Source organism: Streptomyces sp. NPDC088732 (assembly GCF_044751205.1).
Taxonomy (GTDB): Bacteria; Actinomycetota; Actinomycetes; order Streptomycetales; family Streptomycetaceae; genus Actinacidiphila.
Map to the genome: position 1 here is coordinate 1 of NZ_JBIVLI010000020.1, position 55,947 is coordinate 55,947.

General features: G+C 72.4%; 51 protein-coding genes and 3 tRNA genes (1 of these 54 only partly in view). 36 read left to right on the forward strand and 18 right to left on the reverse strand.

The window, feature by feature from the left end:
* Positions 1-424: 424 nt before the first annotated feature.
* Genes dnaK through ACIP9H_RS30040 form a run of 4 tightly spaced genes read left to right on the forward strand, consistent with a single transcriptional unit; the run spans position 425 to position 4,636 of the window.
* Entirely contained in the window at positions 425-2,269 is a 1,845-nt protein-coding gene (dnaK, locus tag ACIP9H_RS30025) for a molecular chaperone DnaK (RefSeq protein WP_401591817.1), read from the forward strand.
* Positions 2,266-2,937 carry a nucleotide exchange factor GrpE gene (gene grpE / locus ACIP9H_RS30030; protein WP_360900292.1) on the forward strand — a complete coding sequence of 224 codons (672 nt, stop codon included), beginning with the start codon at positions 2,266-2,268 and terminating at the stop codon, positions 2,935-2,937. The genes dnaK and grpE (ACIP9H_RS30030) overlap by 4 nt, the downstream gene beginning before the upstream one ends.
* Before the next feature lie 42 nt (positions 2,938-2,979).
* Entirely contained in the window at positions 2,980-4,164 is a 1,185-nt protein-coding gene (gene dnaJ, locus ACIP9H_RS30035) for a molecular chaperone DnaJ (protein WP_401591819.1), read from the forward strand.
* A 4-nt stretch (positions 4,165-4,168) separates the two neighbouring features.
* A complete protein-coding gene (locus ACIP9H_RS30040; RefSeq protein ID WP_360900298.1) occupies positions 4,169-4,636 on the forward strand; it encodes a heat shock protein transcriptional repressor HspR in 468 nt (155 codons plus the stop codon).
* A gap of 15 nt (positions 4,637-4,651) precedes the next feature.
* Here ACIP9H_RS30040 and ACIP9H_RS30045 read toward each other — a convergent pair whose 3' ends face one another.
* Genes ACIP9H_RS30045 through ACIP9H_RS30055 form a run of 3 tightly spaced genes read right to left on the reverse strand, consistent with a single transcriptional unit; the run spans position 4,652 to position 8,423 of the window.
* The gene (locus ACIP9H_RS30045) at positions 4,652-5,194 is read right to left on the reverse strand and encodes a hypothetical protein (RefSeq protein ID WP_401591822.1); all 543 of its coding nucleotides are present in this window, start codon (positions 5,192-5,194) and stop codon (positions 4,652-4,654) included.
* Positions 5,191-6,348 carry an ImmA/IrrE family metallo-endopeptidase gene (locus ACIP9H_RS30050; protein ID WP_401591824.1) on the reverse strand — a complete coding sequence of 386 codons (1,158 nt, stop codon included), beginning with the start codon at positions 6,346-6,348 and terminating at the stop codon, positions 5,191-5,193. The genes ACIP9H_RS30045 and ACIP9H_RS30050 overlap by 4 nt, the downstream gene beginning before the upstream one ends.
* Before the next feature lie 56 nt (positions 6,349-6,404).
* Positions 6,405-8,423, reverse strand: coding sequence for a PA14 domain-containing protein (locus tag ACIP9H_RS30055; RefSeq protein WP_401591826.1), 2,019 nt, complete (start codon positions 8,421-8,423; stop codon positions 6,405-6,407).
* A gap of 154 nt (positions 8,424-8,577) precedes the next feature.
* On the opposite strand from ACIP9H_RS30055, the gene ACIP9H_RS30060 reads away from it, so the two are divergent.
* Both ACIP9H_RS30060 and ACIP9H_RS30065 read left to right on the forward strand, forming a co-directional pair.
* Positions 8,578-9,123 carry a hypothetical protein gene (locus tag ACIP9H_RS30060; protein WP_401961848.1) on the forward strand — a complete coding sequence of 182 codons (546 nt, stop codon included), beginning with the start codon at positions 8,578-8,580 and terminating at the stop codon, positions 9,121-9,123.
* Positions 9,124-9,216: 93 nt separating this feature from the next.
* The gene (locus ACIP9H_RS30065; RefSeq protein WP_401591830.1) at positions 9,217-9,681 is read left to right on the forward strand and encodes a hypothetical protein; all 465 of its coding nucleotides are present in this window, start codon (positions 9,217-9,219) and stop codon (positions 9,679-9,681) included.
* Here the strand turns inward: ACIP9H_RS30065 and ACIP9H_RS30070 are convergent.
* From ACIP9H_RS30070 to ACIP9H_RS30090, 5 genes are all read right to left on the reverse strand, one after another.
* The gene (locus ACIP9H_RS30070) at positions 9,639-9,941 is read right to left on the reverse strand and encodes an NIPSNAP family protein (protein WP_401591832.1); all 303 of its coding nucleotides are present in this window, start codon (positions 9,939-9,941) and stop codon (positions 9,639-9,641) included. The two genes, ACIP9H_RS30065 and ACIP9H_RS30070, sit on opposite strands and share 43 nt — an antisense overlap.
* A gap of 20 nt (positions 9,942-9,961) precedes the next feature.
* Complete coding sequence (gene grpE, locus ACIP9H_RS30075) at positions 9,962-10,558, reverse strand: nucleotide exchange factor GrpE (protein WP_401591834.1); 597 nt, start codon at positions 10,556-10,558, stop codon at positions 9,962-9,964.
* A complete protein-coding gene (locus ACIP9H_RS30080; protein ID WP_401591836.1) occupies positions 10,555-11,715 on the reverse strand; it encodes a tetratricopeptide repeat protein in 1,161 nt (386 codons plus the stop codon). Before ACIP9H_RS30080 ends, grpE (ACIP9H_RS30075) begins: the two co-directional genes overlap by 4 nt.
* Positions 11,716-11,737: 22 nt before the next feature.
* Positions 11,738-13,321 (reverse strand): Hsp70 family protein, encoded by a 1,584-nt coding sequence (locus ACIP9H_RS30085; RefSeq protein ID WP_401591838.1) that lies wholly within the window; start codon positions 13,319-13,321, stop codon positions 11,738-11,740.
* A gap of 116 nt (positions 13,322-13,437) precedes the next feature.
* Positions 13,438-13,842 carry a pyridoxamine 5'-phosphate oxidase family protein gene (locus ACIP9H_RS30090; protein WP_401591840.1) on the reverse strand — a complete coding sequence of 135 codons (405 nt, stop codon included), beginning with the start codon at positions 13,840-13,842 and terminating at the stop codon, positions 13,438-13,440.
* Positions 13,843-14,206: 364 nt separating this feature from the next.
* Between ACIP9H_RS30090 and clpB the strand changes: the two genes are divergently transcribed.
* The 3 genes from clpB to ACIP9H_RS30105 all read left to right on the forward strand — a co-directional run bounded on the left by clpB (position 14,207) and on the right by ACIP9H_RS30105 (position 18,455).
* On the forward strand, positions 14,207-16,804 hold the full coding sequence (clpB, locus tag ACIP9H_RS30095; RefSeq protein WP_401591842.1) for an ATP-dependent chaperone ClpB: 2,598 nt from the start codon (positions 14,207-14,209) through the stop codon (positions 16,802-16,804).
* Positions 16,805-16,899: 95 nt separating this feature from the next.
* Positions 16,900-17,436 (forward strand): YbjN domain-containing protein, encoded by a 537-nt coding sequence (locus tag ACIP9H_RS30100; protein ID WP_401591844.1) that lies wholly within the window; start codon positions 16,900-16,902, stop codon positions 17,434-17,436.
* A 128-nt stretch (positions 17,437-17,564) separates the two neighbouring features.
* Positions 17,565-18,455 (forward strand): ATP-grasp domain-containing protein, encoded by an 891-nt coding sequence (locus tag ACIP9H_RS30105; RefSeq protein WP_401591846.1) that lies wholly within the window; start codon positions 17,565-17,567, stop codon positions 18,453-18,455.
* Here ACIP9H_RS30105 and ACIP9H_RS30110 read toward each other — a convergent pair.
* Positions 18,445-19,638 (reverse strand): pyridoxal phosphate-dependent aminotransferase, encoded by a 1,194-nt coding sequence (locus ACIP9H_RS30110; protein ID WP_401591848.1) that lies wholly within the window; start codon positions 19,636-19,638, stop codon positions 18,445-18,447. The genes ACIP9H_RS30105 and ACIP9H_RS30110 overlap by 11 nt on opposite strands.
* Before the next feature lie 255 nt (positions 19,639-19,893).
* On the opposite strand from ACIP9H_RS30110, the gene ACIP9H_RS30115 reads away from it, so the two are divergent.
* The 14 genes from ACIP9H_RS30115 to ACIP9H_RS30180 all read left to right on the forward strand — a co-directional run bounded on the left by ACIP9H_RS30115 (position 19,894) and on the right by ACIP9H_RS30180 (position 35,291).
* On the forward strand, positions 19,894-21,114 hold the full coding sequence (locus ACIP9H_RS30115) for a GNAT family N-acetyltransferase (RefSeq protein WP_401591850.1): 1,221 nt from the start codon (positions 19,894-19,896) through the stop codon (positions 21,112-21,114).
* Positions 21,115-22,128: 1,014 nt separating this feature from the next.
* The gene (locus tag ACIP9H_RS30120; protein ID WP_401591852.1) at positions 22,129-22,665 is read left to right on the forward strand and encodes a DUF2617 family protein; all 537 of its coding nucleotides are present in this window, start codon (positions 22,129-22,131) and stop codon (positions 22,663-22,665) included.
* Positions 22,666-22,773: 108 nt separating this feature from the next.
* On the forward strand, positions 22,774-24,306 hold the full coding sequence (locus ACIP9H_RS30125) for a polyamine aminopropyltransferase (RefSeq protein ID WP_401591854.1): 1,533 nt from the start codon (positions 22,774-22,776) through the stop codon (positions 24,304-24,306).
* Positions 24,307-24,774: 468 nt separating this feature from the next.
* Positions 24,775-25,689: an SRPBCC domain-containing protein gene (locus ACIP9H_RS30130; RefSeq protein ID WP_401591856.1), complete on the forward strand. Its 915-nt coding sequence runs from the start codon at positions 24,775-24,777 to the stop codon at positions 25,687-25,689.
* 10 nt (positions 25,690-25,699) lie between these two features.
* Positions 25,700-26,530 (forward strand): aldose 1-epimerase, encoded by an 831-nt coding sequence (locus ACIP9H_RS30135; RefSeq protein ID WP_401591858.1) that lies wholly within the window; start codon positions 25,700-25,702, stop codon positions 26,528-26,530.
* Positions 26,531-26,540: 10 nt separating this feature from the next.
* Complete coding sequence (pyrE, locus tag ACIP9H_RS30140; RefSeq protein ID WP_360900354.1) at positions 26,541-27,080, forward strand: orotate phosphoribosyltransferase; 540 nt, start codon at positions 26,541-26,543, stop codon at positions 27,078-27,080.
* A gap of 191 nt (positions 27,081-27,271) precedes the next feature.
* The gene (gene fbaA, locus ACIP9H_RS30145; protein WP_401591860.1) at positions 27,272-28,294 is read left to right on the forward strand and encodes a class II fructose-bisphosphate aldolase; all 1,023 of its coding nucleotides are present in this window, start codon (positions 27,272-27,274) and stop codon (positions 28,292-28,294) included.
* Between the two features lie 80 nt (positions 28,295-28,374).
* On the forward strand, positions 28,375-28,788 hold the full coding sequence (locus tag ACIP9H_RS30150; RefSeq protein ID WP_401591862.1) for a DUF3151 domain-containing protein: 414 nt from the start codon (positions 28,375-28,377) through the stop codon (positions 28,786-28,788).
* Positions 28,789-28,983: 195 nt separating this feature from the next.
* Entirely contained in the window at positions 28,984-29,817 is an 834-nt protein-coding gene (locus ACIP9H_RS30155; protein ID WP_401591864.1) for a tryptophan 2,3-dioxygenase family protein, read from the forward strand.
* A complete protein-coding gene (gene kynU, locus ACIP9H_RS30160) occupies positions 29,810-31,051 on the forward strand; it encodes a kynureninase (protein ID WP_401591866.1) in 1,242 nt (413 codons plus the stop codon). Before ACIP9H_RS30155 ends, kynU begins: the two co-directional genes overlap by 8 nt.
* A gap of 2 nt (positions 31,052-31,053) precedes the next feature.
* Positions 31,054-32,007 (forward strand): alpha/beta hydrolase family protein, encoded by a 954-nt coding sequence (locus ACIP9H_RS30165; protein ID WP_401591868.1) that lies wholly within the window; start codon positions 31,054-31,056, stop codon positions 32,005-32,007.
* 84 nt (positions 32,008-32,091) lie between these two features.
* Positions 32,092-33,384, forward strand: a complete 1,293-nt coding sequence (locus tag ACIP9H_RS30170) for a sensor histidine kinase (RefSeq protein ID WP_401961860.1) — start codon at positions 32,092-32,094, stop codon at positions 33,382-33,384.
* Positions 33,381-34,049, forward strand: coding sequence for a response regulator (locus tag ACIP9H_RS30175; protein WP_401591872.1), 669 nt, complete (start codon positions 33,381-33,383; stop codon positions 34,047-34,049). The genes ACIP9H_RS30170 and ACIP9H_RS30175 overlap by 4 nt, the downstream gene beginning before the upstream one ends.
* Before the next feature lie 24 nt (positions 34,050-34,073).
* The gene (locus ACIP9H_RS30180) at positions 34,074-35,291 is read left to right on the forward strand and encodes a cytochrome P450 (protein ID WP_401591874.1); all 1,218 of its coding nucleotides are present in this window, start codon (positions 34,074-34,076) and stop codon (positions 35,289-35,291) included.
* 63 nt (positions 35,292-35,354) lie between these two features.
* Here the strand turns inward: ACIP9H_RS30180 and ACIP9H_RS30185 are convergent, their stop codons facing one another.
* Complete coding sequence (locus ACIP9H_RS30185) at positions 35,355-36,947, reverse strand: ABC transporter permease (protein WP_401591876.1); 1,593 nt, start codon at positions 36,945-36,947, stop codon at positions 35,355-35,357.
* Positions 36,944-37,864, reverse strand: coding sequence for an ATP-binding cassette domain-containing protein (locus ACIP9H_RS30190; protein ID WP_401591878.1), 921 nt, complete (start codon positions 37,862-37,864; stop codon positions 36,944-36,946). Before ACIP9H_RS30190 ends, ACIP9H_RS30185 begins: the two co-directional genes overlap by 4 nt.
* Before the next feature lie 100 nt (positions 37,865-37,964).
* Here ACIP9H_RS30190 and ACIP9H_RS30195 point away from each other — a divergent pair, with 100 nt between their 5' ends.
* Positions 37,965-38,426 (forward strand): GbsR/MarR family transcriptional regulator, encoded by a 462-nt coding sequence (locus ACIP9H_RS30195; protein WP_401592097.1) that lies wholly within the window; start codon positions 37,965-37,967, stop codon positions 38,424-38,426.
* Positions 38,427-38,703: 277 nt separating this feature from the next.
* On the opposite strand, the gene ACIP9H_RS30200 is transcribed toward ACIP9H_RS30195, so the two are convergent.
* Positions 38,704-39,483, reverse strand: a complete 780-nt coding sequence (locus tag ACIP9H_RS30200) for a diacylglycerol kinase (RefSeq protein ID WP_401592099.1) — start codon at positions 39,481-39,483, stop codon at positions 38,704-38,706.
* Between the two features lie 187 nt (positions 39,484-39,670).
* Between ACIP9H_RS30200 and ACIP9H_RS30205 the strand changes: the two genes are divergently transcribed.
* The 4 genes from ACIP9H_RS30205 to ACIP9H_RS30220 all read left to right on the forward strand — a co-directional run bounded on the left by ACIP9H_RS30205 (position 39,671) and on the right by ACIP9H_RS30220 (position 43,942).
* On the forward strand, positions 39,671-40,954 hold the full coding sequence (locus ACIP9H_RS30205; RefSeq protein ID WP_401591880.1) for an adenylosuccinate synthase: 1,284 nt from the start codon (positions 39,671-39,673) through the stop codon (positions 40,952-40,954).
* Positions 40,955-41,087: 133 nt separating this feature from the next.
* On the forward strand, positions 41,088-42,446 hold the full coding sequence (locus ACIP9H_RS30210; protein WP_401591882.1) for an aspartate aminotransferase family protein: 1,359 nt from the start codon (positions 41,088-41,090) through the stop codon (positions 42,444-42,446).
* Positions 42,447-42,556: 110 nt separating this feature from the next.
* Entirely contained in the window at positions 42,557-43,243 is a 687-nt protein-coding gene (locus tag ACIP9H_RS30215; RefSeq protein ID WP_401591884.1) for a GntR family transcriptional regulator, read from the forward strand.
* A gap of 45 nt (positions 43,244-43,288) precedes the next feature.
* Positions 43,289-43,942 carry a hypothetical protein gene (locus ACIP9H_RS30220; RefSeq protein ID WP_360900390.1) on the forward strand — a complete coding sequence of 218 codons (654 nt, stop codon included), beginning with the start codon at positions 43,289-43,291 and terminating at the stop codon, positions 43,940-43,942.
* 18 nt (positions 43,943-43,960) lie between these two features.
* Here the strand turns inward: ACIP9H_RS30220 and ACIP9H_RS30225 are convergent, their stop codons facing one another.
* On the reverse strand, positions 43,961-44,713 hold the full coding sequence (locus tag ACIP9H_RS30225) for an SLATT domain-containing protein (RefSeq protein ID WP_401961866.1): 753 nt from the start codon (positions 44,711-44,713) through the stop codon (positions 43,961-43,963).
* A 203-nt stretch (positions 44,714-44,916) separates the two neighbouring features.
* Here ACIP9H_RS30225 and purD point away from each other — a divergent pair, with 203 nt between their 5' ends.
* The 4 genes from purD to ACIP9H_RS30245 all read left to right on the forward strand — a co-directional run bounded on the left by purD (position 44,917) and on the right by ACIP9H_RS30245 (position 50,634).
* Entirely contained in the window at positions 44,917-46,167 is a 1,251-nt protein-coding gene (gene purD / locus ACIP9H_RS30230; protein ID WP_401591888.1) for a phosphoribosylamine--glycine ligase, read from the forward strand.
* A 189-nt stretch (positions 46,168-46,356) separates the two neighbouring features.
* Entirely contained in the window at positions 46,357-48,036 is a 1,680-nt protein-coding gene (locus ACIP9H_RS30235; protein WP_401591890.1) for a hypothetical protein, read from the forward strand.
* A 144-nt stretch (positions 48,037-48,180) separates the two neighbouring features.
* Positions 48,181-49,665 carry a N,N-dimethylformamidase beta subunit family domain-containing protein gene (locus ACIP9H_RS30240; protein ID WP_401961869.1) on the forward strand — a complete coding sequence of 495 codons (1,485 nt, stop codon included), beginning with the start codon at positions 48,181-48,183 and terminating at the stop codon, positions 49,663-49,665.
* Between the two features lie 72 nt (positions 49,666-49,737).
* Positions 49,738-50,634 carry a phosphoribosylaminoimidazolesuccinocarboxamide synthase gene (locus ACIP9H_RS30245; protein ID WP_401591894.1) on the forward strand — a complete coding sequence of 299 codons (897 nt, stop codon included), beginning with the start codon at positions 49,738-49,740 and terminating at the stop codon, positions 50,632-50,634.
* Positions 50,635-50,830: 196 nt separating this feature from the next.
* Here ACIP9H_RS30245 and ACIP9H_RS30250 read toward each other — a convergent pair whose 3' ends face one another.
* The 5 genes from ACIP9H_RS30250 to ACIP9H_RS30270 form a co-directional block, all read right to left on the reverse strand.
* On the reverse strand, positions 50,831-51,073 hold the full coding sequence (locus ACIP9H_RS30250) for a DUF6059 family protein (protein ID WP_401591896.1): 243 nt from the start codon (positions 51,071-51,073) through the stop codon (positions 50,831-50,833).
* Positions 51,074-51,257: 184 nt separating this feature from the next.
* Positions 51,258-51,330 (reverse strand) — tRNA-Gly (locus ACIP9H_RS30255).
* Positions 51,331-51,673: 343 nt separating this feature from the next.
* Positions 51,674-51,746 (reverse strand) — tRNA-Gly (locus ACIP9H_RS30260).
* Positions 51,747-51,793: 47 nt separating this feature from the next.
* Positions 51,794-51,865, reverse strand: a tRNA-Gly gene (locus tag ACIP9H_RS30265).
* 109 nt (positions 51,866-51,974) lie between these two features.
* Positions 51,975-52,292: an Lsr2 family protein gene (locus ACIP9H_RS30270; RefSeq protein WP_360900411.1), complete on the reverse strand. Its 318-nt coding sequence runs from the start codon at positions 52,290-52,292 to the stop codon at positions 51,975-51,977.
* A gap of 260 nt (positions 52,293-52,552) precedes the next feature.
* Here ACIP9H_RS30270 and purS point away from each other — a divergent pair, with 260 nt between their 5' ends.
* The 4 genes from purS to ACIP9H_RS30290 form a co-directional block, all read left to right on the forward strand.
* Positions 52,553-52,798, forward strand: a complete 246-nt coding sequence (purS, locus tag ACIP9H_RS30275) for a phosphoribosylformylglycinamidine synthase subunit PurS (protein WP_360900414.1) — start codon at positions 52,553-52,555, stop codon at positions 52,796-52,798.
* Positions 52,795-53,475: a phosphoribosylformylglycinamidine synthase subunit PurQ gene (gene purQ, locus ACIP9H_RS30280; RefSeq protein WP_360900417.1), complete on the forward strand. Its 681-nt coding sequence runs from the start codon at positions 52,795-52,797 to the stop codon at positions 53,473-53,475. Before purS ends, purQ begins: the two co-directional genes overlap by 4 nt.
* Complete coding sequence (purL, locus tag ACIP9H_RS30285) at positions 53,472-55,730, forward strand: phosphoribosylformylglycinamidine synthase subunit PurL (protein ID WP_401591899.1); 2,259 nt, start codon at positions 53,472-53,474, stop codon at positions 55,728-55,730. The genes purQ and purL overlap by 4 nt, the downstream gene beginning before the upstream one ends.
* 98 nt (positions 55,731-55,828) lie before the next feature.
* A protein-coding gene (locus ACIP9H_RS30290) for a hypothetical protein (protein ID WP_401961873.1) crosses the window boundary here: on the forward strand, positions 55,829-55,947 show its 5' end (the start). The gene runs 742 nt beyond the window's last position; 119 of the gene's 861 nt are visible here — the first part of the coding sequence; its start codon is at positions 55,829-55,831; its stop codon lies off the right edge, out of view.

The following is a 55,947-nucleotide window of genomic DNA, read 5'->3' on the forward strand; positions in this document are numbered from 1 at the left end:
CGAACCGGTAGATCTGGGCGATGGCTCGGCTGAACAGCGCCACGCCGACCACGGCGAGTACCAGCGACACGATGATCGCGGCGAGTTGCATTTCAGGGCTCCTCGGACCTGCGAGAGCGGCGGCTCGGGCCGACTGCCCGGCTGTCTACTAAGCAGTAACTTATGCAGTTCTCCTGAGGGTACCCAGTATCGGCGCACGCGTGCAGCCGCGCCGCCGGTGATCTGTGTCGCTGAGGGCAGCCTTGCCCGGGCCGGGGCGCCGCCGGAGGGTCGCCGGAGGGGCCGATCGGCCGTGCCGCGACGGCCCTGCGCGCAGGGGCGGCTCTAAAGTTGAGCGGCACCGACTCAGGTCTGTTGACACGGAGGACGCCGTCCGGCACTCTTGAGTCAGTTCCACTCAAGTAGGCAGTTGGAGGGTTTCACCATGGCACGTGCGGTCGGCATCGACCTGGGCACGACTAACTCCGTCGTCAGCGTTCTCGAAGGCGGCGAGCCCACCGTCATCACCAACGCCGAGGGTGCCAGGACCACGCCGTCCGTCGTCGCCTTCGCGAAGAACGGCGAGGTGCTCGTCGGCGAGGTCGCCAAGCGCCAGGCTGTCACCAACGTCGACAGGACGGTCCGCTCGGTCAAGCGCCACATGGGCACCGACTGGCGGATCAACCTGGACGGCAAGGACTTCAACCCGCAGCAGATGAGCGCCTTCATCCTGCAGAAGCTGAAGCGTGACGCCGAGGCCTACCTGGGCGAGAAGGTGACCGACGCGGTCATCACCGTCCCGGCGTACTTCAACGACTCCGAGCGCCAGGCCACCAAGGAGGCCGGCGAGATCGCGGGCCTCAACGTCCTGCGCATCGTCAACGAGCCCACGGCCGCCGCCCTGGCGTACGGCCTGGACAAGGACGACCAGACCATCCTCGTCTTCGACCTCGGTGGCGGCACCTTCGACGTCTCGCTGCTGGAGATCGGTGACGGCGTCGTCGAGGTGAAGGCCACCAACGGCGACAACCACCTCGGTGGTGACGACTGGGACCAGCGCATCGTCGACTACCTGGTGAAGCAGTTCGCCTCGGGTCACGGCGTGGACCTGTCCAAGGACAAGATGGCGCTGCAGCGTCTGCGCGAGGCCGCCGAGAAGGCGAAGATCGAGCTGTCCTCGTCCACCGAGACCTCGATCAACCTGCCCTACATCACGGCGTCCGCCGAGGGCCCGCTGCACCTGGACGAGCGCCTCACCCGCGCCCAGTTCCAGCAGCTGTCCGCGGACCTGCTGGAGCGCTGCAAGATCCCGTTCCACAACGTCATCAAGGACGCGGGCATCCAGCTCTCCGAGATCGACCACGTCGTCCTCGTCGGTGGCTCCACCCGCATGCCCGCCGTCGCCGAGCTCGTCAAGGAGCTGACCGGCGGTCAGGACGCCAACAAGGGCGTGAACCCGGACGAGGTCGTGGCCATCGGCGCCGCGCTCCAGGCCGGTGTGCTCAAGGGCGAGGTCAAGGACGTCCTGCTGCTCGACGTCACCCCGCTGTCCCTCGGTATCGAGACCAAGGGCGGCATCATGACCAAGCTGATCGAGCGCAACACCACGATCCCGACGAAGCGTTCGGAGATCTTCACCACGGCCGAGGACAACCAGCCGTCGGTGCAGATCCAGGTCTACCAGGGCGAGCGCGAGATCGCGGCGTACAACAAGAAGCTCGGCATGTTCGAGCTCACGGGCCTGCCGCCGGCCCCGCGCGGCATCCCGCAGATCGAGGTCGCCTTCGACATCGACGCCAACGGCATCATGCACGTCTCCGCCAAGGACCTCGGTACCGGCAAGGAGCAGCGCATGACCGTCACCGGTGGCTCCGCGCTGCCGAAGGACGACATCGACCGCATGATGCGCGAGGCCGAGCAGTACGCGGACGAGGACCACAAGCGCCGCGAGTCCGCCGAGACCCGCAACCAGGCCGAGGGGCTCGTCTACCAGACCGAGAAGTTCCTCAAGGACAACGAGGACAAGGTCCCCGGTGACGTCAAGACCGAGGTCGAGGCGGCTGTCGAGGACCTCAAGGAGAAGCTGAAGGGCGAGGACTCCGCCGCCATCCGCGAGGCCACCGAGAAGGTCGCCGCCACCTCCCAGAAGCTGGGCCAGGCGCTCTACGCCAACGCCCAGGCCGAGGGTGGCGCGGCCGGTGCCGCCGGTGCCGCGGGCGGTGCCCCGGCCGACGACGACGTCGTCGACGCCGAGATCGTCGACGAGGACAAGAAGGACGGTGCCGCGTGACGGAGGAGACCCCGGGCTTCGAGCAGGAGCCTGACGTCCCCTCTGCCGAGGCCGGTTCCGCGTCGTCCGCGGACTCCGCGGGCGACACGGCGCCGGGTGCCGGGTCCGCCGAGCAGGCGGCCCCGGCGTCCCCGGCCGGGGACGCGAACGCCATGGTCGCTCTGCAGGCGCAGCTGGACCAGGTGCGTACGGCGCTCGGTGAGCGCACGGCGGACCTCCAGCGGCTCCAGGCGGAGTACCAGAACTACCGCCGCCGGGTGGAGCGGGACCGGATCGCGGTCCGCGAGATCGCGGTCGCCAATCTGCTCACCGAACTGCTTCCGGTGCTCGACGACATCGGCCGTGCCCGGGACCACAAGGAACTGGTCGGCGGCTTCAAGTCGGTCGGCGAGTCCGTGGAGACGGTGGCCGCCAAGCTGGGCCTCCAGCAGTTCGGCAAGGAGGGCGAGCCCTTCGACCCGCTGGTGCACGAGGCCCTGATGCACAGCTACTCGCCGGACGTCACACAGACGACCTGCGTGCAGATCCTGCAGCCCGGGTATCGCATCGGGGAGCGCACCATCCGCCCCGCGCGGGTGGCGGTCGCCGAGCCCCAGCCGGGCACGCAGGGAACGCAGGGCAACGCTGACGCGGCCGACGAGGAGAACGGTGGCCCGGAACAGGGCTGACGTGAGTCACGCGCAGAAGGCACGGAAGGAGGGACGCCGGGGATGAGCATCAGCAGGGATTTGTTCGAGAAGGATCTCTACAAGGTCCTCGGCGTCCCGAAGGACGCCACCGAGGCGGAGATCAAGAAGGCGTACCGGAAGCTCGCCCGCGAGTTCCACCCGGACGCCAACAAGGGCGACGCCAAGGCCGAGGAGCGCTTCAAGGAGATCTCCGAGGCCAATGACGTCCTGTCGGACGCCAAGCGCCGCAAGGAGTACGACGAGGGCCGCGCCCTCTTCGGCAACGGCGGCTTCCGCGGCGGCCCGGCCGGCGCGGGCGGCTTCGGCTTCGACCTCGGCGACCTCTTCGGCGGCGGCGCCGCCGGCGGTGCCGGCACCCCCCAGGGCGGCGGCTTCGGCGGCGGCCTCGGGGACGTGTTCGGCGGCCTGTTCAACCGGGGCGGCGCCACGACCCGTACGCAGCCCCGGCGCGGCCAGGACGTCGAGACCGAGGTGACGCTGAAGTTCACCGAGGCGGTGGACGGTGCCACGGTCCCGCTGAAGATGACCAGCCAGGCGCCCTGCAAGGCGTGTTCGGGCACCGGCGACAAGAACGGCACGCCCCGGGTGTGCCCGACCTGCGTCGGCACCGGGCAGGTCTCGCGCGGCGGCGGTGGCGGTTTCTCGCTCACCGACCCCTGCGTGGACTGCAAGGGCCGCGGCCTGATCGCGCAGGACCCCTGCGAGGTCTGCAACGGCAGCGGCCGGGCCCGCTCGGCGCGCACCATGCAGGTGCGCATCCCGGCCGGCGTCACCGACGGGCAGCGCATCCGGCTGCGCGGCAAGGGCGCCCCCGGCGAGCGCGGCGGCCCGGGCGGCGACCTGTACGTGACCGTGCACGTCGACGCCCACCCGGTCTTCGGCCGCAAGGGCGACAATCTCACCGTCGTGGTGCCGGTCTCCTTCACGGAGGCGGCCCTCGGCGGCGAGATCAAGGTGCCGACGCTCGGCGGTCCCCCGGTCACCCTGAAGTTGCCCCCGGGTACGCCCAACGGGCGTACGCTGCGGGCGCGTGGCAAGGGTGCCGTCCGCAAGGACGGTACGCACGGCGACTTGCTGGTCACCGTCGAGGTCGCCGTTCCGGCGGCCACCGAGGGCAAGGCGCTGGACGCCCTGGAGGCGTACCGGGAGGCGACCGCGGACACCGATCCGCGGGCAGAGCTGTTCAAGGCCGCGAAGGGAGACTGAACCGATGAGCATGGGCGGCGGCATGCGGGGCGGACGGGGTCGCAACCCGTACGAGCTGACGGACGAATCCCCCGTCTACGTCATCTCGGTGGCGGCCCAGCTCTCCGGTCTGCACCCCCAGACCCTCCGGCAGTACGACCGGCTCGGCCTGGTCTCGCCCGACCGCACGGCCGGGCGGGGCCGGCGCTACTCGGCCCGTGACATCGAGCTGCTGCGCGAGGTCCAGCGTCTGTCGCAGGACGAGGGCATCAACCTCGCGGGCATCAAGCGCATCATCGAACTGGAGAACCAGGTCGCGGCCCTCCAGTCGCGGGTGGCCGAACTGGCCGCCGCCGTCGAGGGCGCCGCGGCCGCCATGCAGCAGCGCGAGGCGGCCGTCCACGCCTCCTACCGGCGCGACCTGGTGCCGTACCAGGACGTGCAGCAGACGTCGGCGCTGGTGGTGTGGCGGCCCGCCAAGCGGCCCGAGTAGACCCGGCGGAACGTTTCACGGCAGCAGGTCGGCGGGCCCCTGCGACACATGGTGCAGATGGCGGCCCGAGGCGATCATGGCGTGCAGCAGCCGGTGACCCTCCGCCGCGGGCACGAGCCCGTCGGCGCACGCGTCCCGCATCAGGTCGAAGGTCTCCTTCGTGGTGATCCCGCGCCGGCGGGTGAAGTTGCGGGCGGAGCGGTCGTCGGTGATCCAGACGGCGCCGCGGAACTCCCGCCGCCGCGTGATCAGTACGCAGGTCTCGGCCTCCCCGAGATGCCGGGTCGGCGCGTTCGACGGGCCGCCGAAGACCGCGCGGCGCAGCCGGTCGACCTCCCGGAGCTCAGCGCTCTCGGTGATCTCCACGGGCTCGCCCAGCCAGCCGGCCTCGGCCAGCCCGGCCAGACGCGGCAGGAACCGCGCGGAGCGGGCGGCCTCGTGGGCGACGGCCTGGGTCCAGCGGCCGCGGCCGTCCAGCACCTTCTCCAGCAGCAGCATCCGGTCCACGGCGGCGAAGTTGCACAGGACGGTGTTGTCCGGGAACCACCAGGTGGTCATGGCTGGAAGACCAGGTCCCCTTCTTCGGCGTCCTGTTGATCGGTGCCGTTGCCGGCCGCGGACTCGGGGGCGAGCAGGTCGTGCAGCCGCTCCACGTCCGTGTCCAGCAGTGCGGCGAGCGGGCGCAGCGTCGTCTCCCCCGCCAGATAGGCCTTGTACAACTCCGAGGCCAGGCGCGGCGGGAAGCGTTCGGCGAAGGCGCGCGACGCCTGCCGCTGGTACTCGTCGCCGGCGCCCGCCAGCAGATGGCAGGACTCCGTCGTCAGGGCGCGCAGGTGCTTGCGCCGTCCGGCGTCGATCAGGCCGAGTTGGTGCAGGCGTGCGGCGAGCGCGCTCGGCGACACCCGGAAGCGGACGACCAGCCGCTCGAAGGCGGCGTCCGTCAGCTCCCCCTCCGCGGCGGCGGCCCGCGTCAACTCCCGGGCGGGCATCAGCAGATGCGAGGCGAAGACATTGGCCCGCACCTCGGCGAGGTCCTTCTGCCGGCCGGGGGCGACATGGGACTCCACCACGACACTGCGGGCGTCCTTGGCGAGGATGTGGCAGAGCTCGTGGGCCAGGGTGAAGCGCTGCCGTGTCCACAGATCGGTGGGCGCGAGGAGCACGAGGCGGAACGTGTCGGTCTGCCAGGCGAGTCCGTCCACAGCCTGGGGAAGCCCGGTGATGGCGACGTCCACGCCGAAGTGCTCCTCGACCGCGGCGATCAGCTCGTCCGTCTCCAGCCCCGCCGCCGGCAGCCGCTCCCGTGCCTCCTCCGCCAGCCGCTCGCCCTGCGCCGCCCAGCGCTCCAGCGCGGGGTCCGGCTCCGGCACGGCGGGCAGCTCTCCTGCCCGGTCCAGCAGTTCCAGTACCTCGTAGGCGGCCGCGAACCGCTCGGTGACCTCCCGCGTCCCCGCCGGGTCGGGCGCGGTGTCGCTGCGCGTGCGGGCCGCGAGGGCGGGCCGCAGCGGCTCGTTGCCGGTGAGCAGCCAGTCCACGGTCGTGCCGCCGGCCTCGGCGATGAGCGCCAGGTCCAGCGAGGTGAAGCGGCGCACGCCGCTGAGCGACTTCGACAGCTTGTCGGGCGTGAGCCCGACCGTCCGGGCGAAGGCGGCCTTGGTCATCGCGGCCGCGTCCATCACGGTGCGTACACGTTCGATGACATACGGGTCCATGAAAACAGCGTAGGCGGGCCTTGCGATTATCGCAAGGCCCGCCTACGGTCGCGCTGCTAGGGCGCCAGAACCGCGTAGGCACCGCCCGGTGCGGACTCCGTGCCGTCCGCGTCCACGGCGGTCACCCAGTAGTAGTGGGTGGTGCCGCGGGGCGCGGTGGTGTCCTTCCAGGTCGTGCCGGTCACCGGGTCCGGCGTCAGGCTCTCGTACCGGCCGTCGACAGGATCCCAGCGGTAGACGAGGTAACCGGTGGCGCCGGTCGCCTCGTTCCAGCCCAGCCGCACACCGTCGGTCACGTCCTCGGCGGTCAGCTGCACGGGCGAGCCCTCGGGCGTCCCGACGGAGGGGGTGAGGTCGAGTTCGGTGAACTCCACCACGGAGGCCTCGTTCTCCCACAGGAAGAGGGAGTTGCCCCAGGTGTCCTCGGCGTCGACGAAGTAGCAGCCCCGCTCGCCGTCGGGCAGCCGCTCGGCGAGGTATCCGGTGGCGTGCGGGCCCAGCCACTCGACCGCGTGGCCGAAGCAGACCCGCTCCCCTTCGTCCTCGTAGAGCTCGCCGCGGTAGACCGTGTAACGGGCCAGGTCCGGCTCGGTGTTGGGGTTCCAGTGCAGACGCACCCCGTACTCGGTCGGCTCGGCGGTCAGACCGGAGACCAGGGCCGGGGGGACCTCGTCGCCGGGCGTGGTGAAGGCCGCCTCGTTCGAGGGTGCCGAAGCGAGCCCGTCGACGGTCTGGGTGACGGCGTAGTGGTAGGTCACGCCGCGCAGGGCCATGCTGGTGTCGGTGCAGCTGAACCGGGCGGGGTCCGCGCCGAGGTTGCCCTCGTAGTCGATCGCGCAGTTGAGGCGGGTCGCGGTGGCCGGGTTCACCGGCGAGGTGGCCGAGCGGTACACCGTGAACGTCCCGACGACCTGCGCCCTGGGGAGGCTCCACGTCAGCTTGACGCCGAGCAGGTTCTCGAGGGGGGTCGCCGCCACGTCACGGGGTGCGTCCGGCCGGATCACCAGCGGGGCCGCGCTCGCGGTCGCCGACCTGGCGGAGCCGTTGCCCGCGGCGTCCTGCGCGGCGACGGCGTAGAGGTACGCCGTCCTGGCGGCGGCCGTGGTGTCCGTGTACGACGCGCCCGACGGGGTGCCGAGGGCGGTCCACGGGCCGGTCGCCGACGTCGCCCGGTACACCTGGTACTTCGTCGCGTCCGCGACCGCGTTCCAGGTGAGCGCGTAGCCCTTGCCGTCGGCGGTGGCCACGGCCTTCAGGCCGGTCGGCGCGGCCGGGGCCTGCTCGTCGATCGAGGTGACGGTGACCGCGGACGACAGCGCCGAGGCGTTGCCGGCCTTGTCGACGGACATGACCGCGTACGAGTAGCGGGCGCCGTTGGACGCCGGCAGGTCCCGGTAGGACGTCGCGGTCACCGGGGCCGTGCCGCTGAGCCGGGTCCAAGTGCCCGAGCCCGTGCGCCGGTAGACGCGGTACCCCGCGAGGTCCATCTCCGCGTTCTTGGTCCACGCGAGGGTGAACGCGTGCCCGGTGGCCGGGGCCTTCAGCCCGGTCGGCGTCAGGGGCTTCACCTTGTCGACCGACGCCGTCGTGCGCGGCGCGTACGTGAACTTGACGTTCGCGGTGCTCTTGAAGGCGCCGAAGTCGACGCGGAGGGTGTGGCGGCCCTTGGGGACGGTGAGGTTGAGGGTCTTGGTCTGGGTGGTGGAGACGTCCTTCCAGAGGTTGATCTTGAGGCTGGAGTCGACGTAGACGCGGATGCCGTCACGGGCGGCGGCGGTGAAGGTGAAGGGGCCGCCGGAGCCGAAGTCGCGGCTGAGCGTCCAGCGCACGCCGAAGTTGTCGTTGGGGAGTGCGATGCCGGCGGGGTGGCCGGTGCCCCAGTTCTCGTTGATCGAGGTGTCGCAGGCAGTCTTCTTCGGGGTGCCCTTGAACGTGGTGTTGGCGTAGTAGGCCGCCGTCCACACCCCGGCGGAGCAGGTGGTGGCGGCGTGGGCGGTGCCGGCGGGCAGGGAGAGTCCCGCGGCCGCCGTGGCGAGGACGAGCGCGGTGGCGCCCGTTCGTATAGGCGTGGTCAAAGATTCCTCCTGAGGAGGAAAATACTGACACTCCCGAACGCCTGTGCACAGCCGTCGCGCGTACCCCGTGATCATGCCGTGTCCTGCCGCCCCGGTTTCCCCCGAACGCGGGGAACGATCACGGGCCCGCCGTGAGACTGGCCGCATGGATGCGATGAACGCAATGAACACGGTCTTCAACGCCGTCGCGCTCTCCTTCTCCCTGCTGGCCCTGCTCGTCTCCGCCGTCAGCGCCCGGCGGCAGGCGGAGGACGTGCGCAGGACCAATCTCCTGCTGTTCGTCGTCGAACTCAGCGCCGCCGCCCGTGCGCCCGAGTTCCGCGAGTCGCTGGAGTACGTGCGCGACCGCATGGGCGGCCACGACCCGGCCGCGGGCGTCACCGGGCTGCCGCGCCCGGCGCGCGACCACGCGCACCGGGCCGGGGGCTTCTACCAGGAGCTGGGGGTCCTCGTCGTCACCGGCGTCATCGACGAGGACAAGGCCGTGGCCATGCACTACACCGGCATCAAGGAGACATGGCGGGCCCTGGAGCCCTTCGTACGCGCCGAGCGGCAGCGCCTCGCCGCACGGGAGGGCGGCGGCTTCTGGGGCTCCTTCGAGCACCTCGCGGTCTACACGGCGCGGACGCCCTACTCGGACCTCGGCGCGCGGTTCCCGCGCCGCCGCTTCCCCGAACCCCGTCCGGCCCCCGAGGCGTGACGCACCCCCGCACGGGGCGGCCCCGTCGGCCGAAGGGGTGGCGGGGGCGGCCGGGCGGGGCGTGTGGGGGGCGGGGCGGGGAAGACGCGGGACATGTCACGTGAAGCGCTGTGGACCGGTGTGGTGCCGGGTCTGTCCGTCGGGATGCTGGCCGCGGCGGTGCCGCACGCGCTGGCCTGGCGCTCCGAGGGACTGGACGTGGCGATGGCGACGGTGGCCATGTGGGCCGCGCTGCGGCTCGCCTCGGACCGCGAGGGGCCGTGGTGGGTGTCCGGCGTCCTGGCGCTGGTCCTGGTGAGCCTCGGGGTGGCGGCGTACGGGCTGGAGGGGGTGCCGCGCTACGCGGACCTGGTGCCGGTCCCCGTGGTCGTGGCGCTGCTCGCGGTCGGCGGCGTCGGCTCGGTGTGGGCCCGGCGCCGCGAGGTGACCGTGGCGGGCGCGGCGCTCGGCGCCGGGGCGCTGCTGGCCGCCGCCTGGCTCCCGCTGTGGGCGGCGGTGGCGGCGTGGGCCGCGGCTCAGGCCGGTTCGACGTCGCGGACCTCGCTGCGCACGAGGTAGTCCTCCGGCTGGAGCGGCATCCGCTCGCGCTCGGGGCTGTTCCAGTAGCGGGCGTTGGCCGCGGCGAAGCCGTCCTCGCCCGCGTAGCCGATCAGCCGGACGAACTGGCCGCGCTCCCGGTCCACCCAGGCCTGGCCGATCTCGAAGCCGTGCGCGCGGCGCAGCGGCACGATCTCGGCGTGCAACAGGCCGAGCCAGGCGTCGAGCATCCCCTCCTTGATGGTGTACGTACGCAACTGCAACCGCGGTGCCGTGGCCATGCCGGACACTCCCGGGGGTTTCATGGGGCCGTGTGGACGCGGACCTGCTGGGGACGGACGACGCGGTCGCCGACGCGGTAGCCGTGCCGGACCACTTCCGCGACGTCGCCCGCGAGTTCGGGGCGGGGCGCGGGCACGGTGCCGACGGCCTCCTGGTGGGCGGGATCGAAACGGCCGGCGGCGACCGGGATGCGGGTCATGCCGTACTTCTCCAGGACGGTGAGGAGTTCGGCGCCCACGGAGTCGGCGAAACCGCCGTCGATGCCGGGGTGGCGGTCGATGCGGTCCAGGAGGAGTACGAGGTCGTACAGCAGGGGCTGCATGAGGCGGCCCTCGGCGGCCTTGCGGGTGTGGTCCAGTTCGGCGCGCAGTTCGTCCAGACCGCGCCGGCCCTCACGGTCGTTGAGCAGCCGGCGGCGGAACTGGTCGCCGAGCGAGGCCATTTCCTCCCGCAGTCCGTCCACGGCGTCGGCGACGATCGCGAACGGGTCTGGGGAGGGCGCCGCAGGCGCGGGCACCGGCGCCGGCTCCGCCGCGGCGGCCTCCGGCGGCAGCGGGAGCGCGGGTGGCAGGGGCGGCGCGGACGGGACCGGCGGCACGGGCGGTGGAGTGCTCATACGGTGCTCCAGGGCTGCGGCTGTCGCTGCGGGTCGCGGGCGTGCCGGGGAAGGGACTTGCGGGTGTGGAACCACCGGGGCCGGTAGCCGTACCAGGCCAGGAACACGACGACGGCGGCCGTCACCAGCACGCTGTAGAGGTTGACCTTGCCCTGGCCGGCGGCGAACGCCAGCACCAGGCCGACGAAGACGATCAGGACCATGCTGCCGCGCCAGTTCCACGTCTTGCGCAGGGCGTCCCGCGCGAGGCCGGCGTAGAACTCCAGCCGCCCCGTCAGTTCCGGGTCGCCGGGGCCGACGGCGAGCCCTTGGTCGACGCAGTGCAGCACCCGCAGGGCGGACTCCGCGGAGGCGACGACCAGCCGCCGGGTGAGCGGGTGCGTGACCATCGTGCCTTCGGCGCGCAGCGACCAGATGCGGGCGATCTGGTTGCGCAGCCCGGCGTGGCGGCTGCTGTGGCTCAGGGCCTGCTCGTACCAGTTCAGGGCCTCGTCGAAGCGCGAGGCGGCGTACAGCCCGTCGCCGATGGCGATCTCGGTGTCCAGATCGCCGGGCGCGAGGGCGGCGGCCTTCATGTACCAGCTCAGCGCGGTGCCGTGATCGCCGAGAGCGGTGTGGACGGCGCCGACCAGGTAGTGCGTGCCGGCGCTGTCCGGCTCCAGGTCCAGGGCCCGCGCGTGCTCCTGGAGGGCGTCCCGGTACTCGCCGAGGTCGCTGTGGACGGCGCCGAGCAGCCGCCAGGCGAAGGCGTTGCGCTCGTCGTGGTGCACGGCCTGGCGCAGTTCGTAGGCGGCGGCCTGCAGATCGCCCTCGGAGAGGAGCCGCTGGGCGGTGCCGACCCAGTCGCGGACGGTGCCGCCGAGAGTGGGCTGCACCGGTTCCGCGCGGGGCGGCTGCCGCGGCACGCTCCGCTTGGCGCGGGCGAGCCGCTGGTCGTACTGGGTGCGGGCGGAGGGGTCGGTGAGCGCCTTGCGGGCGTCCAGGACGCGCCGCACCTTGTCCTCTGCCTCGCGCCGCTTCTCCGCGGAGGGGGCCTTGCCGGCCCTTCCCGCCCAACTGCGGTGCTCGCGGTCGAGATGCTTGCTGATCTCCTCCGGTGTGGCGCTGGTACTGATCCCGAACTCGGTGTAGTAGTCGGGGACTTCGGTCGCGGTCATGGCGCGGCGCCTCCGGCTCCGGTCACAGGGCGGCGGTACGGGCCACCCGGTCGCTGAGTTCCTCCAGTTGCCCGGCGCCGAGGTTGTCGGGCCGTTCGACCTCGAACTCGCCCAGCCACGTGCCCGAGGTCAGGTCCTTGACCTCGACGTGGATGATGCCGTCCACGTCATAGGCGTAGAAGACCTCGAAGGGGGCGCCCTTGGGGTACGGCGGGATCTTGAGGGTGCTCTCGCCGACGACCTTCACGTAGTCCAGGTCCTCGCCCTCGCCCTCGGTGACCTGCACGCGCAGCGCGGTCTGCCGTTCGGCGACGGTGTAGAAGGTGTCGCTCTCCTTGGCCGGGACGGTGGTGTTGTGCGCGATGATCACCGCGTTGTACTCGGGGGAGCCGGGCGCGTCGGCGTGCACCGCGATCATGCCCAGCGACTGCGAGGTGACGTCCTTGATGGACTTGACCCTGCCCTTGGTCAGCCGGGCCAGGCCGTCGCCGGGGGCGGACTCCACGTGGGCGCCGCTGCCGATGTACTTCTTGCGTTCCGCGGCCTGCTCGGCGCGCACCTCGGCGTCCAGGGCGATCAGCGCGGCGCCCAGCGCCACCACCTCGTCCTGGTTGACACCGCGTTCCGCGCTCTTCCCGGACAGCCGCTCGACCAGTGCCGGCACCTGGGGCATCCGCGTGGAGCCCCCGACCAGCAGCACCTTGTCGATGTCGGCCCAGGCCAGGCCGGACTCCTCCAGGACGCCCTCGGTGAGGATGCGGGTGCGGTCGAGGAGTTCGGCGGTGAGCTCCTCGAACCGCTCGCGGGTGACGCGGATCTGCTCGTGCCGGCCGCCCGCCGAGAGCACGACGACGGCCTGCGGGGCGTTGGACAGCGTGCGCTTGGCGATCTCGGCCTTGTCGCGCAGTTCGGCGAGGGTGGCGCTGTCCTCGGTGAGGTCGGGGCCGCCGGCCGCCATGAAGGCGCCGTTGAGGTGCTCCATGAGCGCGCCGTCCCAGTCGAAGCCGCCGAGGTTGCGGTCGCCGTCGGTGGCGACGACGTCGTAGTCGCCGTCCTCGACCTTCATCACGGTCACGTCGAAGGTGCCGCCGCCCAGGTCGTAGACGAGGACGGTGCCGACGTGCTCGTCCTCGTCCTGGTCGACGCCGTAGGCCAGCGCGGCGGCGGTCGGCTCGTTGACGATCCGCAGCACCTCCAGGCCGGCGATCCGGCCGGCGTCCTGGGTGGCCTTGCGGCGGGCGTCGTCGAAGTACGCGGGGACGGTGATCACGGCGCGCTCCACCGGCTCGCCGAGCATCATCTCGGCGTCCTCCTTGAGCCGCTTGAGGATCAGCGCGGAGATCTCCTCGGGGCGGAAGGCCGTGCCGGACTCGGAGGTGTAGACGGGATGGGGCTCGCCCATGTAGCGCTTGACGAACTGCACGACGTGGTCCGGCGCGGTCGCCGCGGACCGCTTGGCCTGCGAGCCGACGACCACGGTGTCGCCCTGGAACATCACCACGGACGGGGTGATGTTCTCCCCCTCACGGTTGCGGACGATGGACGCGGTGCCGGTCCGGTCGGCCACCGCCACCGCGGAGTACGTCGTTCCGAGATCGATTCCCACAACCCGTGCCACCCCCGGGCACCTCCCCGTACGTCATGCCGCCCGAATCTGCCGGAGCGTCAATCATGCAACATGCAGGGGTGTTCACGGGATGGGATTGACGGGGTCAAAGGGGTTCAGGCGCGGCCCATGGCGCGGGTCAGCGCGATCTCGACGACGACCCGGTCCGGGTTCGGGGCGGGGGTGCGCCCGTAGCGCTCGGCGTAGCGGCGCACGGCGTCCGCGACGGCCTCCGGATCGGTGTTGACCCGGGCCACGCCCTCCAGCGTCGCCCAGCGCCCCTTGGCGACCTGGCAGACCGCGACCCTGGCCCCCTCCGGCCCGGCCGCCAGGATGTTGGCGACCTTGCGGCTCGCCTTGTTGGTGATCACCCGCGCGAGCCCCGCCCCGGGGTCGTACGTCACCCCCACCGGCACGACGTGCGGAGAGCCGTCGGGCCGGTGGGTCGTGAGCGTGCTCATCAGGTACTCCTGCCAGAAGGCGAGGTAGCCGGGGTCGGGGTCGCGCGGGTCGACGGTCATACCGGGAAGGATGTCACCCGGTGGGCGCCAGGGCGATGGAGCCCTGGGCGCGGGCGGCTCGGCCCCGTTGCCGGAGGCCGCGGTGCGGGGGTCCGTGGGCGAACGGGACGTCGGCCCTCTCCTTGGAGGCGGCGAAGTCGGGCGCGGAGGCTTGCCCACCCGTTTCCGGCGGCCGCTCACGGGATTGCCCTCGAAGCGGACACGGGTGCCTGCGCGGCGGCGGTGGGGCGCGGACAGTGGGCGGGACGCCCGGGCTTTTCGGGCCCCGGAGCTGGCATTCACAGACTTGAGTGGAATAGACTCAACTTGTCTCACGCTGAACCAGGCAGCTTCGAAGTGGCTTCAGAAGGAGGAGTACGCGGACGTGGACGCCGAGCTGACCAACAAGAGCCGGGAGGCCGTGGGTGCCGCCAACGCCAAGGCGGTGTCCGAGGGCCACGCGGACCTCACTCCCGCGCACCTGCTGCTCGCACTGCTGGAGCAGCCTGAGAACGACAGCGTGCTGGACGTGCTCGCCGCCACCGGCGCCGACGCCGCCGCGGTGCGGACCGGGACCGAGCGGCTGCTGGCCGGACTGCCCAGCGTGCAGGGCAGCACGGTGGCGCCCCCGCAGGCGAGCCGTGAGCTGCTCGCCGTGATCGCGGACGCCACCGCACGCGCGAAGGAACTCGGGGACGCCTATGTGTCCACCGAGCATCTGCTGATCGGCATCGCCCTCAAGGGCGGGGCCGCCGGCGGGCTGCTGGCGCAGTACGGTGCCACAGGCAAGAAGCTGCAGGACGCGTTCGAGCAGATCAGGGGAGGTCAGCGCGTGACGACACCCGATCCCGAGGGCACGTACAAGGCGCTCGAGAAGTACGGCACCGATTTCACCGCCGCGGCCCGCGAGGGCAAGCTCGACCCGGTCATCGGCCGGGACAACGAGATCCGGCGCGTGGTGCAGGTGCTGTCCCGGCGCACCAAGAACAACCCGGTCCTCATCGGCGAGCCCGGTGTCGGCAAGACCGCGGTCGTCGAGGGCCTGGCCCAGCGCATCGTCAAGGGCGACGTGCCCGAGAGCCTGCGCAACAAGCGCCTGGTCGCCCTCGACCTCGGCGCGATGGTCGCCGGCGCGAAGTACCGCGGCGAGTTCGAGGAGCGGCTGAAGGCGGTCCTGGCGGAGATCAAGGCCAGCGACGGCCGGATCGTCACCTTCATCGACGAACTGCACACGGTCGTCGGCGCGGGTGCCGGCGGCGACTCCGCCATGGACGCGGGCAACATGCTCAAGCCGATGCTGGCCCGCGGCGAGCTGCGCATGGTCGGCGCGACCACGCTCGACGAGTACCGCGAGCGCATCGAGAAGGACCCCGCCCTGGAACGCCGCTTCCAGCAGGTGCTGGTCGCCGAGCCCAGTGTCGAGGACACCATCGCGATCCTGCGCGGACTCAAGGGCCGCTACGAGGCGCACCACAAGGTGCAGATCGCCGATGCCGCCCTCGTCGCCTCCGCCACCCTGTCCGACCGCTACATCACCGCGCGCTTCCTGCCCGACAAGGCCATCGACCTGGTCGACGAGGCCGCCTCGCGGCTGCGCATGGAGATCGACTCCTCGCCCGTCGAGATCGATGAGCTGCAGCGCTCCGTGGACCGGCTGCGCATGGAGGAGATGGCGCTGGAGAAGGAGACCGACCCCGCCTCCAAGCAGCGGCTGGAGAAGCTGCGCAAGGACCTCGCCGACAAGGACGAGGAACTGCGCGGCCTGACCGCCCGCTGGGAGAAGGAGAAGGAGGGCCTGAACCGGGTCGGCGAGCTCAAGGAGCGCCTGGACGACCTGACCACCCGCATTGAGCGCGCCCAGCGCGACGGCGACTTCGAGGCCGCGTCCAAGCTGATGTACGGCGAGAGGCCGAAGCTGGAGGCGGAGCTCGCCGAGGCCACCGAGGCCGAGGAAGTGGCCAAGCGCGGCACGATGGTCAAGGAGGAGGTCGGCCCGGACGACGTGGCCGACGTGGTCGCCGCCTGGACCGGCATCCCGGCCGGCCGCCTGATGGAGGGCGAGACCCAGAAGCTGCTGCGCATGGAGGAGGAGCTCGGCAAGCGGCTGATCGGCCAGGCCGAGGCCGTGCGCGCGGTGTCCGACGCGGTGCGCCGCTCCCGCTCCGGCATCGCCGACCCGGACCGTCCCACCGGCTCGTTCCTCTTCCTCGGCCCGACCGGCGTCGGCAAGACCGAGCTGGCCAAGGCGCTCGCCGACTTCCTCTTCGACGACGAGCGGGCCATGGTCCGCATCGACATGAGCGAGTACGGCGAGAAGCACTCCGTCGCCCGCCTGGTCGGCGCGCCTCCCGGCTACGTCGGCTACGAGGAGGGCGGCCAGCTCACCGAGGCCGTGCGCCGCCGCCCGTACACGGTGGTGCTGCTGGACGAGGTGGAGAAGGCGCACCCCGAGGTCTTCGACGTCCTGCTCCAGGTGCTCGACGACGGCAGGCTCACCGACGGCCAGGGCCGCACCGTCGACTTCCGCAACACCATCCTCGTCCTCACCTCCAACCTGGGCAGCCAGTACCTGGTCGACCCGGTGCTGAGCGACGAGGAGAAGAAGGAGAGCGTCCTGGAGACGGTCCGCACCTCCTTCAAGCCGGAGTTCCTGAACCGGCTGGACGACATCGTCGTCTTCACCGCCCTCGGCAAGGACGAACTGCGCCACATCGCGCGGCTGCAGATCGACCGCCTGGCCCGGCGGCTGCGCGACCGCCGGATCGGCCTCGACATCACCGACGAGGCGCTGGACTGGCTGGCCGAGGAGGGCAACGACCCGGCCTACGGCGCCCGGCCGCTGCGCCGCCTGGTGCAGACCGCGATCGGCGACCAGCTCGCCCGCGAGATCCTGGCCGGCGAGGTCAGGGACGGCGACACGGTGCGGGTCGACCGGGTCGGTGACCAGCTGCTGGTGGGGGCGGCCACCGGAAAGACTCTCTGAGTCCGGCGACGCGTCGCCGGCAGGACGGGCCGCGCTTGCACAGCGCGGCCCGCCGTGAGGGAGGATGGTGTTATCCGTACGAAGGGAACTCCAAGGTGAGCATCGACCCGTCCTCGATTCCGAATTTCGGGGGCCAGCCGGACCCCCAGCCCGGCCCTGCCGGGAACGTGGTCATTCCTGACCAGGATCTGGTCAAGCAGCTGCTGGAGCAGATGGAGCTCAAGTACGTCGTCGACGAGGAGGGCGACCTCGCCGCGCCGTGGGAGGAGTTCCGCACCTACTTCATGTTCCGCGGGGAGGAGGACCAGCAGATCTTCGCGGTCCGGACCTTCTACGACCGCCCGTACAGCATCGAGGACAAGCCTCAGCTGCACGAGGCGCTCGACGACTGGAACCGCCGCACGCTGTGGCCGAAGGTCTACACCCACACCCACGACGACGGCACCGTCCGCCTGATCGGCGAGGCCCAGATGCTGATCGGTCTCGGCGTCGGCCTGGAGCACTTCGTCTCCAGCACGGTCAGCTGGGTGCGCGCGTCCATCGAGTTCGAGAAGTGGATCCTCGAGGCGCTGGGGCTGGAGAAGGACGCCGACTCCTCCGACGGTGAGGCCGACGGCGACACCGAGGACTGACGCAGGCCAACGCGGCAGCCCGGCCCCGCACGACCGCCCCCGGCGGCCGCGCGAGGCCGGGCTGCCGCCGTTTCGGCGCCGCCGCCCGGAGCGGACCCAGCCGGTCACCCGGCCCCTACTGTGGGGCGGTGACCGTCTCCGTGCTGCTGTGCAACGACCCCCTTCGACCGGCTCGCTGCGATCCGCACTTCGCGCCGCAGGCGGATGCCGCCCGCCGGGCCGGGGCAGAGGTGGCGCTGGTGGATCACGACGCCCTGCTGCTCGGCCGCGCGGACGAGGCCGTGCGGCGCGTGCCGCACGGCCTGGGAGCGGTCTGGTACCGCGGCTGGATGATCCCCACCGACGTCTATGCCGAGCTCGACGCGGCACTGGCCGGACGAGGCGCCCACTTGCTGACCACGCCGCCGATGTACCGGACGGCACATGAACTCCCCGGCTGGTACGCCACCTTCGCCGAGGTCACACCGGCGAGCGCCTGGATACCCGGAGAACCCGGAAGACCGCCGGGTCCGCCTGCGCTCGCACGGGCCGCCGCGGATCTCCCGCACGGTCCGGGGATCGTCAAGGACTTCGTGAAGTCCCGCAAGCACGAATGGGACGAAGCCTGCTACCTGCCCGACCTCGCGGACACCTCCGCCGTCCATGCCGTGGTGTCCCGCTTCGTCGAACGGCAGGCGGACTCTCTGGCGGGCGGAGTCGTCCTTCGCGCCTTCGAGGACTTCCGGCGGGACATCGGCGAGGCCCGGATCTGGTGGCTCGACGGTGAACCGGTACTGGCGACCGGGCACCCCGACACCCCCGGGCTGCGGCCCGCACCGGCTCTCGACCCCGTCCGTCCCCTGGTGCGCAGGCTGGGCTGCCGGTTCGTCGCCACCGACCTCGCCCGGCGCAGCGACGGCGCGTGGCGCGTCGTCGAGGTCGGCGACGGACAGGTCAGCGATCTTGCCGACGGCACGGACCCGGCCGCCCTGCTCGGGCCGCTGCTCGCCATCGCCCCCGCACCCCCGCTCAACCGGTGAACGCCTCGCGGAGACGGGTCGCCGCCTCGGTGAGGACGTCGTCGCGCTTGCAGAACGCGAAGCGGACCTGGCTGCGGCCCGCGTCGGGGTCGTCGTAGAAGACGGAGTTGGGGACGGCGACGACGCCGCAGCGTTCGGGGAGGGCGCGGCAGAAGGCGAGGGCGTCCTTCTCGCCGAAGGGGGTGATGTCGGTGGTGATGAAGTACGTGCCCTGCGGCTCGTGGACCTCGAATCCGGCCGCGCGCAGCCCGTCGGCGAGCAGGTCGCGCTTGCGCCGCATGCCGTCGCGGAAGTCGCGGAAGTAGGCGTCGGGCAGGGCGAGGGCTTCCGCGACGGCGTACTGGAACGGGCCCGAGGCCACGTACGTCAGGTACTGCTTGGCCGCGCGGACCGCGCTCACCAGGGGCGGGGCGGCGGTGACCCAGCCGACCTTCCAGCCGGTGAACGAGAACGTCTTGCCCGCGCTGGAGATGGTGACGACGCGCTCGCGCAGGCCCGGGAAGCGGTCGGCCAGGGCGGCGAGCGGGATGTGCTCGCTGTCGTAGGTCAGGTGCTCGTAGACCTCGTCGGTGACGACCAGCAGGTCGTGTTCGAGCACGAGTTCCGCGACGGCGGTCAGTTCCTCGCGGCTGAGCACGGTCCCGGTGGGGTTGTGGGGGCTGTTGAGCAGCAGCAGCCGGGTGCGCGGGGTGATCGCGTCGCGCAGCGCGTCGAGGTCGGGGCGGAAGGCGGGGGCGCGCAGGGTGAGCGGGACGCGGACGGCGCCGGCCATGGCGATGCAGGCGGCGTACGAGTCGTAGAACGGCTCGAAGGCGATCACCTCGTCGCCCGGTTCGAGCAGGCCGAGCATGGCGGCGGCGATGCCCTCGGTGGCGCCCGCGGTGACCAGGACCTCGGTGTCCGGGTCGTACGTCAGGCCGTGGAAGCGCGCCTGGTGACCGGCGACGGCCTGCCGCAGCTCGGGCACGCCCGGCCCGGGCGGGTACTGGTTGCCGCGGCCGTCGCGCAGCGCCCGGACGGCGGCCTCGCGGATCTCCTCGGGGCCGTCGGTGTCGGGGAATCCCTGGCCGAGGTTGATCGCGCCGGTGCGGGCGGCGAGGGCCGACATCTCGGCGAAGATGGTGGTGCCGAACTCCGCGAGTGCGCGGTTGAGCGGGGGTCGCGAGGAGGTCATGCCCGCCATCCTCCGCCGAACCTCCGGACTTCCTCAACGTGGCTTCGTGGGTGAACACCTGCGGCGGTGCCCAACGCGCCACCTCTGACCAGGGGAAGGCCGGCGTCGTCCGGCGTCGTCGGCTGCCCTCGGACGGCCCACGGACGGCCCGAGCAACATCGGCTTCGGGCGGCCGTAATTGGCTTGACCCAGCCGCGGCTCGACGCTGCACTGTGGCGGGCGCCATGAGCGTGGTGCCGGCATTGCGGGGAGGCAGCGGCAGCAATGAAGATCCGTCCCACGACCGACCAGGACCGCGACGTTTTCGTCGACACACTCCATGCCGCGTTCGGGCGCTTCCCGGAAACCCCGACCGAGGGCGGCGGCGGAGTCTGGTGGGCGGCGCTCGAAATGGACCGCAACCTGCTGGCCACGACGGCGGATGGGCGGCCCGTCGGCACCGCGGGCGCGTACTCCTTCGAGCTCACCCTGCCCGGTGAGGCCGTCGTCCCGGCCGCCGGGGTCAGCGCCGTCGGCGTCCTGCCCTCACACCGGCGCCAAGGCGTCCTCAGCGCCATGATGCGGCATCAACTCACGGAGTTCCGGGAGCGAGGGGAGTTCCTCTCCGTACTGCTGGCCTCCGAAGCCCCGATCTACGGCAGGTTCGGCTACGGACCGGCGACCTACACGGGCCGGCTGACCGTGCCGCGCCACAAGGCCGCCCTCGCCGTACCGCGTGCGCGCGGATCGGCCGACGTCACGGCGACCGGCTCAGTCGAGCTGCTGCCGCGAGCCGAGTGCGGCGAGATCCTGGAAGAGGTCTACGACCGGTACCGCCGCGCACAGCCCGGTGCGCTGTCCCGGCCGCACCGCTGGTGGGCCCTGGGCGCAGGGCAGCCCCCCGTCGCCCCGGCACCGCGCTACGTTGCCGTCCACCGCGACACCGACGGCGTCCCGGACGGGTACGCCAGCTACTCCCTCGGAGAGTCCGACACTCTGACGGTCGACGAGACCATCGCCACCACCGACACCGCCTTCACAGCGCTGGCTCGGTTCGTGCTCGGCCACGACCTGGTCACTGAGGTCGTGTTCAAGCACGTCACGACCGATCACCCGTTGCGCTGGCAGTTTGCGGATTTCCGGGCCGGCCAGGCAACCCACACCGACTGGCTCTGGGTGCGGTTGCTGGACGTCCCGCGTGCGCTGACCGCGCGCGGCTGGTTCACGGACGGCGAGCTCGTCCTCGACGTCGACGACCCGTTCCTCGGCGAGCACGGCCGGTACCTGCTGACAGTCCGGGACGGCAAGGCGGACTGTGTCCCCACGGACCAGGAACCCGACCTGTCGCTGGACATGAGCCACCTGGGCTCGGTCTACCTCGGTGGCACCACCCCGAGCACCCTCGTGCGGGGCGGGCACATTCGGGCCCACCGCCCCGGTGCTGCCACCCTCGCCGACACTCTCTTCCGCGCCGAGCGCCCCCCGCACTGCCTGCACTGGTTCTGACCCACCGTGCAACATCTTGGTCATCTGACGTCGTTGGCACCTGGGCGAGCACGACCAGGGAGCGTGAGCGACGCCGGGTGCCTTGAGGAGGCAGGGGAATCCGCACTTGGTGCGGCAGATCAAGCAGGTGGAGGGCACGCCCTCGTTTGCCCTGCCTGATGTTGAAGATCACGGCCCTTGGACGGCCCAGTCGTTCACCCTCGGCCCCTGGTTCTGCTCCTGACGCAGACCAGGGGCCTTCGCGTACCCGGAAACCTCTGGACTTCCTCAACTCTGCTTTCGGCCGCGAGGGCCAAGGGCATCACCGTGGCACAACGGAAAGCAAGGAAAGCGGGGGGTGGTACCGATGGGACCTCTTGTTGTCATTCTGGTGATCCTCATAGGGTTCGGTCTGGTAGTGGGACTGGTGGTCGCGGCCGTACGGAGCGGCCATCGGGGGCGGGGCCGCGGCCGGAGCAGGTTCGGCTCGTCGGCCGCCGATGCGGGCGGGGCGTCGGTCGGCGCCTGGTGGGCGGGGGACAGCGGCCCGTCGCCGCACGGGGGAGGCGGGGGTCACCACGGCAGTCACCACGGCGGTCACCACGGGGGAGGCGACAGCGGCCACGGAAGCCACCACTCGTGCGGCGGCGGAGGCCACTCCTCCTGCGGCGGGGGCAGTTCCTGCGGCGGCGGCGGCGGTGGCTGCGGCGGCGGAAGCTGACGACACGAAATTGCGCATTGCCCGAGGCGAATCGCATATGCGCCCGGTGGGTTACTCACCCGTCGGGCGCATTTGTGGTGAACACCTGAACCCGTACACGCCCTTGGGGATGTAAAGCGGGTGGAGATGGGTAAAAAGGCTGAGGACGGCGCGCCTTTCATGATTGCGTATTCTCCGACCCCTGCGTGGGCGCATGCCGACGGGCGATTTCCCCACAGTCGCGGGTCGCCCCGCCTTCTTCCGTGTGAATTTTCCCTTCCCGGCCTTCTTCCCCCTTCCCTGCTTGCTCGCGATGCGCCTGCGGAGCCGATCCCATGCTCACCACCCTTCAGACCGCCTACACCGACACCCGCGCTGGGGACCTGGCCTGGTGTCTGGGAATGGACGAGCTGCCGGCGCTGGCCGTGCTCGACCGTGAACTCCCTGGCATCGGCCCGGCGGCGGCCGCCGCGCCCGCGGTCCACGTCCAGCTGCGGCTGCTCGGAGCGTCCCACCAGGTCCTCCTGGACTCCCCGAGCGGCCGGTGCTCGGAGACCGTGGCCTGCATGCCGGGCAGCAGCACGCCGCTGCCCTTCGGGGTGGCCAGACGGGTGGCCGGCTGGGACTACGAGTTCGCGGCGCGGATCGAGACGCTGACGTGGGGCGGTTTCGCCGGACGCGCACAGGAGTTGCTCGCACTCGTGGCCGATCACCCCAACGGCCTCGCGGGCACGTTCCCGGGTGATCCGCACGCGTTCACCGCGATGCTCGTGCAGTACAGCGCCGGGAGCGTGCTGTGGCGCACCTGGCACGCGTACCCCCAGGAGGGGCGGTTGGTCGCGACCCGGTCGAGGCTGAGCGCGCAGACGTGAGCGTGGGTACGGCGGGCGACCTCGGGGGCGTCAACGCGCCGCCGGGTGCCACCCGTCGCACCCCTGTGGGTGACGTCCGACGCCGTACACGTGACATAGCGTTCAGACATGATCGACCAGTCGACCTCCACCGCGGCCGGGTCCCGGCCCCCGGCGGGCCGGCTGCGGCTGCCCGTCCCGGCGGGGCAGGCGCGGGCACTGGTGCTGGCCGTGGTCTTCGTCTGCGCCGCGTGCGGGCTGGTGTACGAGCTCGAACTGGTCGCCCTCGCCTCGTACCTGGTGGGCGACTCCGTCACGCAGGCGTCCGTCGTGCTGTCGGTCATGGTCTTCGCCATGGGCGTGGGCTCCCTGCTCGCCAAGCGGCTCACCTGCACACCGGCGGTCGGCTTCGCCGCGGTGGAGATCGCGCTGGCGCTCGTCGGCGGGCTGTCGGTGATGGGGCTGTACGCGGGCTTCGCCTGGTACGGCCAGTCCCGTCCGGCCATGGTGGGCCTCGCGTTCGCGATCGGGGTGCTCATCGGGGCCGAGGTCCCGCTGCTGATGACGCTGATCCAGCGGATCCGCAGGCAGGAAGCGGGGGGCGCCGTCGCCGACCTCTTCGCCGCGGACTACGTGGGCGCCCTGGTCGGCGGCCTCGCCTTCCCCTTCCTTCTCCTTCCCTTACTGGGCCAGTTGACCGGCGCGCTGCTCACCGGCGCGGTCAACGCGGTCGCGGGCGGGATCGTCGTGCTGTGGCTGTTCCGCGCCGACGTGCCCCCCCGGGCGCGTGCCCGGCTGCTCACCGCCAATGTCGCCGTTCTCGCGGTGCTGGCCGCGGCGGCCTGGGCGGCCGGGCCCTTCGAACGGGCGGCGCGGGAGGCCCTGTACGGCGGCCACGTGCGGCTGGCCGAGCGGACCGCGGTCCAGGAGGTCGTGCTCACCGGCTCGCCGCTGCGGCTCTGGCTCGACGGGCGGCTGCGCGTGTCCGGCCGCGACGAGTACCGCTACCACGAGGCCCTGGTCCATCCCGCGATGGCAGGGCCGCACCGCCGCGTGCTCGTCCTCGGCGGCGGCGACGGCCTCGCGCTGCGGGAAGTACTGCGCTACCCCGGCGTCCGGTCGGTGACGCTGGTCGACCTCGACGCCGAACTCGTCGCGCTCGCCCGCACCGACCCGGAGCTCTCCCGGCTGAACCGGCACGCCTACCGCGACCCCCGGGTACGGGTGCGGACCGGGGACGCCTTCGACTGGCTGCGCCGGTCGCCGCAGGCTCCGGGTGCGTACGACGTCGTGCTGGCCGATCTGCCCGACCCGGGGATGTCGCGCAGCGCGAAGCTGTACTCGCAGGAGTTCTACGGCCTTGCCGAGCGCGCGCTGGCCCCGGGCGGGCGGCTGGCCGTGCACGCGGGCGCGCCGCAGAAGGGCTTCTGGACCGTCGACGCCACGGTGCGCGCGACGGGCCTGCGTACCACCGACTACTGGATCGGCGACTGGGGCTTCGTCCTCGCCGCCCGGCACCCCCCGCCCCTGCGCCTGGCGGCCGACGCCCCCCGCCTGCGCTCCCTGTCCCCCGCCTCGCTCGCGGCAGCCGCCCGCCGCGCCGGTGCCTCCGCGGTACCCGACCTGCCGCCGTCCACGTTGATGCATCCCCGCACGGGCTGACGGGGGTTGGGCGGTCGCGCGCCTCGCCGCTGCCGCCGTGCGCCGGGCTGATGCGTCTCCGTGCGGGCTGCCCCGGGCCCGGTGGGTGTCGTTCGCGACCGGCACGCGCTGTGCGGGTGCGTCTGCGGTGCCGCGATCTGCCGCGAACCACATGGGTGCATCCGCATAGAGACTGACCCGGGCCGGGCGGGCGTGTCCGTGGTGCGTGATCTGCCGCCGTCCGCGTTGATGCGTCCGCGTGCGGGCCGACCGGGGTTGGGTGAGTGTCGCTCGCGGCTGCCGTGCGTGATCTGCTGCCGGCAGGTTGACGCATCCGCGTACGAGCCGCCCCGGGCCGCCGCGCGGGTGCGTGAGGCGGGGTGCCCCGGGTCGGGTGTGTGCCGTCAGGCGCTCGTGGGCGGCACCCGGGGGCGCGAACCCGGCCCGATCGCCCGACGGATCGCGCCGGGGGCTATTAGGCTCGCCCGCATGGAGCCGCATGAGGTGTTCGTTCCGTTTCCGGCCGAAACCATTCGCCAGGCGCTCGCCGACCTGGAGCGCGTCGCCCGCTGCGTTCCCGGCCTCCAGCGCGACGCAGGTGCCGCCGAGGGCCTTGCCGGCCGGCTGAGGCTCCGCATCGGCGGTTCGACGATCACCTACCGCGGCACCCTCCGGCTGGCCCCGCGCGGCGGCGGCCTGTCCGTCGAGGGCGAGGCGGTGGAGGCCCGCGGTGCCGGCACGGTCAAGCTGGCGCTGGAGGTCGGTGTGGACGCCGTGTCGGGCGGGACGCTGCTGACCTTCACCGGCGGGGCGCAGGCCGACGGGCGGCTCGCGGAGTACGACGACGCCGTGGCGGCGGCCGCCGGGGTACGGCTGCTGGACCGTTTCGCCGCCGCCCTCACCTCCGACCTGGAGCCGGCCGGGGCGGGCATCGAGGAGGTCGCGGGCCTGGTGGACCTCGCCGAGGAGGACCTGCCCGCGCAGGTCGACGAGTTCACCGTGCACGACGTGCACGAGACCCGCGACGCCCGCGCTCCCGGGGAGCCCGGGGAACCCGGCGACGCCGCCGAGCAGCTCGACGACGACCTCGCGGGCGATCTCGACGACGAGGACGACGACATCGACGGCATCGGCCCCATCGGCCGGGTCCCCGACGTCCCGGAGGACCCCGCCGGGATCGATCTGCCCGCCGAGGCCGCCTACGCGCGCCGCACCCTCATCGGCCGCAGTGCCGAGGAGGTCGACCACGCCCCGCCGCGCGGCCGGTACGCCCCCGTGCCGGCCCCGCAGAACGGTTCGGCCACGGCGTCGCTGCGCCGCTATGCCCCGGCCGCGGCAGCCCTGCTGCTGTCGGCGGTGGTCGCGGGGCGCGTGCTGAGGCGCCGCAGGCGGTCGTTCCCGTAGGGTCTGGTGCGTGGCCACGGACCAGACCCATGACGGGCGAACCGACGAGAACGCAGTCCAACTCGAGGCAGGACAGGCACGGCTGACGATCCACCCGGATCGCGGCTGCCGTGTCGCCTCGCTGACCGTCGACGGCGTGGAGCTGCTCAGGCAGGGCGAGAAATTCGGCTCGTTCCCGATGGTGCCGTGGTGCGGCCGCACCCGGGACGGGCAGTTCCGCAACGGCGGCGTGCTGCATCAGCTGCCCCGCGACGCCGGCCCGCACGCCATCCACGGCACCGGCCGGCACACCGCGTGGGCGCAGGCACCGGGCGGCACCGCCACCGAGGCCAGCTTCTACTTCGACCTGGCCGAGCCCTGGCCGTACAAGGGCCGGGTCACCCAGCGTTTTGTGCTCGCCGAGGACCACGCCGAGCTCACCATGAGCGTGGAGACCACCGGCGACTCCTTCCCCGCCCAGGCCGGCTGGCACCCCTGGTTCCTGCGCAACCTCGGCAGCGGCGGCCAGGACGCTGAGATCGCGTTCTCCCCCGGCTGGATGGAGGAGCGCGGCGAGGACCACCTGCCCACCGGGCGCCGGGTCGACCCCAAGCCGCGCCCGTGGGACGACTGCTTCGGCATGCCGGACGGTGTGGACGTGACGCTGACCTGGCCGGGTGAGCTGCTGCTGCGGGTCACCAGCCCGGCCCCGTGGGTGGTGCTGTACGACGAGCAGCCCGAGGCGGTCTGCGTCGAGCCGCAGTCCGGTCCGCCCAACGGCCTCAACACCGACCCGCGGCTGGTGACCCCGATCGAGCCGCTGGAGATGCGCGCGACCTGGGCCTGGGAACGGCTCGGATAGGCTCGCGACCATGAGCGACGCGCGTGAAGCCCTGCTGCGGCAGATCAAGGACAAGGCCGTGGTGCACGGCAAGGTGACCCTGTCGTCGGGCCTCGAGGCCGACTACTACATCGACCTGCGCCGGATCACGCTGGACGCCGAGGCCGCCCCGCTGGTCGGCCAGGTCATGCTGGACACCACCGCCGACCTGGACTTCGACGCGGTCGGCGGGCTCACCCTGGGCGCCGACCCGGTCGCCACCTCGATGCTGCACGCCGCCGCCGCGCGCGGCCGGAAGCTGGACGCGTTCGTGGTCCGCAAGGCGCAGAAGGCGCACGGTATGCAGCGCCGCATCGAGGGCCCGGACATCGCGGGCCGCCGGGTGCTGGTCGTGGAGGACACCTCCACCACCGGCGGCTCCCCGCTGACCGCCGTGGAGGCCGCCCGCGAGGCCGGCGCCGAGGTGGTCGCGGTCGCCGTGATCGTCGAGCGCGGCGCCGCGCCGGCCATCGCGGAGGCGGGTCTTCCGTACCTCAAGGCCTTCGGTCTCGAGGACCTCGATCTGGCCTGACTCCCGTCCTGAGCTGGGGTTTTCATCAGGGGTCGGTGGTTTCACGTGAAACCACCGACCCCTGACGTATGTCCGCGGTGCGCATAGTGTGGAGCTGATGCGGTCGTCTGCCAAGATGGGGGCGACGATGACGTCGATCCCAGGTCAGGGTCACTCACCGAACAACCCGCACATCACAAGGAGCGGACACAATGCCCATCGCAACCCCCGAGATCTACAGCGAGATGCTCGACCGGGCGAAGGCAGGCAGGTTCGCCTACCCGGCCATCAACGTGACCTCGACCCAGACCCTGCACGCCGCGCTGCGCGGCTTCGCGGAGGCGGAGAGCGACGGCATCGTCCAGATCTCCACGGGCGGCGCCGAGTTCCTCGGCGGCCAGTACAACAAGGACATGGTCACCGGTTCGGTGGCGCTCGCCGAGTTCGCGCACATCGTCGCGGAGAAGTACCCGGTCAACGTCGCGCTGCACACCGACCACTGCCCGAAGGACAAGCTCGACGGCTATGTGCGCCCGCTGCTGAAGATCTCGCAGGAGCGCGTGGCCGCCGGCCGCAACCCGCTGTTCCAGTCGCACATGTGGGACGGCTCCGCCGAGACCCTCGACCACAACCTCGCCATCGCGCAGGAGCTGCTGGCCGAGGCCGCCAAGGCGAAGATCATCCTCGAGGTGGAGATCACCCCCACCGGCGGTGAGGAGGACGGCGTCTCCCACGAGATCAACGACGAGCTCTACACCACCGTCGAGGACGCGCTGCGCACCGCCGAGGCCCTCGGCCTGGGCGAGAAGGGCCGCTACCTGCTCGCCGCCTCCTTCGGCAACGTGCACGGTGTCTACAAGCCGGGCAACGTCGTGCTCCGCCCCGAGCTCCTGAAGGACCTCCAGGCGGGCGTGGGCGCCAAGTACGGCAAGCAGGAGCCGTTCTGGTTCGTCTTCCACGGCGGCTCCGGCTCCACCAAGCAGGAGATCGCCACGGCGCTGGAGAACGGCGTCGTCAAGATGAACATCGACACCGACACCCAGTACGCCTTCACCCGCCCGGTCGTGGAGCACATGTTCCGCAACTACGACGGTGTGCTGAAGGTCGACGGCGAGGTCGGCAGCAAGAAGCAGTACGACCCGCGCACCTGGGGCAAGTCGGCCGAGGCCGGCATGGCCGCCCGCGTCGTCGAGGCCTGCGGCGACCTGCGTTCCGCCGGTACCCGCATGAAGTAGCCGTCGCCCGCGCGCACGGCACCGCCACCGGGCCCGGTCCCTCCACGAGGAGGGGCCGGGCCCCGGCCATACTGGGGCCCATGGCCATTCACGAGAACCTGCTCGGGGGACCGCCCCCGACCCACCTGCCCGACGACCCCGAGCCGCGCGAGCTGCTCGCCTCCGGGGCGGCCGCCGCGGATGTCGCCGCGAAGTACCCGACGTCCTCCCTGGCCTGGGCCGAGCTGGCGGACGATGCCTTCGCCGGCGGCCGGGTCGTCGAGTCGTACGCCTACGCGCGCACCGGGTACCACCGCGGCCTGGACGCCCTGCGCCGCAACGGCTGGAAGGGCCACGGCCCGGTGCCCTGGGAGCACGAGCCCAACCGCGGCTTCCTGCGCGCCCTGCACGCGCTGGCGCGGGCCGCGCAGTCGATCGGCGAGAAGGAGGAGTACGAGCGCTGCTCGACCTTCCTGCGGGACTCCTCCCCGACCGCCGCGGACACCCTGGGCTGATGCCCGCGGGGCCCGGAACGGCCGAGCCAGGACCATCGCGGCAGGTGGGAGGGGCTTGCCGGACCGGGCCCCGACCACGCATGATGCGCGATGGGTCCGGCACGCGCGTGAGCGCCGGCCCGAGGGGACCGGGGCCCGCCGTCGTACGGCGGGGGGCAGACCGCTACCCGGTAGCTCGTATTCACGGAGACACCGATGTCCCACCACCCCGATGTTTCCCAGGCGGCCCCCGAGGCCCCGCACCTGGACTTCGAGGGAACGACCCCGTACGAGGACTACGTCCAGGCGGACGTCCTCACCCATCTCCAGCAGCCCCGCTCCGACGACCCCGGCGAGATGGTCTTCCTGGTGACCACCCAGGTCATGGAGCTGTGGTTCACCGTCATCGTGCACGAGTGGGAGACCGCCTCCCGGGCGCTGGCCGCCGACGACCTGCCGACGGCGCTGGCGGCGCTCAAGCGCAGCACGTACGAACTGGAGTCGCTGAACGCCTCCTGGGAGCCGATCGCGCACCTCACCCCGGCGCAGTTCAACGCCTACCGCGCCGCGCTCGGTGAGGGTTCCGGCTTCCAGTCCGCGATGTACCGGCGCATGGAGTTCCTCCTCGGCGAGAAGTCGTCCTCCATGCTGGTGCCGCACCGCGGCTCGCCGCGCGTCCACGCCGAGCTGGAGAAGGCGCTCCACGAGCCGAGCCTGTACGACGAGGTGCTGCGCCTGCTGGCGCGGCGCGGGCACGCGATCCCGGCGCGGGACGACCTGTCCCAGCGGTACGAGGGCGATCCGGCCGTCGAGCGGGCCTGGCAGGAGATCTACTCCGGCGACCAGGACGCCGACCTGGTGCGGCTCGGCGAGGCGCTGACCGAGGTCGCCGAACTGGTCTGGCGCTGGCGCAACGACCACCTGGTCGCCACCCGCCGCGCGATGGGTGCCAAGACCGGCACGGGCGGCTCCGCGGGGGTCGCCTGGCTGGAGAAGCGCGCCACGAAGAACGTGTTCCCCGAGCTCTGGACGGCCCGCAGCCATGTCTGACAATCCGCACCTCCCCGAGTCCGAGTCCGACTCCGAGTCCCCGGCGGCGAAGGCGCTGCGCCTCGACACCGCCGACGAACTGGCCAAGGTCCGCGACCGCTTCGTGATGGACGACGTGATCTACCTGGACGGCAACTCGCTGGGCGCGCTGCCCGCCGGGGTGCCGGACCGGATCGCGGACGTCATCGCGCGCGAGTGGGGCGCGCTGCGCATCCGCTCGTGGGACGAGAGCGGCTGGTGGACGGCGCCCGAGCGGATCGGCGACCGTGTCGGCGCGCTGGTCGGCGCCGCCGCCGGCCAGGTCGTGGTCGGCGACTCCACCAGCGTCAACGTCTTCAAGGCCGTCGTGGGTGCCGTTCGGATGGCCCAGCAGGCCGACCCGGCCCGCACCGAGGTGCTGGTCGACGCCACGACGTTCCCCACCGACGGCTACATCGCGGAGTCCGCCGCCCGGATGACCGGCTGCTCGATCCGCGCGGTCGACGCCGACGGCATCGCCGCCGCGGCCGGCCCGCGCACCGCCGTCGTCCTGGTCAACCACGTCGACTACCGCACCGGCCGGCTCAACGACCTGCCGGGCACCACCGCCGCGGTCCACGCCGCCGGCGCGCTGGTGGTCTGGGACCTGTGCCACACGGCCGGGGCGCTGCCGGTGGGCCTGGACGAGCACGGCGTCGACCTGGCGGTCGGCTGCACGTACAAGTACCTCAACGGCGGCCCGGGCGCACCCGCGTACCTCTACGTCCGCCGCGACCTGCAACCGCGCTTCGACTCGCCGCTGCCGGGCTGGAACTCCCACCGCGACCCGTTCGCGATGGAGGCCGCCTACCGTCCCGCCGACGGCAGCGTCCGCGGCCGGGTCGGCACCCCGGAGATCCTGTCGCTGCTGGCGCTGGACACGGCCCTCGACGTCTGGGACGGCGTGTCGCTGGGCGCGGTGCGGGCCAAGAGCCTGGCCCTGACCGACTTCTTCCTGGAGTGCGTGGCCGCGTACGTCCCGGCGGGGGCTGTCACCGCGGTGACCCCGGCCGCGCACGCCGAACGCGGCAGCCAGGTCGCCCTGCGGTGCGCCGGCGCGGGCGCGGTGATGACCGAACTCATCGCCCGGGGCGTGGTGGGGGACTTCCGGGAGCCGGATATCCTCCGCTTCGGATTCACCCCGCTGTACACGAGGTTCGCGGACGCGGAGCGCGCGGCGCGGGTCCTCGCCGAGGTCCTCGAAGGAAGCCGGTAAGCATGCACGACCCCACCCCGCCCCCCGTCTCCGCCGGCCGGCCGGAGACGGCTTCCGGGCCGAGCGAGTCCACCGCGGCCGGCGTCGCCGGGGCGGGGGAGGGGGCCGCGCTGCGGGACGCCGCCGAGGAGGCGTCGGCGCTGGGGCACGCCCCCGTGGCGCCGGACGCCACCGCCGCGTACGGCGAACACCCCGACCAGATCATCGACTTCCACCGTCCGGCCGGCGCCGCCGAGGGGCGGCCTGGGCCGCTCGTGGTGTTCTTCCACGGCGGCGCCTGGCGGACCGCGTACGACAGGAGGCACGTCTCGCCGCTCGCGGCGTTCCTGGCGCGGCGCGGCTTCGCCGTGGCCTCGGTGGAGTACCGCCGGGGCAACGGCGGTTCGGCGGCAGGGCGCTGGCCGGACACCTTCGACGACGTGGCCGCCGCCGTGGACGCCGTGCCGGACCTGGCCGTGGCGGCCCTGGGCCCGCAGGCCGTGGACCCCCGGCGGATCGTGCTCGCCGGGCACTCCGCCGGTGGCCACCTCGCGCTGTGGGCGGCGGCGCGGCACGTACTGCCGCCGGAGTCGCGCTGGCACCGCCCGGCGCCCGCCCCGCTGCGCGGGGTGGTCGCGCTGTCGCCCCTGGCGGACTTCACGACGGCGGTGGAGCTGGACGTGTGCTCCGGCGCGGTCGCGGAACTGCTCGGCGGCCCGGAGCAGCTGGCGTCGCGCGGCCCCGAGACCGACCCGGCCGCGCTGCTGCCCACCGGCATCCCGGTGGCCGTCGTGCACGGCAGCGCCGACACCGTGGTGCCGCCGCGGGTGGCGGAGGCCTTCGTGACCGCGACGGCCAAGGCGGGCGAGGAGGCGCAGCTGACGCTGCTGGCGGACGTGGGCCACTTCCCGGTCATCGACCCGGACGCCGACGCGGCGGCCGTGGTCGCCGAGGAGATCGCGCAACTGGCCTGGTGACGCCCGTGTCGTACTTGAGACGGATGCCCGGACGTCATCTTCTGCGGTGACGACGGCGAACGGAGCGATCCCTACGGTGAGAACGTGACCGAGACAAGCCAGACCACGCTGCGGACCGAGCTCCGCATGGCGCGGGGCGCCCTTCAGGGGCTGCGACGGGACCTGATAACCGACGCCTTCGCCTTCCATCCGATGGCGCCGCTCCGTGACGGGCACCCCCTGCTCGGCCTGGTGCCGCGCCGGTTCCGGGGCTACGCCCGCTGGCTGCCGCACGCGACGCTGACCGGCTTCACGGTGCTGCTGATGCTGACGGCGACGGAGGGCTACGCCGGGCTCGGCGGCGTGCTGGCCGCGCTGCTCGCCGGGGTGCCGCTGCTGACGACGATGTTCCGGCCGATCGGCGCCTGGTGGCTGTCGTTCGGGGCGACGTTCGTGACGGCGCTGCTGTACTCCGGCTGGTCGTCCACAGGGCCGTGGACGGACACCGGGTTCGTCTCGCACCTGGTGGTGATGGGGGTGGTGGCGGCGCGCACCCGGCCGCGGGTGGCCGCCGAGATGTGGCTGCTCACCGCGCTGCTGGCGCTCGCCTTCAGCTCTTGGGCGGACTGGTACGGGGCCGACCCGTTCATCATGATCTTCCTGTCCGGGGTCGTGCTGTTCGTCGTGGCGGCGGTGCGCGGGCTGCGCGACTCCCGCAAGGAGGTGGCCGCGCAGGTCGCCGTCACCGAGGTCGAGCGCACCCGGCGCACGCTGCTGGAGGAGCGCACGACCATCGCCCGCGAACTGCACGACGTCGTCGCCCACCACATGTCGGTGATCGCCATCCAGGCGGAGGCCGCCCCCTACCGCGTCGAGAACCCGCCCGAGGAGCTGACCCAGAGCTTCGCGATCATCCGCGAGAACGCCGTCATCGCCCTCACCGAACTGCGCCGGGTGCTCGGTGTCGTACGGGCGGAGGACTACCAGGCCCCGGACGCGCCGCAGCCGACCCTCGCCGACCTCGACCGGCTGATCGCCAACGTGCGCGAGGCAGGGCTCCAGGTGGAGAAGACGGTCACCGGCGCGGTGCGCGAACTGCCGCAGGGCGTCGAGCTGTCGGCGTACCGGATCATCCAGGAGGGGCTGAGCAACACGCTGCGGCACGCGCCGGGCGCCGCCGCCCGGGTCGAGATCTCCTACGTCCTCGGCGGGATCGGCCTGCGGGTCCTCAACGGGCCGCCGCGCGGCCTCCTCAAGCCCTCGCCGGGCGCCGGCCACGGCATCACCGGCATGCGGGAGCGGGTGACGATGCTCGGCGGCGAGATGACCGACGGGACCACCGACGACGGCGGCTACGAGATCGCGGTCTTCATCCCGGTCCCCGGGGAGCGGGCATGACCGGGAAGACCATCCGGGTGCTGATCGCGGACGACCAGATGATGGTCCGCGAGGGGTTCTCGGTGCTGCTCAACGCGCAGCCGGACATCGAGGTGGTCGGCGAGGCGGTCGACGGCCGGCAGGCGGTCGAGCAGGTCGCCGCGCTGCGGCCGGACGTGGTCCTGATGGACATCCGCATGCCCGAGATGAACGGGCTGGAGGCGACCCGCGAGATCGTCGCCGCGGACGCCGATGCCAAGGTGCTCGTACTGACCACCTTCGACCTGGACGAGTACGTCTACCAGGCGCTGCGGGCGGGCGCGTCGGGCTTCCTGCTCAAGGACGCCTCCGCGCGCCAGCTCGCCGACGGGGTGCGGGTCGTCGCCGCCGGGGACGCCCTGCTGGCCCCGGCGATCACCCGCCGGCTCATCACCGAGTTCAACCGGCTCGGCACACCGCGGCCACCGACCCAGGAGCGCGTCGGCGACCTCACGGAGCGTGAGACCGAGGTGCTGGTGCTGGTCGCCCAGGGACTGTCCAACGCGGAGATCGCCGGGCACCTGGTCGTCGCGGAGTCCACGGTGAAGACCCACGTGAGCCGGGTACTGGTGAAGCTCGGGCTGCGGGATCGGACCCAGGCGGCGGTCTTCGCGTACGAGGCGCGGCTGGTCACCCCTGGCGGCTGACGGGACGGAGGGTAGTCTCCGCACATGAGCAGCCCTGCGACCGCCTTCGATCCCTGGTCGGCCGAGTTCGTGGCCGACCCCTACCCGGCGTACTCCCGGCTTCGGGCGGAGGGCCGCGCGCACTGGTTCGAGCCCAGCGGCCAGTGGCTGATCCCGCACTACGCGGACGTCAGCGCACTGCTGCGGGACCGCCGCCTCGGCCGTACCTACCTGCACCGCTTCAGCCACGAGGACTTCGGGCGCACCCCGCCGCCGCCCGAGCACGAGCCCTTCACCGTGCTCAACGGCAACGGCCTGCTGGACCTGGAGGCCCCGGACCACACCCGCATCCGGCGGCTGGTCTCCAAGGCCTTCACCCCGCGCACCGTCGAACGCCTCACCCCGACCGTCCAGCGGCTGGCCGGCGAACTCGTCGAGCGGCTGGTCGCCGAGGGCGGCGGCGACCTGATCGCCGCCGTCGCCGAACCGCTGCCGGTCGCCGTCATCGCCGAGATGCTCGGGATACCGGCCCGCGACCGGCATCTGCTGCGGCCGTGGTCCGCGGACATCGTCGGGATGTTCGAGCTCAACCCGACCGAGGAGGCCGCCCGACGGGCGGTCCGGGCGAGCGTGGAGTTCTCCGAGTACCTGCGCGAACTGATCGCCGAGCGGCGCAAGGCCCCCGGCGAGGACCTGATCAGCGCGCTGATCGCGGCGCATGACGAGGGGGACCGGCTCAGCGAGCAGGAGATGATCTCCACCTGTGTGCTGCTGCTGAACGCCGGGCACGAGGCGACGGTCAACACCACCGGGAACGGCTGGTGGACGCTGTTCCGGCACCCCGAGCAGCTGGCGGCGCTGCGCGCGGCGCCGGAGGAGCTGCTGCCGACCGCGATCGAGGAACTGCTGCGCTTCGACACCCCGTTGCAGATGTTCGAGCGCTGGGTGCTGGACGACATCGAGGTCGGCGGCACCGTTATCCCGCGCGGCAGCGAGGTGGCCCTGCTGTTCGGGTCCGCCAACCGCGACCCCGAGCGGTTCGCCGACCCGGACAGCCTGGACCTGACGCGGCCCGACAACCCGCACATCACCTTCGGCGCCGGGATCCACTACTGCCTCGGCGCACCCCTGGCCCGCATCGAACTCGCCGCGTCCTTCTCGGCCCTCCTGCGGCGCGCGCCGCGGCTGGAACTGGTGGCGGAACCGGCCTGGAACGAGGGATATGTCATCCGCGGCCTGCGGGAACTGCGCGTCAGCTGCTGAACGCCGGCGCGCCCCCGGCCGCCCGGTTCTCCCGGGCGGCGGGGGTGCGCCGCCGCCGTGACGTCACGCGGTGAGGTCCCGGCGGCGCAGGGCCGTGAGTCCGGCCGCGCCCAGGGCGAGCGCCAGCACGGTGAGCAGCACCAGCGGGCCCGCGGTGACCTCCGCGGACGGCGCCTTGGGAAGGTGCGTGAAGACCGACAGGTCCATCACCCAGGGCGACAGCTTCAGCGCCGGTCCGTACAGCCCGATCCCCAGGGTCAGCGAGGCCACGCCCCAACTCGCCACCGCGGCCTTGGGAACGGCGCCGTACAGCAGGAGCGCGACCGCCGCCACGCACCACACGGCGGGCAGCTGCACCAGCGCCGCGCCGGTCAGCCGCACCATCTGACGGCCCGCGTCCCCAGCGGTCACCCCGTAGCCGAGGCCCATGGTGAGCCCGGAGACCAGCATGAGTAGCACGCACCCGCCGGCGGCGAGCAGCGTGTGGCTCACGGCCCAGCGGACCCGGCCGACCCCGGTGGCGAGAACGGGTTCGGCGCGGCCGGAGTTCTCCTCACCCTGGAGCCGCAGGACGGCCTGGACGGCATAGAGGGCCGCGATCATGCCCATCACGCCGCTCATCGAGGCGAGATAGGAGTCGACGAGGCCCGACGCCCCGCCCATCTTCCGGATGACGTCGGCGAGTTGCGCATTGCCGCGCACCAGGTCGGTGGCCCCGTCGGCCAGCGCGCCGAGCGTGGCGCCGCCCACGGCGAAGCCGAACGCCCAGCCCCACAGGGAGCCGCGCTGCAACCGCCAGGCCAGGCCCTGCACACCGCGCAGCCGGGGACCGGCCGCGGCGGGTCCGGGACGCGACGGGATGAGGGAGGCGTCGATGTCCCGTCGGGCCACCAGGGCGTACGCGAGGGCGACGAGCCCGGCGACCCACCCGGCGAACAGCGCGAGCACCCACCAGCGTTCGCCGCCGTAGGGGCGTATGTTCTCGGCCCAGCCGAGCGGGGAGAGCCAGGTCAGGGTGCCGGAGCCGCCGTCCCCCGCGGCGCGCACCAGGAAGGCGAGCCCGAGCACGGCGCCGCCGATGCCCCGCGCGGCGCGGGCGCTCTCGGTGAGCTGCGCGGCGACCGCGCCGACGGCGGCGAAGGCGCAGCCCGCGCCCGCGAAGGCGCCTCCGAAGGCCAGGGCCCCGAGCGCGCCGTGGCCGAGCAGTCCCAGCGTGACCAGGACGCCGAGCGCGACGGAGGCCCCGCAACCGGTGAGCAGGGCGGCGGCCAGCGGCGCCCGGCGACCCACGGCCCCCGCGCCGACGAGTTCCAGCCGGCCCTCCTCCTCTTCCTCACGCGTGTGCCGGACGACCAGGAGCACGGCCATCAGCCCGGTGGCGGCGGCGCCGAAGGCCATCATGCGCCAGGCCGTCAGCCCGCCGATGCCGGTGTCGAAGACGGGTCCGTACAGGGCCCGCAGCGAGGCGTTGCCCGCGGTGCTCGCGGCGACCTCGGCGCGCTTGGCGGCGGTGTCGTACAGCGAGCCGAAGGCCGAGGCGGTGGAGACGACGAGCAGGGCGATCGGCACCGTCCACGCCGGGATCATGATCCGGTCGCGGCGGAGCGCGAGGCGCGTGAGCACCGCCGTCCCGGCGAGTGCGTCCGGCCGCGTCACCGCGCCGCCTCCGCCATGCCCGCGGTGTCGCCGTCGCCGGTCTCGTAGTGCCGCAGGAACAGCTCCTCCAGCGTGGGCGGCGTGCTGGTCAGGCTGCGCACCCCGGCCTCGCTCAACCGCCGCAGCACCGCGTTGAGTTCCCCCGCGTCGACCTGGAGCTTCACCCGGTTCCCCCGGACGTCCAGGTCGTGCACGCCGGGCATCCCGTCCAGGGCCGCGACCGGCCCGGCGAGCTCGGCGGTGACCGAGGTCCGGGTGAGATGCCGCAACTCGGCCAGGCTCCCGGTCTCGACGGTGCGTCCCTTGCGGATGATGCTCACCCGGTCGCACAGCGCCTCGACCTCGCTGAGGATGTGACTGGACAGCAGCACCGTGCGCCCGCGGTCGCGCTCCTCCCGGACACACTCCCGGAAGACCTCCTCCATCAGGGGGTCCAGCCCGGAGGTGGGTTCGTCGAGTATCAGCAGTTCCACATCGGAGGCGAACGCGGCGACGAGCGCGACTTTCTGCCGGTTGCCCTTCGAGTAGGCGCGGCCCTTCTTCGTCGGGTCCAGCTCGAAGCGCTCCAGCAGCTGACCCCTGCGTGCCTGGTCCAGCCCGCCGCGCAGCCGCCCGAGCAGGTCGATGACCTCGCCGCCGCTGAGGTTGCGCCAGAGCGTGACGTCACCGGGGACGTAGGCCAGCCGCCGGTGCAGGGCCACCGCGTCCCGCCACGGGTCCCCGCCCAGCAGCCGGGCGCCCCCGCTGTCCGCGCGCAGGAGCCCCAGCAGGACCCGGATGGTCGTGGACTTCCCCGCCCCGTTGGGCCCGAGGAAGCCGTGCACCTCGCCCGTCTCGACGGCCAGGTCCAGGCCGTCCAGTGCGTGCGTGCGGCCGAAGGACTTGTGGAGTCCGGCCACACTGATTGCCTTCGTCATGATTGTGAACGTACAGTAGCTTCACGAATTTGTGAAGATAAGGAACCGTATAAACTCCGGACGGGAGGCGATAGAGGTGGCAGAGCGATCCATCGAGCCGATGACGTTCGTCGAACGGTTCGCGGCGGAACTGGTCGAGGCCGGCATGCAGCGCATGGCCGCCCGCGTCTTCGCGGCGCTGCTCGCCTCCGACACCGGCATGCTCAGCGCCGCCGAACTGGCCGAACGCCTCCAGGCCAGCCCCGCCGCGGTCTCCGGCGCGGTCCGCTACCTCTCCCAGGTCGGCATGCTGACCCGCGAACGCGAGCCCGGCTCCCGGCGCGAGCGTTACCGCGTGCACAGCGACCAGTGGTACGAGACCTTCACCCGCCGCGACCGCATCCTCGCCCGCTGGGAGGGCACCCTCCGCGACGGCATCGAGGCCGTCGGCCCCGACACCCCCGCCGGCCGCCGCATCGCGGAGACCGCCGCCTTCTTCGACTTCCTCCAGAAGGAGATCGTCGACCTGATGGACCGCTGGCGCGAGCACAAGTCCGACCTCCGCGAAAGCGGCCTCCTCTAGCCCCGGTGCCGCCCGGGTCGCGTGCCCGAATCAGCCCACGGCCGACGGCTGCGGCGCAAGGAAAGCGCACGGGCCCCGTTCGGACGCTGTTCCGGCGAGCGGGCCGATGTGTGCGCGGCGAGTGAGCCGAAGGGAGCGGCCGGTGTCGAAAATGAGAGCGCGCGGAGCCTGCGAGGAACGAGTAGGCGAGCACGGTCGACTGTCGACACCGGCTGAGCGACCGGAGGCGAACCGAGCCTCCAAAAAGGCGAACCGGAGGCGAACCGAGCCTTCACAATCAAAAACCCCGCGGCACCGTCAGGCGCCACGCGCCCGGCATCACCGTCCAGGTGCGTCGCCGGACCGGTCCCGCGCTCGCCGCGTCCGCGGTGTAGCGGAAGTCGCGCCCGGAGACCGTGACCGTGCGGGCGTGCACCGGGCCGGCCGGGGCGGCGCCGTCGCGGCGGACGAGGACCTCGGCGATGCCGGGGGCGGCCATGGAGACGGACACCTCCTCGACGCAGTCGTCCAGGTCGGCCAGGACGACCCCGTCGGCCTCGACGCGCAGCCGCTGCACGCCGCGCATGGCGAGCCCCGCGGGGTGGCCGTGCAGGCTCAACGTGCGGGCGAGCGAGCGGGCGCGCCGTTCGACGGGCATCAGCCATGCCGGGGTCGCGGAGGAGATGCGCAGGGCCCCCAGCACGATGCCGCCGCTGTCGTCGAGCAGGAGGTCAAGTTCCCGTTCGGCCCCGTCGAGCACGGCGCGTGCTGCGTTCACCGCGCCGCCGGGCACGCCCAGGGCGCGGGCCAGGGCGGTGCTCCGTCCGACGGGGACCAGTCCGACCACCGCCTCGCCCAGTGCCCGCGCCCCGTGCAGGGCCCGTACGGTCCGCAGCAGCGCCGCGTCGTCGCCGACCACGACCGGGCGCCGCCGCCCCCGGTGCTCCAACACCCGTACGGCCTCTTCCTCGGACTCCGGAAGTGCGATCTTCACGGAGGGCGATCCCCCGCACAGCACATCCTTCGCGATGCGTACGGATTCGCCGTCCATCACACGGGCGGCGGGGTCGATGACCACGAGCAGGGGTTGCCCGACCGGTCGCTGAGCCGACACCTTGGTCCTTCCTCAGGTAACATCTCGGTGCAAGAGCCCCTTGCGCTGCCTTGCGCCAGGGGCTTCGTCTATTCCGGGGCACCGGTCCGACCGCTCTCCCCGCCATGGGGAGCCACGTTGGACATGCCCCGCCCGGAAGGGGTGTACGCCTGTGCCCGCACTTGTGCTGCTCGGTGCTCAGTGGGGTGACGAGGGCAAGGGGAAGGCCACCGACCTGCTCGGTGGATCCGTGGACTACGTGGTGCGCTACCAGGGCGGCAACAACGCCGGCCACACGGTGGTGGTCGGTGACCAGAAGTACGCGCTGCACCTTCTGCCCTCCGGAATCCTCTCGCCCGGGTGCACCCCCGTGATCGGCAACGGCGTCGTCGTCGACCCGGCGGTCCTGCTCTCCGAGCTGAGCGGGCTGAACGAGCGCGGCGTCGACACGTCCAAGCTCCTCATCAGCGGCAACGCGCACCTGATCACGCCGTACCACCAGACCCTGGACAAGGTGACGGAACGCTTCCTCGGCAAGCGCAGGATCGGCACCACGGGCCGCGGTATCGGCCCGGCGTACGCGGACAAGATCAACCGCGTGGGCATCCGGGTGCAGGACCTCTTCGACGAGTCGATCCTGCGGCAGAAGGTCGAGGCCGCGCTGCACGACAAGAACCAGGTCCTGGTCAAGATCTTCAACCGGCGGGCGATCAGCGTCGACCAGGTCGTCGAGGAGTACCTGGGCTACGCCGAGCAGATCGGGGGCTACGTCGCGGACACGACGTTCCTCCTGAACTCCGCCCTCGACGAGGGCAAGGTCGTGCTCCTGGAGGGCGGCCAGGGCACCCTTCTGGACGTCGACCACGGCACGTATCCCTTCGTGACGTCGTCCAACCCGACCGCGGGCGGTGCCTGCACGGGTTCGGGCATCGGCCCCACCAAGATCAGCCGGGTCATCGGCATCCTGAAGGCGTACACCACCCGCGTCGGCGCGGGCCCGTTCCCGACCGAGCTGTTCGACGAGGACGGCGACGCGCTGCGCCGTATCGGCGGCGAGCGGGGAGTCACCACCGGCCGCGACCGCCGTTGCGGCTGGTTCGACGCGGTGATCGCGCGCTACGCGACGCGGGTCAACGGCCTCACGGACTTCTTCCTCACCAAGCTCGACGTGCTGACCGGCTGGGAGCGCATCCCGGTCTGCGTCGCGTACGAGATCGACGGCAAGCGCGTCGAGGAACTGCCCTTCAGCCAGACCGACTTCCACCACGCGAAGCCGGTCTACGAGACGCTGCCCGGCTGGAGCGAGGACATCACCAAGGCCAAGACCTTCGCCGACCTGCCGAAGAACGCGCAGGCGTACGTGAAGGCGCTGGAGGAGATGTCGGGCGCCCCGATCTCGGCCATCGGCGTCGGCCCCGGCCGGACCGAGACGATCGAGATCAACTCCTTCCTGTAGCCGCACCGGGGCCCGCGGGGCGGTCCCACCGGACGAAGGGGCGGGCGCGCCGTACAACCTGTCGGCGCGCCCGCCCACTGGGATACAGGGTGCCAATGGGGCCCCGTCCGGGCGTCTGCTTAGCCTTGGGGCCATGACCCCCCTTTACGCAGACCCCGAGACCGGCGCCGCCGTGAAGGCCGCCGACCGCGCGCACGTCTTCCACTCCTGGTCGGCGCAAGGCCTGATCGACCCGCTCGCGGTCGCCGGGGCGGAGGGCGCGTACTTCTGGGACTACGACGGCAACCGCTACCTGGACTTCACCAGCGGCCTGGTGTTCACCAACATCGGGTACCAGCACCCCAAGGTCGTCGCCGCGATCCAGGAGCAGGCCGCGAAGCTCGTCACCTTCGCACCGGCCTTCGCCGTGGAGTCGCGCTCCGAGGCCGCCCGGCTGATCGCCGAGCGCACCCCCGGCGACCTGAACAAGATCTTCTTCACCAACGGCGGCGCCGAGGCCGTCGAGAACGCGGTGCGGATGGCCCGGCTGCACACCGGCCGCCCCAAGGTGCTCTCCGCGTACCGCTCGTACCACGGTGCCACCGCCGCCGCGATCAACCTGACCGGCGACCCGCGCCGCTGGCCGTCGGACAGCGGCTCGGCCGGTGTCGTGCACTTCTGGGCGCCGTTCCTCTACCGCTCGCCGTTCCACGCGGAGACCGAGGAGCAGGAGCGCGACCGCGCGCTGCAGCACCTGGAGGACACGATCGTCTTCGAGGGGCCGCAGACCGTCGCCGCGATCGTGCTGGAGACGGTGCCGGGCACGGCGGGCATCATGGTGCCGCCGCCCGGCTATCTGGCGGGCGTCCGCGAGATCTGCGACCGGTACGGCATCGTCCTCGTCCTCGACGAGGTCATGGCCGGTTTCGGCCGCACCGGCAGCTGGTTCGCCGCGGAGCAGTTCGACGTCGTCCCCGACCTGCTGACCTTCGCCAAGGGCGTCAACTCCGGTTACGTGCCGCTCGGCGGTGTCGCCATCAGCGAGGAGATCGCCGCGACCTTCGCCACCCGCCCCTACCCGGGCGGGCTGACCTACTCCGGCCATCCGCTGGCCTGCGCCGCGGCCGTCGCCACGATCGGCGTGATGGAGGACGAGGGCGTGGTCGCCAGGGCCGCCGAACTCGGCGAGCACACCATCGGCCCCGGCCTGCGCGAACTGGCCGGGCGCCACCCGTCGGTCGGCGAGGTGCGGGGCCTGGGTGCCTTCTGGGCGCTGGAGCTGGTGCGCGACCGGGAGACCCGCGAGCCCCTGGTGCCGTACAACGCCGCGGGTGAGGCGAACGCCCCCATGGCGGCCTTCACGGCGGCCTGCAAGAAGAGCGGTCTGTGGCCGTTCGTGAACATGAACCGCACCCATGTGGTGCCCGCCTGCAACATCACCGAGGCCGAGGCCAAGGAGGGCCTCGCGCTCCTCGACGCGGCCCTGTCGGTCGCCGACGAGCACACGGTCTGAACCGGACCGGCCGCGCGTGACCGACGCCACAGGCGCCGACCACCCGCGGCCGGGCCTCGCATAGGGTGAAGCGCATTCAGGCGCACGCACATCCGAGGGAGGCACCGGGCATGCGGGATGGTGCAGACGCAGGGCGCCCCGTCAGACGGAGCAGTCTGCGCCAGCAGATCGCCGACGCTCTGCGCGACGAGGTGCTCACCGGCCGCATGGTCGCCGGACGCCACTTCACCGTGAAGGAGATCGCCGAGCTGTACGGGGTCTCCGCGACGCCCGTGCGCGAGGCGCTGGTCGACCTCGCCGCGCAGGGACTGCTCGAGGTCGAGCACCATCGCGGCTTCCAGGTGCGCCGCTTCACCGAATCCGAGTTCCGCTCCATGGTGGGAGCCCGCACCCTGGTCGTGGAGGGGATCTTCCGGCGGATCGCCACACGCGGCATGCGGGAGGTCGAACCGGCCGCGCTCGCCTCCGTCCGCCGCCGCGCGGAGGCCGCCGCACCGGCGGCCCGCGCCGGTGAGCTGGACGTGCTCATCGGCCACGACATCCGTTTCTGGCGCGAGCTGACCGCGCTGGCCGGCAACGCCCATGTCGCCGAGTTCCTGGACCGCATCCGCATGCAGACCTGGGCGTACGAGGTGCCCTTCCTGCGCGCCCGCACCTCCCTGGAGGGGGTGTGCTGGGCGGACCACGTGGAGCTGGTGGGCGCGGTCGAGAAGCGCGATCCGGAGACCGCCCAGCGGATCATGGAGGAATTCAACGACCACTCTCTCGCGCTGATGCGTCGGCCCCCCGCCCCCTAGCCGACTACGCTGGCCCGACCACGCACGGAAGGACTTGGAGCGCCTGTGGCCTGCGACTTGTGGCTGGTTCCCCTGGTGGACGTGCTCTGCCACAGCCCGGACAACCCGTTCGCCGAGGAAATCGCCCGCTACGACAAGGCACTGAGCGACGCCGGTCTGCCACCGGTGCCCGTCTACAGCTACATGCCCGGCCTGTCCGGCGACGTCGCGCCGGTCGCCGGTTTCGACTACGACGCGCTGCACTTCCTGCGCAGGGCGTACCTGCTGCAGATCCAGGGCCTGGCCGTCACGCCCGTCGACGAACTCGGCGGGGACTACGAGCAGTTGCTGGAGATGTTCGAGACCACCGCCCAGCAGTCGCACCTGGTGTGGCACTACGACCACGCCGGCGCCTATGTGCCGCTGGACTTCCCCTTCCCGCTGGTCAACGACGAACTGCTGGAGGGCGGCGGCCCCTTGGGCTCGGCCCACGGGCTGCTGCGCGAGCTGGACTTCGTCGCGCCGGTCATCGGCATCGACCCGCTCAACCCGCCGCCCCCGCCCCTGCCGCCGGCCGGGCCCACCGAGCTGGAGGAGCCGGCCGCCGCGCCCGCTTCCGGCGACGGCGGCCCCTTCGCTCGGGAGCGGCACGTGTGGCTGGGGCTGCACGCGGCGGCCACCCGGTCGCTCGGCCAGGGCTCGATGATCGTCTTCAGTTAGCCGTTCCAGGGCTGCGGTTCAGCCCGCGCGCGGCCCCTCCGGGGGCCGCTGGCGCGGCATGTTCGGCCGGCCGCCCGGCAGCAGCGGGAACCGCCCGCCGGTGCCGGGCGTACCGCCGTCCGGGCTCCGCGCGCCCCATCCCCAGGTCAGGGACTGCGTGCGCAGGGGGGCGCCGCCGGCCCGGAAGTCCAGCATCCAGTCGGCGGTCTCGGACCGTACGAGCTCCGAGACGTCCTCGGAGAAGCGGCGCAGCACCGTCAGGCAGCGCTCGGCCGCCTCGGCCGCGGTGCCCTCGGTGGGGCCGAGCACCTCGCGCACGGACTCCGAGGCCCAGTCGTAGCGCAGCGCCTCCAGACGGCGCTGCACGGCCTGGGCGGTCGCCACGTCCCGCATCCACCCGGCGGTCAGGCCGAGATGGCGGTCCAGGCCGACGCAGACGACGGCCAGCAGCAGCGCGGCGTACGCCCAGCGGTCGCGCACCCCCGCGCCGGTCACGGCGAGGACGGCGCCGGAGGTGGCGGCCAGCGCGGCCGCGACGCGCAGCCCCCTGGCCCACAGCCGCTTGCGCACGCGGTCGGCGAGGTACCACTCGACCGTGCGCAGCGCCTCCGCCTCGGCCCAGCGGTAGAGCTCCTCCAGCCGTTCCGCCGGCTCGCCCCAGTCGCCCAGCGGGAACGAGGGTGCCCGCAGGTCCTCCCGCTGCCGGTGGAGCGCCCGCCGTTTCGGTTCCTCCCGAGGTACTTCCTCGGGATACATGTCCGGCTGGCTCACCTGCACGCTCCCTCGTGACGTCGATGACGGAGCCCCCTTCTTACCGCCGAACGGCTGAGCTTGCGAAGTGGATGACGGTAATTCCGCCCTTACGGGGTGCTTGATCAGGTATGGGCTCCCGCAGGCAGCACCCGAACGAGTGACGCCCGCGGGCGCCGGGAGGGGCACGGGGGAGCCGGTGGCCAGCCGATACCCTTGGCGCCGTGAACGTCCTTGTCATCGGCGGCGGTGCCCGCGAACATGCCCTGTGCCGCGCTCTGTCCCTCGACCCCGACGTGGCGGCGCTGCACTGCGCCCCCGGGAACGCCGGCATCGCCGAGGTGGCGCGGCTGCACGCGGTGGATCCCCTGGACGGGGACGCGGTCGCGGACCTCGCGGCCCGGCTGGGGGCCGACCTCGTGATCGTCGGCCCCGAGGCCCCGCTCGTGGCGGGCGTCGCGGACGCGGTGCGCGCCCGCGGCATCGACTGCTTCGGCCCCTCGCGGGAGGCGGCGGCCCTGGAGGGCTCCAAGGCGTTCGCCAAGGACGTGATGGCGGCGGCCGCGGTGCCCACCGCGCGCGCGTACGTGTGCACCACCCCCGCCGAGGTCGACGAGGCGCTGGACGCCTTCGGCGCCCCGTACGTCGTCAAGGACGACGGCCTGGCCGCGGGCAAGGGCGTCGTGGTGACCGACGACCTGGAGGCCGCCCGGGCGCACGCCAACGCCTGCGAGCGGGTCGTGATCGAGGAGTACCTGGACGGCCCGGAGGTCTCGCTCTTCGCCGTCACCGACGGCGAGACCGTGGTGCCGCTCCAGCCCGCTCAGGACTTCAAGCGCGCCCACGACGCGGACGAGGGCCCCAACACCGGCGGCATGGGCGCGTACAGCCCGCTGCCGTGGGCCGATCCGCGACTGGTCGAGGAGGTGGAGCGCACGGTGCTCCAGCCGACCGTCGACGAACTGCGCCGCCGCGGCACGCCCTTCTCCGGGCTGCTGTACGCGGGCCTGGCCATCACCTCGCGCGGTGTGCGGGTCATCGAGTTCAACGCGCGCTTCGGCGACCCGGAGACGCAGGTCGTGCTGGCCCGCCTCAAGACCCCGCTGGCGGGGCTGCTGCGCGCCGCGGCGGCCGGCCGGCTGGCCGCCTTCCCCGCGCTGCGCTGGAGCGAGGGCGCCGCGGTCACCGTCGTGGTCGCGTCCGAGAACTACCCCGGTACGCCGCGGACCGGTGACCCGATCACCGGTCTGGACGAGGTCGCCGCCGAGGACGAGCACGCCTACGTGCTGCACGCGGGTACCAAGGCGGACGCCGACGGGCGGGTGGTGAGCGCGGGGGGCCGCGTCCTGTCGGTCACCGCGACCGGGGCGGACCTCACCAAGGCCCGTGAGCGCGCGTACCGGGCGGTGGCCCGGATCGGCCTGAAGGGCTCGCACCATCGTTCGGATATCGCGGAAAAGGCCGCCAGGGGCTGAACCCTGGGCAAGGCCACTCCAAGGGGTGATGGCTTGCCCATCCTGCTGACGTGAGCCCGGGGCCCAACTAGGGTGCGGCGCAAGCGCACTGCGAGAGCGCACGACCACCGCACAATCGGCCCTACCGGCATTGCGGTGTCCGTGGGCGGTGCGACAGTGGGGGCATGCAGTCGCGTCAGCAGCTTGGGGGTGAGCACACCGTTGGCCGGGGAAGCAGGTGAAGGAGCCGCGCGGGCACGCGCGCTGGCCGTCCTGCGGATTCGCAGCATCGCGCTGGCGGTGGTGCTGCTGCCCGCCGCGCTGGCGGTCGTGCTGCTGGTCGGCGGCGCGACGGGCCGGATCGTCGGCGAGACCTCGGAGATCCTGCGCTGGCTGGTGGTCGGGGGCGCGCTGCTGGTGCTGCTGCTCGCGGGCGGCGTCGCGGCCGTCGTCGTCCGGGCGCGACCGGCCGTGAGCCCCACGGTCCCGGTCGCCGAGAAGTCCGCCCCGGACCTCTACCGCATGGTCCGGGACCTCGCGGTGCGCCTCCAGGTGCCCGTGCCCTCCGCGATAGAACTGACCCCGGACTGCGACAGCTGGCTGGAGGACCGCACCCACGGCACGCGCCGCAAGGCACCGCCGCAGGCCCCGGCCCTGGTGATCGGCTCGCCCTTCATGTGGTGGATGCGGGTCGCCGAGCTGCGGGCGCTGCTCGCCCCGGTCGTGGCGGGCACGGGTCCCGCGGCCGATCCGGACATCGCCGCGGCCCGCCGCTTCGTACGCGGGCTGGACGCGGCGGCCGGTGTGGCCACCGCGGCCCACGAGCCCTCGCTCACCGGATGGATACGCCGGCCCGCCTACGCCTTCCTCGGCTGGGTCGCCAAGCTGCTGCTCCGCGCCTGTCGCGTGCATGCCGCCGAGATGGAGCGCGCGGTGGCCGGCGCCGCCTCGGAGCGGGCCCAGGCGGTCGACTACGGACTGCGGATCGTGGCCCAGGAGCAGGTGGGCCTCGCCTACGCGGGCTGGGACCGGCTGCTGACCCGGGTGGCGCTGCCGGCCTGGCGGATGGGGCGCTGGCCGTCCCGGCTGGACGCGGGCGTGGTGGCGGCGCTGACCGAGCTGTCGCGGCGGGACCGGCTGGCCGAGGGGTTCGAGTCGCGGCTGGGCGAGCGCCCCGCCTGCGACCTGCTGGAGGAGCCGGGCACGGTCGACGAGGCCGCCTCGCTGCTGGCGGCGCGGCTGTTCCACGGCGGCCCGCGGCAGCAGGGCCCCGACTGGTCGCCGGTCGCGTGGGACACCTATCCCGAAGAGGTCGTGGACCGGATCTGGCGCAGCGACGCGGCCCGCCTGATCACCGTTCTCGACGAGGCGCACGAACCGGCCGGGGCGCTCGGTCCCCGTCGTGTGTCCGTCCCCACGGGCGCGGCCGCGGGCCTGTCCGGCACCCCCGACCAGCCCGGCCGCGCGACCCTGGCCCGGGTGCTGGACCGGCTGTCGGCGGGCGGCAGCGAGGAGCTGGCCGCCCGGATCACCCGGCACGTCGCCCGTGAGGAGGCCGAGCGGGAGGAGACCACCCGCGAGGAGGCCGCCGCCCAGGCCGCCGTGGACGGCGCGTTCGCCCCCGTCTACCACCTGCTGCCGCCCCGCACCGGCCGGGAACTGCTCACCGACCACGTCACGGCGATGGTCTGCTGCGCCGCCGTGGACACCGCGGGCGCGGCCCCCGGCCTGGACTGGCTGGACGGCCCGGCCCTGCTGGTCGGCGGGGTGCGCCGGGGCGACCTGTCCTGGCCGGTGCTCCGGCTCGTGGAGAACGGGGACGCGGCACCGCTGCGCTCCTGGCTCACGGCGGTGGGCGTACGCCCCGAGAAGCCGATACGCCTCGTCTGACCGGAACTTGACCGGATATGTCCCGTCGGCGTGAATCCCTTCCAATAAAACGCCACGAACAGTGACCGGGACAGCGCATTGTGTGATGTCCTGGACCTGGGCACGCGTACACCACCTCGGGGGACGGCGAGGAGGGGAAGAATCGTGGTGAGGGAGCAGGTCCACCGGTGGCAGTCCGGAGCGCTGGCGCACGGCGTCACCGACCCGTTCGGGCAGGGCCCGGTGCCCTGGCTGCGCGGGGCCGAGCAGTATCTGGACGACACCGGCCAGGTCGTTCCCTGGTACGTCGATCTGACGGCCTCCCGCGGCGAGTCGCACGGCGCGCCGCGCGTCCCGGGACCCCGTTCCGCGGACGACGTGCGCTGCCAGATCAAGGGCTTCGCCACCGGCGCCTCCGTGGTCCCGGGCGACGCGATCGACTTCCGCGTCACCGTCGACCCGCCGCAGAGCTACAACGTCGACGTCTACCGCATCGGCCACTACGGCGGCGACGGCGCGGCCCAGGTGGGCACCAGCCCGCGGCTGTCCGGCATCGTGCAGCCGGCGCCGCTCACCGCCGGCCGCACGGTCTCCTGCCATCACTGGTGGCAGTCCTGGCGGCTGCAGGTCCCCTCCTACTGGAATCCCGGCGCCTATGTCGCCGTGCTGACGACGCAGGACGGCTACCGCAGCCACATCCCCTTCACCGTGCGCGACGACCGCCCGGCCGATCTGCTCCTGCTGCTGCCGGACGTGACCTGGCAGGCGTACAACCTCTATCCCGAGAACGGCAGGACCGGCGCCAGCCTGTACCACGCCTGGGACGAGCAGGGCCGGCTGCTCGGCGAGGAGGAGGCCGCGGTCACGGTCTCCTTCGACCGGCCGTTCGCGGGCGCCGGGCTCCCGCTGCATGTGGGCCACGCCTACGACTTCATCCGCTGGGCCGAGCGCTACGGCTACGACCTGGCCTACGGCGACGCCCGCGACCTGCACGCCGGCAGGATCGATCCTTCCCGCTACCGGGGCATGGTCTTCCCCGGCCACGACGAGTACTGGACCGTCCCCATGCGGCGCGCCGTCGAGGCCGCCCGGGACGGCGGCACCTCGCTGGTCTTCCTCTCCGCCAACACCATGTACTGGCAGACCGAGCTGGGCCCGTCCCCGGCCGGTGACCCCGACCGGCTGCTCAGCTGCCGCAAGCGCAGGGACGCGCCGCCCGGCCGCAGCGCGCTGTGGCGCGACATGGGCGAGCCCGAGCAGGTGGTGATCGGCGTGCAGTACGCCGGCCGGGTGCCGGAGCCGTCCCCGCTGGTGGTGCGCAACGCCGACCACTGGCTGTGGGAGGCCGCGGGGGCCGGCGAGGGCGACGAGATCGAGGACCTGGTGGCGGGCGAGGCGGACCGCTACTTCCCGCGCACCCCGCTGCCCGGCTACTCCGAGCGCATCCTGCTCGCGCACTCCCCGTACGAGGACTCCGCCGGCCGCCGGGCGCACCAGGAGACCTCGCTGTACCGGGCGCCGTCCGGGGCGTACGTCTTCGCCTCCGGCACCTTCGCCTGGTCGCCCGCGCTGGACCGCCCCGGCCATGTCGACGAGCGCGTGCAGCGCGCCACCGCCAATCTGCTGGACCGCATCTGCAAACACGGCTGACACCCCGCCTCGCGCCCGTCGGGGTGGCGTGCGGGAGAATCGGGAGCCGAACCACCGATCGGGGAGGCCCCCATGTCCGGATTCGTCGAGAAGCCCGAGCCCGTGCAGGTACCGGGACTCGTGCACCTGCACACCGGCAAGGTGCGCGATCTCTACCAGAACGAGGCCGGTGAGCTGGTGATGGTCGCCAGCGACCGGCTCTCCGCGTACGACTGGGTGCTGCCCACCGAGATCCCGGACAAGGGCCGGGTCCTGACCCAGCTGTCCCTGTGGTGGTTCGACAAGATCGCCGACCTCCTGCCGAACCATGTGCTGTCCACCGAACTCCCCGCGGGCGCCCCGGCCGAGTGGGAGGGCCGCACCACGATCTGCAGGTCGCTCAGCATGGTCCCGGTCGAGTGCGTCGCGCGCGGCTACCTGACCGGTTCCGGTCTGCTGGAGTACCGGGCCGACCGCACGGTGTGCGGGCTGGCGCTGCCCGAGGGCCTGACCGACGGCTCCGAGCTGCCCGCGGCGATCTTCACCCCGGCCACCAAGGCCGCGGTCGGCGAGCACGACGAGAACGTCAGCTACGAGGAGGTCGCCCGCCAGGTCGGCGCCGACACCGCCGCCGCGCTGCGCCAGGCGACCCTCGCGGTCTACTCGCGGGCCCGCGACATCGCCCGGGAGCGCGGCATCATCCTGGCCGACACCAAGTTCGAGTTCGGCTTCGACGGCGAGACGCTGACCATCGCCGACGAGGTGCTGACCCCCGACTCGTCCCGCTTCTGGCCCGCCGAGGAGTGGGAGCCGGGCCGGGCCCAGCCCAGCTACGACAAGCAGATCGTGCGCGACTGGCTGACCTCCGCCGAGTCCGGCTGGGACCGGCGCAGCGAGCAGCCCCCGCCGGCCCTGCCGTCGCACGTCGTGGAGCGCACGCGCACCCGGTACCTGGAGGCCTACGAGCGCCTCACGGGACTGAGCTGGTAGTCCCTGCCTCGCTGCGTCGCGGGCCCCGGTCGTTCCCGGCCGGGGCCCGCTGCCGTTCCCCCGTCCTTCCGCCGGCCGGGCCGTTCCCCCGTCCTTCCGCCGGCCGGGCCGATTCGCCGTCCACAGCCTGTGGACAGCGGGCCGGGGCGCGGCCGACGCGGCGTCAGCGGTACATCCTTCGCGGGTGGGTGGGGTGTCAGCGGGCCGGTCCGAGCCGCAGTTCGCGGGCGAGCGACCGCTCCAGGGGACTCAGCGGCACCTCGGGGCACAGGCGTTCCGGATGCCCCGGCGGCAGCCCGTCCCGGCGGGCGGCAGGCGGGACGGGCTGCGGCCCGTCGATCGCGAAGTACAGCTCGCCCAGCGCGACCAGTTCCCTGGTGAGGATCCGTCCCATGGCCCGTACGGCCTCGCGGGCAGCCGCCCGGAGGGACTTGCGCATGGGGGACCTCCTGATGGGGCACCCCGGCCGGGGCGGGCGGCGCGCGCCGCGTGGTGCCGTCAGGATCGGCGCCGCGCCCCGGTGCCCGCGCGGCGACACGCTCGGGCGGGGCGCCGCGTCCCCCTCCCGGATCGCCCCGGGAACGCCGAAGACCCCGGTCGATCGACCGGGGCCTTCTTTCACGAGCGGACGACGAGGCTCGAACTCGCGACCTCAACCTTGGCAAGGTTGCGCTCTACCAACTGAGCTACGTCCGCATGCGCCGCGCGTTCCCGTGCGGTGCGTCATCCACTATAGCCAACCCGGGGAGTGCTCGGCACACACCACGCCCTGTCCTTTCGCCGTGGCGTGGGCCGCGGGCCGTCCAAGCGGCCCGCGCGCCCGGTGCGGCGCCGCCCCGCGCGCGGCCTCGGGAGCCCAATTCCCCGGCGCGGCACCGGTCTCGGTCCGTTACGGGAGCGATCCGCCACGGCGACGGCGGCCCGGCACCGGCGCCCAGGCCCGCCGCGATGTGGGGACGGTCACAAAGCCGCGGCCGACGGAAAAGGCGAACGCACACGAAGAAGGCCCCGGTCGAATGACCGGGGCCTTCTTTTCTTGAGCGGACGACGAGATTCGAACTCGCGACCCTCACCTTGGCAAGGTGATGCTCTACCAACTGAGCCACGTCCGCAGGACGCGACCACTCTACCCGATCGTGAGGACCGGTCGAGCAGTCAGAGCGGGTGACAGGGATCGCACACTGCGCCTTCCCCCTGGAAGAGGGATGTTCTACTACTGAACTACACCCGCGTGATCCGTGGGCCCGGCCTTTCGGCCCTGCCCTCGGCGCGCCTCTGACTCTAGCGGATCAACGGGGGTGGCTGTCCAATCCGTTCAGCCGGGAGCCGGCTCGCGGACATCAGTTGGCGGCGGCGTGCGCCTCGTAGACCTTCTTCGGAATGCGGCCGCGCGGCGGCACGTCGAAGCCGTTGGAGCGCGCCCAGGCGCGGACGGTGGCCGGGTCGGAGGTCAGCGCGGTGTGCTTGTAGGTCTTGCCGAGCCGGCTGTGGCGGCGTCCGGCCTCGACGTACGGCGCGAGTGCGGTGCGCAGCGCCTCGGCGTTCCCGGAAGAGAGGTCGATCTCGTACGACTTCCCGTCGAGGCCGAAAGTGACCGTTTCCGCTGCTTCACCGCCGTCGAGGTCGTCGGAGAGGGTGACCACTACGCGCTGCGCCATGGATGCCGGTCCTTTCGTGGAGAAGGCTGGGAGCCTGCCTCGGCCCCGTTGTTCTACCGAAGTCGGCGGCCCGGGGTCAATGCTTTCCCTTTTTATATGCGGAAATCTTTTCCCGGGAGCGCGCCCGGAGAATTTCTCCGGCTGTGCCCGGGCAATCAGGTCACCCGATATTCCGGGACCATTCCGGCTTATCTACCCGCGTAGACTTTCTGGCAGGGTACGGTTGGGGACATCACCGCAGCACACCACCGGGAGTGACCGTGGCACGCGTCGTAGTCGACGTCATGCTCAAGCCGGAGATCCTCGACCCGCAGGGCCAGGCGGTGCAGCGTGCACTGCCGCGCCTGGGGTTCGAGGGAATCGCCGACGTCCGCCAGGGCAAGCGTTTTGAGCTCGAACTGGAGGGTCCGGTCGACGACGCCGCCCTCGCCCGTATCCGCGAGATGGCCGAGACCTTCCTCGCCAACACCGTCATCGAGGACTTCGTCGTGAAGGTGGAGTCGTGACGGCGCGCATCGGCGTCGTCACCTTCCCCGGCACGCTGGACGACCGGGACACGCAGCGCGCCGTGCGCCTGGCCGGCGCCGAGGCGGTCCCGCTCTGGCACCGGGACAAGGATCTGCACCAGGTCGACGCCGTCGTCCTGCCGGGCGGATTCAGTTACGGCGACTATCTGCGCGCGGGGGCGATTTCCCGCTTCTCGCCCGTCATGGACTCGATCATCGCGGGCGCCAAGGACGGCCTTCCGGTCCTGGGTATCTGCAACGGCTTCCAGGTGCTCACCGAGACCCATCTCCTGCCGGGCGCGATGTTGCGCAACAATCACCTGCACTTCATCTGCCGGGACCAGAAGCTGGTCGTCGAGAACAACACGACGTCCTGGACGGCGGATTACGAGCAGGGCCAGGAGATCAGCATCCCGCTGAAGAACATCGACGGCCGCTACGTCGCCGACGAGCACGTCCTGGACGAGCTGGAGGCGGAAGGCCGCGTGGTGTTCCGCTACGCCGGCCTGAATCCCAACGGCTCGCTGCGCGACATCGCCGGCGTCACCAACGCCGCGGGCAATGTCGTCGGCCTGATGCCGCACCCCGAGCACGCGGTGGAGTCCCTCATCGGGACGGGGCGCACCGACGGCCTCGGATTCTTCACCTCGATCCTCAAGAAGCTGGTCACCGCATGAGCCGCACGCCTCTGGACACGGTCGAGCACGCGGCCGTGACCCCCGACGTCGAACTGCCCTGGGCCGAACTCGGACTGAAGAAGGACGAGTACGAGCGCGTGGTCGAGATCCTCGGCCGCCGTCCCACCGGCGCCGAACTCGCCATGTACTCGGTGATGTGGTCCGAGCACTGCTCGTACAAGTCCTCGAAGGTCCACCTCCGCCAGTTCGGCGAGAAGGCCCCGCAGTCGGACGCCCTCCTCGTCGGCATCGGTGAGAACGCCGGTGTCGTCGACGTCGGCCAGGGCTACGCCGTCACCTTCAAGGTCGAGTCGCACAACCACCCCTCGTACGTCGAGCCCTACCAGGGCGCGGCCACCGGCGTGGGCGGCATCGTGCGCGACATCATCGCGATGGGCGCGCGGCCGGTCGCGGTCGTCGACCCGCTGCGCTTCGGCGCCGCCGACCACCCCGACACCAAGCGCGTGCTGCCCGGTGTCGTCGCGGGCATCGGCGGCTACGGCAACTGCCTGGGCCTGCCCAACATCGGCGGCGAGGTCGTCTTCGACGCCTGCTACCAGGGCAACCCGCTGGTCAACGCCGGTGCGATCGGCGTCATGCGGCACGAGGACATCCACCTCGCGAAGGCCTCCGGCGCCGGCAACAAGGTCATCCTCTACGGTGCCCGCACGGGCGGCGACGGCATCGGCGGTGCCTCGATCCTGGCCTCCGAGACCTTCGACGACGCCAAGCCGTCGAAGCGCCCCGCCGTCCAGGTCGGCGACCCCTTCCAGGAGAAGCTGCTCATCGAGTGCACCCTGGAGGCCTTCCGGGAGAAGCTCGTCGTCGGCATCCAGGACCTCGGCGCGGCCGGACTGTCCTGCGCCACCTCCGAGCTCGCCTCCAACGGCTCCGGCGGCATGCGCGTCACCCTCGACGACGTACCGCTGCGCGACTCCACGCTCTCGCCCGAGGAGATCCTCATGAGCGAGTCGCAGGAGCGCATGTGCGCGGTCGTCGAGCCGGAGAAGGTCGCCCGGTTCCTGGAGATCTGCGAGAAGTGGGACGTCATCGCGACCGTCATCGGTGAGGTCACCGACGGCGACCGGCTGGAGATCTTCTGGCACGGCGGCAAGATCGTCGACGTCGACCCGCGCACCGTCGCCCACGAGGGCCCGGTCTACGAGCGCCCCTACGCCCGCCCGTCGTGGCAGGACGCGCTCCAGGCCGACGACGCGAACAAGCTGCCCCGCCCGGAGACGGCCGAGGAGCTGCGCGACCAGGTCATGCGGCTGGTCGCCTCCCCGAACCAGGCCTCCAAGTCCTGGATCACCTCCCAGTACGACCACTTCGTGCAGGGCAACACCGTGCTGGCGATGCCCGAGGACTCGGGCATGATCCGCGTCGACGAGGAGACCGGGCTCGGCGTCGCCATCGCCACGGACGGCAACGGCCGCTACGCGAAGCTCGACCCGTACACGGGCGCGCAGCTCGCGCTCGCCGAGGCCTACCGCAACGTCGCGACGACCGGCGCCAAGCCGCTCGCCGTCTCCGACTGCCTGAACTTCGGCTCGCCCGAGGACCCCGCCGTCATGTGGCAGTTCGCGGAGGCCGTCCGCGGCCTCGCGGACGGCTGCCTTCAGCTGGGCACGCCGGTGACCGGCGGCAACGTCTCGCTGTACAACCAGACCGGGGACGTCGCCATCCACCCGACGCCGGTGGTCGCCGTGCTCGGTGTCATCGACGACGTCGCCCGCCGCACGCCGGTGGCGTTCGCGGAGACGGGGCAGCTGCTCTACCTCCTCGGCGACACCCGTGAGGAGTTCGGCGGCTCGGCCTGGTCCCAGGTCGTCCACGACCACCTCGGCGGGCTGCCCCCGAAGGTGGACCTGGAGCGCGAGCGGCTGCTCGGCGAGATCCTGATCTCGGGCTCCCGGGACGGCATGATCGACGCCGCCCACGACCTGTCGGACGGCGGTCTGGTGCAGGCCGTGGTCGAGTCCTGCCTGCGCGGCGGGAACGGCGCGCGGCTCGTGGTGCCGGACGGCCTGGACCCGTTCGTGTTCCTGTTCTCCGAGTCGGCCGGACGGGCGGTCGTCTCGGTCCCGCGCAGCGAGGAGCTCCGCTTCACCGACATGTGCGGCGCGCGGGGTCTGCCCGCGACGCGCATCGGTGTCGTGGACGGCGAATCGGTCGAGGTGCAGGGCCAGTTCACGATCGGGCTGGACGAACTGCGCACGGCGCACGAGGACACGATCCCGGCCCTGCTGGGCTGATCGCACGGCGCCGACGACGCGCCCCCGTGCCGCTGGGCGCGGGGGCGCGTTGACCTTTTGGTAACCGGCCGCACGGACGGCCGGTCCATACTCCAGGCGTGAGTGACCGCAGAGCCCCCGGCGAACTGCCCTTGTGGCGTGCCCGCGACACCAGGCGCTGGGCGGCCTGCCGGCCGGCCGTGTGGTCCCGTCCGTGGTGGGGCGCCCTGGCGCTTGC

Excerpts from the sequence above, each read along its gene's own strand:
- ACIP9H_RS30155 (WP_401591864.1), top strand. The coding sequence starts at position 28,984 with ATGTCCCACCACCCCGATGTTTCCCAGGCGGCCCCCGAGGCCCCGCAC.
- purL (WP_401591899.1), top strand. The coding sequence starts at position 53,472 with ATGAGCCGCACGCCTCTGGACACGGTCGAGCACGCGGCCGTGACCCCC.
- ACIP9H_RS30180 (WP_401591874.1), top strand. The coding sequence starts at position 34,074 with ATGAGCAGCCCTGCGACCGCCTTCGATCCCTGGTCGGCCGAGTTCGTG.
- ACIP9H_RS30150 (WP_401591862.1), top strand. The coding sequence starts at position 28,375 with ATGGCCATTCACGAGAACCTGCTCGGGGGACCGCCCCCGACCCACCTG.
- ACIP9H_RS30080 (WP_401591836.1), bottom strand. The coding sequence starts at position 11,715 with ATGACCGCGACCGAAGTCCCCGACTACTACACCGAGTTCGGGATCAGT.
- ACIP9H_RS30215 (WP_401591884.1), top strand. The coding sequence starts at position 42,557 with ATGCGGGATGGTGCAGACGCAGGGCGCCCCGTCAGACGGAGCAGTCTG.
- ACIP9H_RS30115 (WP_401591850.1), top strand. The coding sequence starts at position 19,894 with ATGAAGATCCGTCCCACGACCGACCAGGACCGCGACGTTTTCGTCGAC.
- pyrE (WP_360900354.1), top strand. The coding sequence starts at position 26,541 with ATGAGCGACGCGCGTGAAGCCCTGCTGCGGCAGATCAAGGACAAGGCC.
- dnaK (WP_401591817.1), top strand. The coding sequence starts at position 425 with ATGGCACGTGCGGTCGGCATCGACCTGGGCACGACTAACTCCGTCGTC.
- ACIP9H_RS30065 (WP_401591830.1), top strand. The coding sequence starts at position 9,217 with ATGTCACGTGAAGCGCTGTGGACCGGTGTGGTGCCGGGTCTGTCCGTC.
- ACIP9H_RS30120 (WP_401591852.1), top strand. The coding sequence starts at position 22,129 with ATGCTCACCACCCTTCAGACCGCCTACACCGACACCCGCGCTGGGGAC.
- ACIP9H_RS30110 (WP_401591848.1), bottom strand. The coding sequence starts at position 19,638 with ATGGCGGGCATGACCTCCTCGCGACCCCCGCTCAACCGCGCACTCGCG.
- kynU (WP_401591866.1), top strand. The coding sequence starts at position 29,810 with ATGTCTGACAATCCGCACCTCCCCGAGTCCGAGTCCGACTCCGAGTCC.
- ACIP9H_RS30190 (WP_401591878.1), bottom strand. The coding sequence starts at position 37,864 with ATGACGAAGGCAATCAGTGTGGCCGGACTCCACAAGTCCTTCGGCCGC.
- ACIP9H_RS30040 (WP_360900298.1), top strand. The coding sequence starts at position 4,169 with ATGAGCATGGGCGGCGGCATGCGGGGCGGACGGGGTCGCAACCCGTAC.
- ACIP9H_RS30250 (WP_401591896.1), bottom strand. The coding sequence starts at position 51,073 with ATGCGCAAGTCCCTCCGGGCGGCTGCCCGCGAGGCCGTACGGGCCATG.
- ACIP9H_RS30210 (WP_401591882.1), top strand. The coding sequence starts at position 41,088 with ATGACCCCCCTTTACGCAGACCCCGAGACCGGCGCCGCCGTGAAGGCC.
- ACIP9H_RS30175 (WP_401591872.1), top strand. The coding sequence starts at position 33,381 with ATGACCGGGAAGACCATCCGGGTGCTGATCGCGGACGACCAGATGATG.
- ACIP9H_RS30165 (WP_401591868.1), top strand. The coding sequence starts at position 31,054 with ATGCACGACCCCACCCCGCCCCCCGTCTCCGCCGGCCGGCCGGAGACG.
- ACIP9H_RS30125 (WP_401591854.1), top strand. The coding sequence starts at position 22,774 with ATGATCGACCAGTCGACCTCCACCGCGGCCGGGTCCCGGCCCCCGGCG.
- fbaA (WP_401591860.1), top strand. The coding sequence starts at position 27,272 with ATGCCCATCGCAACCCCCGAGATCTACAGCGAGATGCTCGACCGGGCG.
- dnaJ (WP_401591819.1), top strand. The coding sequence starts at position 2,980 with ATGAGCATCAGCAGGGATTTGTTCGAGAAGGATCTCTACAAGGTCCTC.
- ACIP9H_RS30245 (WP_401591894.1), top strand. The coding sequence starts at position 49,738 with ATGTCCGGATTCGTCGAGAAGCCCGAGCCCGTGCAGGTACCGGGACTC.
- ACIP9H_RS30045 (WP_401591822.1), bottom strand. The coding sequence starts at position 5,194 with ATGACCACCTGGTGGTTCCCGGACAACACCGTCCTGTGCAACTTCGCC.
- grpE (WP_401591834.1), bottom strand. The coding sequence starts at position 10,558 with ATGAGCACTCCACCGCCCGTGCCGCCGGTCCCGTCCGCGCCGCCCCTG.
- ACIP9H_RS30090 (WP_401591840.1), bottom strand. The coding sequence starts at position 13,842 with ATGACCGTCGACCCGCGCGACCCCGACCCCGGCTACCTCGCCTTCTGG.
- ACIP9H_RS30270 (WP_360900411.1), bottom strand. The coding sequence starts at position 52,292 with ATGGCGCAGCGCGTAGTGGTCACCCTCTCCGACGACCTCGACGGCGGT.
- ACIP9H_RS30195 (WP_401592097.1), top strand. The coding sequence starts at position 37,965 with ATGACGTTCGTCGAACGGTTCGCGGCGGAACTGGTCGAGGCCGGCATG.
- ACIP9H_RS30050 (WP_401591824.1), bottom strand. The coding sequence starts at position 6,348 with ATGGACCCGTATGTCATCGAACGTGTACGCACCGTGATGGACGCGGCC.
- ACIP9H_RS30060 (WP_401961848.1), top strand. The coding sequence starts at position 8,578 with ATGAACGCAATGAACACGGTCTTCAACGCCGTCGCGCTCTCCTTCTCC.
- ACIP9H_RS30130 (WP_401591856.1), top strand. The coding sequence starts at position 24,775 with ATGGAGCCGCATGAGGTGTTCGTTCCGTTTCCGGCCGAAACCATTCGC.
- ACIP9H_RS30070 (WP_401591832.1), bottom strand. The coding sequence starts at position 9,941 with ATGGCCACGGCACCGCGGTTGCAGTTGCGTACGTACACCATCAAGGAG.